At 58.2% G+C, this 56746-nt stretch carries 54 protein-coding genes and 2 pseudogenes (2 of these 56 only partly in view); 36 read left to right on the top strand and 20 right to left on the bottom strand.

The genetic code is table 11. The features are described from left to right. From NY023_RS27500 to NY023_RS27475, 6 genes are all read right to left on the bottom strand, one after another. On the bottom strand, positions 1-226 hold the 5' end (the start) of the coding sequence (locus tag NY023_RS27500; RefSeq protein WP_044047194.1) for a DUF411 domain-containing protein. Its footprint begins 230 nt before the window's first position; 226 of the gene's 456 nt are visible here — the first part of the coding sequence; it begins with the start codon at positions 224-226; its stop codon lies beyond the left edge, outside the window. After that, the gene (locus NY023_RS27495; RefSeq protein ID WP_013974894.1) at positions 216-998 is read right to left on the bottom strand and encodes a c-type cytochrome; all 783 of its coding nucleotides are present in this window, start codon (positions 996-998) and stop codon (positions 216-218) included. The genes NY023_RS27500 and NY023_RS27495 overlap by 11 nt, the downstream gene beginning before the upstream one ends. A gap of 10 nt (positions 999-1008) precedes the next feature. Further along, positions 1009-2124, bottom strand: coding sequence for a copper resistance protein B (locus NY023_RS27490; RefSeq protein ID WP_044047193.1), 1116 nt, complete (start codon positions 2122-2124; stop codon positions 1009-1011). Continuing rightward, positions 2114-2461 (bottom strand): hypothetical protein, encoded by a 348-nt coding sequence (locus NY023_RS27485; protein ID WP_013974892.1) that lies wholly within the window; start codon positions 2459-2461, stop codon positions 2114-2116. The genes NY023_RS27490 and NY023_RS27485 overlap by 11 nt, the downstream gene beginning before the upstream one ends. Before the next feature lie 14 nt (positions 2462-2475). Next, entirely contained in the window at positions 2476-4485 is a 2010-nt protein-coding gene (locus tag NY023_RS27480) for a copper resistance system multicopper oxidase (protein WP_044047191.1), read from the bottom strand. A 181-nt stretch (positions 4486-4666) separates the two neighbouring features. Then, positions 4667-4873 (bottom strand): co-regulatory protein PtrA N-terminal domain-containing protein, encoded by a 207-nt coding sequence (locus NY023_RS27475; protein ID WP_013974890.1) that lies wholly within the window; start codon positions 4871-4873, stop codon positions 4667-4669. A gap of 165 nt (positions 4874-5038) precedes the next feature. Here NY023_RS27475 and NY023_RS27470 point away from each other — a divergent pair, with 165 nt between their 5' ends. The 7 genes from NY023_RS27470 (at position 5039) to NY023_RS27440 (ending at position 14295) form a co-directional block, all read left to right on the top strand. After that, on the top strand, positions 5039-5716 hold the full coding sequence (locus tag NY023_RS27470; RefSeq protein ID WP_044047190.1) for a heavy metal response regulator transcription factor: 678 nt from the start codon (positions 5039-5041) through the stop codon (positions 5714-5716). Then, positions 5716-7122 carry a heavy metal sensor histidine kinase gene (locus NY023_RS27465; protein WP_044047189.1) on the top strand — a complete coding sequence of 469 codons (1407 nt, stop codon included), beginning with the start codon at positions 5716-5718 and terminating at the stop codon, positions 7120-7122. Before NY023_RS27470 ends, NY023_RS27465 begins: the two co-directional genes overlap by 1 nt. Positions 7123-7592: 470 nt before the next feature. Further along, complete coding sequence (locus tag NY023_RS27460; RefSeq protein ID WP_049798466.1) at positions 7593-8843, top strand: TolC family protein; 1251 nt, start codon at positions 7593-7595, stop codon at positions 8841-8843. After that, the gene (locus tag NY023_RS27455; protein WP_044047188.1) at positions 8840-10303 is read left to right on the top strand and encodes an efflux RND transporter periplasmic adaptor subunit; all 1464 of its coding nucleotides are present in this window, start codon (positions 8840-8842) and stop codon (positions 10301-10303) included. Before NY023_RS27460 ends, NY023_RS27455 begins: the two co-directional genes overlap by 4 nt. Continuing rightward, positions 10300-13458, top strand: a complete 3159-nt coding sequence (locus NY023_RS27450; protein WP_013974884.1) for an efflux RND transporter permease subunit — start codon at positions 10300-10302, stop codon at positions 13456-13458. Before NY023_RS27455 ends, NY023_RS27450 begins: the two co-directional genes overlap by 4 nt. Beyond that, positions 13455-13808 (top strand): copper-binding protein, encoded by a 354-nt coding sequence (locus NY023_RS27445; protein WP_013974883.1) that lies wholly within the window; start codon positions 13455-13457, stop codon positions 13806-13808. The genes NY023_RS27450 and NY023_RS27445 overlap by 4 nt, the downstream gene beginning before the upstream one ends. 160 nt (positions 13809-13968) lie before the next feature. Further along, positions 13969-14295 carry a four-helix bundle copper-binding protein gene (locus tag NY023_RS27440; protein WP_085982928.1) on the top strand — a complete coding sequence of 109 codons (327 nt, stop codon included), beginning with the start codon at positions 13969-13971 and terminating at the stop codon, positions 14293-14295. A 1318-nt stretch (positions 14296-15613) separates the two neighbouring features. On the opposite strand, the gene NY023_RS27435 is transcribed toward NY023_RS27440, so the two are convergent. Together NY023_RS27435 and NY023_RS27430 are read right to left on the bottom strand one after the other, a co-directional pair. Further along, complete coding sequence (locus NY023_RS27435; protein ID WP_013974882.1) at positions 15614-16288, bottom strand: heavy metal response regulator transcription factor; 675 nt, start codon at positions 16286-16288, stop codon at positions 15614-15616. A gap of 490 nt (positions 16289-16778) precedes the next feature. Continuing rightward, positions 16779-18122, bottom strand: a complete 1344-nt coding sequence (locus tag NY023_RS27430; protein WP_013974881.1) for an OprD family porin — start codon at positions 18120-18122, stop codon at positions 16779-16781. Between the two features lie 401 nt (positions 18123-18523). Here NY023_RS27430 and NY023_RS27425 point away from each other — a divergent pair, with 401 nt between their 5' ends. The 6 genes and pseudogenes from NY023_RS27425 to NY023_RS27400 form a co-directional block, all read left to right on the top strand. Beyond that, complete coding sequence (locus NY023_RS27425; protein WP_080563836.1) at positions 18524-19795, top strand: TolC family protein; 1272 nt, start codon at positions 18524-18526, stop codon at positions 19793-19795. Positions 19796-19864: 69 nt separating this feature from the next. Beyond that, the gene (locus NY023_RS27420) at positions 19865-21145 is read left to right on the top strand and encodes an efflux RND transporter periplasmic adaptor subunit (protein WP_013974879.1); all 1281 of its coding nucleotides are present in this window, start codon (positions 19865-19867) and stop codon (positions 21143-21145) included. A 24-nt stretch (positions 21146-21169) separates the two neighbouring features. Then, positions 21170-24331 carry a CusA/CzcA family heavy metal efflux RND transporter gene (locus tag NY023_RS27415; protein ID WP_013974878.1) on the top strand — a complete coding sequence of 1054 codons (3162 nt, stop codon included), beginning with the start codon at positions 21170-21172 and terminating at the stop codon, positions 24329-24331. 159 nt (positions 24332-24490) lie between these two features. Continuing rightward, entirely contained in the window at positions 24491-24814 is a 324-nt protein-coding gene (locus NY023_RS27410; RefSeq protein ID WP_013974877.1) for a DUF2790 domain-containing protein, read from the top strand. Positions 24815-25020: 206 nt separating this feature from the next. Next, positions 25021-25209, top strand: a pseudogene (locus tag NY023_RS27405) (hypothetical protein); the annotation flags it as partial. Then, a pseudogene (locus tag NY023_RS27400) lies at positions 25197-25669 on the top strand (phospholipid carrier-dependent glycosyltransferase); the annotation flags it as partial. The pseudogenes NY023_RS27405 and NY023_RS27400, both read left to right, overlap by 13 nt. 86 nt (positions 25670-25755) lie before the next feature. On the opposite strand, the gene NY023_RS27395 reads toward NY023_RS27400, so the two are convergent. Beyond that, complete coding sequence (locus NY023_RS27395; RefSeq protein WP_013974874.1) at positions 25756-25977, bottom strand: hypothetical protein; 222 nt, start codon at positions 25975-25977, stop codon at positions 25756-25758. Positions 25978-26243: 266 nt separating this feature from the next. On the opposite strand from NY023_RS27395, the gene NY023_RS27390 reads away from it, so the two are divergent. Next, the gene (locus tag NY023_RS27390; RefSeq protein ID WP_013974873.1) at positions 26244-26831 is read left to right on the top strand and encodes a hypothetical protein; all 588 of its coding nucleotides are present in this window, start codon (positions 26244-26246) and stop codon (positions 26829-26831) included. Between the two features lie 56 nt (positions 26832-26887). Here the strand turns inward: NY023_RS27390 and NY023_RS27385 are convergent, their stop codons facing one another. Both NY023_RS27385 and NY023_RS27380 read right to left on the bottom strand, forming a co-directional pair. Then, the gene (locus tag NY023_RS27385; protein ID WP_013974872.1) at positions 26888-28306 is read right to left on the bottom strand and encodes a heavy metal sensor histidine kinase; all 1419 of its coding nucleotides are present in this window, start codon (positions 28304-28306) and stop codon (positions 26888-26890) included. Next, positions 28303-28977, bottom strand: a complete 675-nt coding sequence (locus NY023_RS27380) for a heavy metal response regulator transcription factor (RefSeq protein WP_044047186.1) — start codon at positions 28975-28977, stop codon at positions 28303-28305. The genes NY023_RS27385 and NY023_RS27380 overlap by 4 nt, the downstream gene beginning before the upstream one ends. Before the next feature lie 699 nt (positions 28978-29676). Between NY023_RS27380 and NY023_RS27375 the strand changes: the two genes are divergently transcribed. Beyond that, a complete protein-coding gene (locus tag NY023_RS27375; RefSeq protein WP_013974870.1) occupies positions 29677-30003 on the top strand; it encodes a DUF2790 domain-containing protein in 327 nt (108 codons plus the stop codon). Positions 30004-30035: 32 nt separating this feature from the next. On the opposite strand, the gene NY023_RS27370 is transcribed toward NY023_RS27375, so the two are convergent. Both NY023_RS27370 and NY023_RS27365 read right to left on the bottom strand, forming a co-directional pair. Further along, positions 30036-30386, bottom strand: coding sequence for a DUF3147 family protein (locus NY023_RS27370; RefSeq protein WP_044047185.1), 351 nt, complete (start codon positions 30384-30386; stop codon positions 30036-30038). 181 nt (positions 30387-30567) lie between these two features. Continuing rightward, complete coding sequence (locus NY023_RS27365; RefSeq protein ID WP_003131969.1) at positions 30568-31002, bottom strand: mercury resistance transcriptional regulator MerR; 435 nt, start codon at positions 31000-31002, stop codon at positions 30568-30570. A gap of 71 nt (positions 31003-31073) precedes the next feature. Between NY023_RS27365 and merT the strand changes: the two genes are divergently transcribed. From merT to NY023_RS27325, 8 genes are all read left to right on the top strand, one after another. Continuing rightward, positions 31074-31424: a mercuric ion transporter MerT gene (merT, locus tag NY023_RS27360; protein ID WP_003131974.1), complete on the top strand. Its 351-nt coding sequence runs from the start codon at positions 31074-31076 to the stop codon at positions 31422-31424. Positions 31425-31436: 12 nt separating this feature from the next. Continuing rightward, positions 31437-31712 (top strand): mercury resistance system periplasmic binding protein MerP, encoded by a 276-nt coding sequence (gene merP, locus NY023_RS27355; protein WP_003131987.1) that lies wholly within the window; start codon positions 31437-31439, stop codon positions 31710-31712. A 71-nt stretch (positions 31713-31783) separates the two neighbouring features. Beyond that, on the top strand, positions 31784-33469 hold the full coding sequence (merA, locus tag NY023_RS27350; RefSeq protein ID WP_013974868.1) for a mercury(II) reductase: 1686 nt from the start codon (positions 31784-31786) through the stop codon (positions 33467-33469). Positions 33470-33486: 17 nt separating this feature from the next. Further along, the gene (gene merD / locus NY023_RS27345) at positions 33487-33852 is read left to right on the top strand and encodes a mercury resistance co-regulator MerD (protein ID WP_000995360.1); all 366 of its coding nucleotides are present in this window, start codon (positions 33487-33489) and stop codon (positions 33850-33852) included. Then, the gene (merE, locus tag NY023_RS27340) at positions 33849-34085 is read left to right on the top strand and encodes a broad-spectrum mercury transporter MerE (RefSeq protein ID WP_003132004.1); all 237 of its coding nucleotides are present in this window, start codon (positions 33849-33851) and stop codon (positions 34083-34085) included. The genes merD and merE overlap by 4 nt, the downstream gene beginning before the upstream one ends. After that, a complete protein-coding gene (locus NY023_RS27335; RefSeq protein WP_012314201.1) occupies positions 34082-35071 on the top strand; it encodes a DUF3330 domain-containing protein in 990 nt (329 codons plus the stop codon). Before merE ends, NY023_RS27335 begins: the two co-directional genes overlap by 4 nt. A gap of 174 nt (positions 35072-35245) precedes the next feature. Continuing rightward, positions 35246-35806: a recombinase family protein gene (locus NY023_RS27330; RefSeq protein ID WP_010921730.1), complete on the top strand. Its 561-nt coding sequence runs from the start codon at positions 35246-35248 to the stop codon at positions 35804-35806. A gap of 3 nt (positions 35807-35809) precedes the next feature. Beyond that, on the top strand, positions 35810-38776 hold the full coding sequence (locus NY023_RS27325; RefSeq protein ID WP_010921731.1) for a Tn3-like element TnAs1 family transposase: 2967 nt from the start codon (positions 35810-35812) through the stop codon (positions 38774-38776). A 125-nt stretch (positions 38777-38901) separates the two neighbouring features. On the opposite strand, the gene NY023_RS27320 is transcribed toward NY023_RS27325, so the two are convergent. Together NY023_RS27320 and NY023_RS27315 are read right to left on the bottom strand one after the other, a co-directional pair. Next, positions 38902-39807: a cation diffusion facilitator family transporter gene (locus NY023_RS27320; RefSeq protein ID WP_044047184.1), complete on the bottom strand. Its 906-nt coding sequence runs from the start codon at positions 39805-39807 to the stop codon at positions 38902-38904. Positions 39808-39862: 55 nt separating this feature from the next. After that, complete coding sequence (locus tag NY023_RS27315) at positions 39863-40063, bottom strand: zinc ribbon domain-containing protein (RefSeq protein WP_224459391.1); 201 nt, start codon at positions 40061-40063, stop codon at positions 39863-39865. Here NY023_RS27315 and NY023_RS27310 point away from each other — a divergent pair. Beyond that, positions 40001-40192: a hypothetical protein gene (locus NY023_RS27310; RefSeq protein ID WP_044047183.1), complete on the top strand. Its 192-nt coding sequence runs from the start codon at positions 40001-40003 to the stop codon at positions 40190-40192. The genes NY023_RS27315 and NY023_RS27310 overlap by 63 nt on opposite strands. Before the next feature lie 507 nt (positions 40193-40699). Then, entirely contained in the window at positions 40700-42397 is a 1698-nt protein-coding gene (locus tag NY023_RS27305) for a phosphoethanolamine transferase (RefSeq protein ID WP_044047182.1), read from the top strand. Between the two features lie 209 nt (positions 42398-42606). Here NY023_RS27305 and NY023_RS27300 read toward each other — a convergent pair whose 3' ends face one another. Both NY023_RS27300 and NY023_RS27295 read right to left on the bottom strand, forming a co-directional pair. Beyond that, on the bottom strand, positions 42607-43149 hold the full coding sequence (locus NY023_RS27300; protein ID WP_013974864.1) for a flavin-containing monooxygenase: 543 nt from the start codon (positions 43147-43149) through the stop codon (positions 42607-42609). 42 nt (positions 43150-43191) lie between these two features. Next, entirely contained in the window at positions 43192-43530 is a 339-nt protein-coding gene (locus tag NY023_RS27295) for an ArsR/SmtB family transcription factor (protein WP_013974863.1), read from the bottom strand. Positions 43531-43645: 115 nt separating this feature from the next. Between NY023_RS27295 and NY023_RS27290 the strand changes: the two genes are divergently transcribed. Genes NY023_RS27290 through arsJ form a run of 8 tightly spaced genes read left to right on the top strand, consistent with a single transcriptional unit; the run spans position 43646 to position 49509 of the window. Continuing rightward, positions 43646-44059: an arsenate reductase ArsC gene (locus NY023_RS27290; RefSeq protein ID WP_044047181.1), complete on the top strand. Its 414-nt coding sequence runs from the start codon at positions 43646-43648 to the stop codon at positions 44057-44059. A gap of 8 nt (positions 44060-44067) precedes the next feature. Then, positions 44068-44424, top strand: coding sequence for a metalloregulator ArsR/SmtB family transcription factor (locus NY023_RS27285; RefSeq protein WP_044047180.1), 357 nt, complete (start codon positions 44068-44070; stop codon positions 44422-44424). 19 nt (positions 44425-44443) lie between these two features. Beyond that, positions 44444-44914 (top strand): arsenate reductase ArsC, encoded by a 471-nt coding sequence (locus NY023_RS27280; protein ID WP_044047179.1) that lies wholly within the window; start codon positions 44444-44446, stop codon positions 44912-44914. Between the two features lie 18 nt (positions 44915-44932). Next, positions 44933-45994, top strand: a complete 1062-nt coding sequence (gene arsB / locus NY023_RS27275) for an ACR3 family arsenite efflux transporter (RefSeq protein WP_013974859.1) — start codon at positions 44933-44935, stop codon at positions 45992-45994. 3 nt (positions 45995-45997) lie between these two features. Continuing rightward, on the top strand, positions 45998-46714 hold the full coding sequence (gene arsH, locus NY023_RS27270) for an arsenical resistance protein ArsH (protein ID WP_013974858.1): 717 nt from the start codon (positions 45998-46000) through the stop codon (positions 46712-46714). Positions 46715-46726: 12 nt separating this feature from the next. Further along, complete coding sequence (locus NY023_RS27265; protein ID WP_013974857.1) at positions 46727-47230, top strand: cyclin-dependent kinase inhibitor 3 family protein; 504 nt, start codon at positions 46727-46729, stop codon at positions 47228-47230. A 32-nt stretch (positions 47231-47262) separates the two neighbouring features. Further along, positions 47263-48267, top strand: coding sequence for an ArsJ-associated glyceraldehyde-3-phosphate dehydrogenase (locus NY023_RS27260; protein WP_013974856.1), 1005 nt, complete (start codon positions 47263-47265; stop codon positions 48265-48267). A 9-nt stretch (positions 48268-48276) separates the two neighbouring features. After that, on the top strand, positions 48277-49509 hold the full coding sequence (gene arsJ, locus NY023_RS27255) for an organoarsenical effux MFS transporter ArsJ (RefSeq protein ID WP_044047293.1): 1233 nt from the start codon (positions 48277-48279) through the stop codon (positions 49507-49509). Positions 49510-50115: 606 nt separating this feature from the next. Here the strand turns inward: arsJ and lpdA are convergent. Then, complete coding sequence (gene lpdA / locus NY023_RS27250) at positions 50116-51516, bottom strand: dihydrolipoyl dehydrogenase (protein WP_013974854.1); 1401 nt, start codon at positions 51514-51516, stop codon at positions 50116-50118. Between the two features lie 207 nt (positions 51517-51723). On the opposite strand from lpdA, the gene cfaB reads away from it, so the two are divergent. Beyond that, a complete protein-coding gene (cfaB, locus tag NY023_RS27245; RefSeq protein ID WP_013974853.1) occupies positions 51724-52908 on the top strand; it encodes a C17 cyclopropane fatty acid synthase CfaB in 1185 nt (394 codons plus the stop codon). 141 nt (positions 52909-53049) lie between these two features. Here the strand turns inward: cfaB and cls are convergent, their stop codons facing one another. Next, positions 53050-54489, bottom strand: a complete 1440-nt coding sequence (cls, locus tag NY023_RS27240; RefSeq protein WP_013974852.1) for a cardiolipin synthase — start codon at positions 54487-54489, stop codon at positions 53050-53052. A gap of 131 nt (positions 54490-54620) precedes the next feature. On the opposite strand from cls, the gene NY023_RS27235 reads away from it, so the two are divergent. Next, positions 54621-55148 carry a DUF3617 domain-containing protein gene (locus NY023_RS27235; protein ID WP_015272374.1) on the top strand — a complete coding sequence of 176 codons (528 nt, stop codon included), beginning with the start codon at positions 54621-54623 and terminating at the stop codon, positions 55146-55148. Here NY023_RS27235 and folE2 read toward each other — a convergent pair. Beyond that, entirely contained in the window at positions 55132-56037 is a 906-nt protein-coding gene (gene folE2, locus NY023_RS27230; RefSeq protein WP_024087926.1) for a GTP cyclohydrolase FolE2, read from the bottom strand. The genes NY023_RS27235 and folE2 overlap by 17 nt on opposite strands. 201 nt (positions 56038-56238) lie before the next feature. On the opposite strand from folE2, the gene zigA reads away from it, so the two are divergent. Continuing rightward, on the top strand, positions 56239-56746 hold the beginning of the coding sequence (zigA, locus tag NY023_RS27225; RefSeq protein ID WP_013974849.1) for a zinc metallochaperone GTPase ZigA. The gene runs 701 nt beyond the window's last position; 508 of the gene's 1209 nt are visible here — the first part of the coding sequence; the start codon lies at positions 56239-56241; the stop codon falls past the right edge of the window.

Raw genomic sequence — 56746 nt, 5'->3', positions numbered from 1 at the left:
ACCGTGGCGCTACGCCCAGCTTCTGTTTCACTGCGCTCATGTCCGTCTCAACATGGTCGGTCACTTTGAAACCATTGGCTTCCAGGTGCGCGATCCACTTCTTGCAGCAACCGCAGTTCGCATCTCGGTGAACGTCGATGGACAATGACTCTGCGGCGTAGGCCGCCGAGGCCACCAGCAGCCCAGCGATTGCGGCTAGCCGAACGAGTATCCGGTTAGTTGGCATGAGTGTGCTCCTTACCGTCTTTGTGAACATGCGTCTTTGTCGACGATTTCGGGTGGGCGTCCGAATGGGCTTCGGCCGCATTGTGGTCACCGTGATGATCTGCCGCTTGGGCGGCGCCTGCGGGTGCAGCTCCATGGTCGTGAGCTGTCTGAGCATGGTCGTCATCTGCCGCTTCGTCGTGATCGCCACGCTCGGCATGACCGCTCCCGCCGTGCTGGCCCTCATGATTATGCATATCGCTTTCACCGCCGCCGTGCTGATGGCCGCCGCTCGTGGCCACCAACGCCTTGTACTGCTCAGAATTCATTTGGGGCAGTTGGTCAAGGAACGCGACTATTCCCCAGATGTACTCATCACCCATGCTCTTGCCCCAGGCGGGCATGCCGGTGGCTTTGATGCCGTGCTTGATCGTCCAGAATGCGGCAGCCGGATCGTCTCCGACACCCACCTTGGTGAGGTCAGGTGGCGACGGGTATAGCGCTTGGCTGAGTTCTGTCTTTCCAACGCCAGGGGCGAGGTGGCACCCAATGCACATGGCGTTGTAGTTGCCTGCGCCTGCCTTGATCAACGCAGCGTTCTTCAGGTCAGGCACTTCAATGTCTCGCGCTCGAACCTCAATCGACCGGTCGCGAGCCATGGCGAGAAACGAATGGACAGCCGGGAAGTGAGGATCATCGGCGCCGACATTCACCAAGCCGAAATACGCGGTGCCCAATACCGCAGCACTTCCGACAGCACCGGCCACAAGCAGCGTTGTAATTGTTCTTTTCATGTTGGAATTCTCAGAACCACATCCTGATACCGGCAACGAAGCGTGCCTCATCAACATCTCCACCCTCGTCTCGGATGAAGTCAGCGGTGTTGCCGTAGGAGCGGCTCCAGGTAACGCCTATGTACGGGGCAAACTGGCGGACGATTTCATACCGTAGACGCAGCCCGACTTCGGTATTGGCCAGACCCGATCCAACACCGCGCTCAGGATCGTTCTTGCCATAGAAGTTCGCCTCAGCCGTGGGCTGCAAAATCAAGCGATTGGTCAGCAGGATGTCGTATTCGCCTTCAAGACGCGCAGCAGTCTGGCCGTTTTCGCCGATGAACGCCGTAGCTTCGGCCTCGAAGTCATACAAGGCCATGCCCTGAATACCAAAGGCTGCCCAGGTCTGCGGTGATTCCGGTTTGAAATCCTGACGGACCCCGGCGACCACGTCCCACCAAGGACTGACCGAGCGCCCGTATAGCAGTTGCAGCTCAGCATCTTCGGTTACCCCGTTGGTGCGCTCGCCTTCCGACCGAACCCAGAGTCGATTGATGTCGCTACCTACCCAGCCAGATGCATCCCAAGCCAGGGTGCTGCCCTCATCGGCGTCCTGGTATTCGAGCTGGTCCAACAGAAAGAAGCTGTTGATTCCGCTGTCGTGCACCTGGTGGCCACCCAAAGGCGGAAAGGCTGCCTCGCGGTCGGCATCAGTGAGCACTGGAATCGGCGTGCGGCTCGTTGTGGTCGGAGAAGTCGCTGAACCAGGATTCATCTGGGAATGGTCCATGCCCTTCATCGAACCGTGATCCATGCCCTTCATGTTTCCATGGCCCATTTTGCTGTGGTCCATCTTGCTATGGTCCACCGGGCTGGATTTGCTCTGGCTTTGAGCATGCCCCATCTGGCTGTGATCAACAGGGGCAGGCTGTTTCTGCTGTTTGCTCATCCCCATCTTGCTGTGATCCATCGCCGGCATCGATTCGGACGGAGCAGCATCCATTTGCATGGAACCGTGCCCCATTTTCGAATGATCCATGCCCGAGTGATCCATTTCTTCAGCGGCGAAGCTGGGCGTTACGCCCAGCATGCCGATTGAAACAGTCAGGGCCAGCAGCGAAGGCCGCCCAAGGCTATTGACCATCTTTCCCTGCCTTAGCTTTGTCGCTGCCATGCGATTCCATCATTTTGTCGTGGTCCATGCCTTCCATCGAGCCATGGTCCATCCCCTTCATCGAGCCATGGTCCATCCCCTTCATCGAGCCGTGGTCCATACCTTCCATGGACCCATGGTCCATGCCTTCATGGTTCATGCCCTGGCCCTGCTTGTCCTGCGAACCTTTGGCTTTACCGGCCTCGGTGGATTTCTGGGAATGCTGATCGTGGTTGTCGCTAGACCACGACGACGGGGCATAAACAGCCAACATGCCGACCATCGCAGCAGAGAGGAAAAAGGCGCTTCGTTTCATTGGTTTGCTCATCTCAAATCTCCAGTTCATTCGTCCACACGGACTTCTCGGAACATGCCCATTTCCATGTGGAACAGTAGGTGACAGTGATAGGCCCAACGTCCCAAGGCATCTGCGGTGACGCGATAGCTTCGTTTTGAGCCAGGTGGCATGTCGATGGTGTGCTTGCGAACCATGAAGTTGCCGTTCTCGTCCTCCAGATCACTCCACATACCGTGGAGATGGATGGGGTGAGTCATCATGGTGTCGTTGACCAAGGTGATGCGAAGACGCTCGCCATATTTCAACCGCAGCGGTTCAGCGTCGGAGAATTTGATACCGTCGAACGACCATGCGAACTTCTCCATTTGGCCGGTAAGGTGCAGTTCGATTGTGCGTCCAGGCTCTCGACCATCGGGATCGATGAAGGTGCTCCGCAAATCGGCGTAGGTCAGCACTCGGCGCCCGTTGTTGCGCAGGCCAATTCCCGGATCGTTCAGCTTCGGGGTCGGCGACATGGTCTGCATATCGACCAACGGGTTGTTGGTCTCGGAAGTCGGATGGCTCTGCATTGCACCGCTCATGCCGGCCATGCCCTCATGACCCATCCCAGCCATCTTGCTGTGATCCATGCCGGCCATGTTGCCGTGGTCCATTCCAGCCATCTTGCTGTGGTCCATGCCGGCCGTGCTGCCATGGTCCATTCCAGCCATCTTGCTGTGGTCCATGCCGGCCATGTTGCCATGGTCCATTCCAGCCATCTTGCTGTGGTCCATGCCGGCCATGTTGCCGTGATCCATTCCAGCCATCTTGCTGTGGTCCATGCCGGCCATGCTGCCATGGTCCATCCCAGCCATCTTGCTGTGATCCATGCCGGCCATGTTCCCTTGGTCCATGCCAGCCATGCCGCCGTGATCCATTCCGCCCATGCTGCCGTGGTCCATGCCCATATCGCTCATGGCGATGATCGGGCGTGGATCTACCTCCGGTACGGGCGCTTGCAAGTCTTCACGAACTGCCAGGGTGCCTCGGGAGTACCCGGTACGGTCCATGGATTGCGCGAAGATCGTATAGGCCTGCTCGTTTTCAGGTTCGACGATGACATCGTAGGTTTCGGCAACGGCGATCCGGAACTCATCGACCGATACGGGTTTGACGTACTGGCCGTCAGCAGCCACAACCGTCATCTTGAGCCCAGGAATCCGGACATCGAAATAGGTCATGGCCGAGCCGTTGATAAAGCGCAGGCGGATCTTCTCGCCGGGCTTGAAGAGTCCCGTCCAGTTGCCGTTCGGAGCCTGGCCGTTCATGAGGTAGGTGTAGGTATACCCGCTCACGTCAGCGAGGTCGGTGGGGCTCATCTTCATTTCAGCCCACATCTTCCGATCCGCTACAGCGGCCGACCAGCCTTTCTCGCTCACATCGTCAACGAAGTCGCTTACAGTGCGCTTGTGGAAGTTGTAGTAGTCAGATTGCTTCTTGAGTTTGGAGAGCACCCGCGCCGGGTCTTCATCCGTCCAATCGCTGAGCATGACGACGTAATCACGGTCGTACACAAACGGCTCCGGATCCTTGGCATCGATCACCAACGCCCCATAGACCCCGGACTGTTCCTGGAGGCCTGAGTGGCTGTGATACCAGTAAGTGCCGTTCTGGTGGACCTTGAACTTGTATTCGTACATGCCATCGGGAGCGATGCCGTGGAAGCTCAAGCCCGGCACACCGTCCATGTTGGCGGGCAGGATGATGCCGTGCCAGTGAATGGAGGTGTCCTGTTTCAGCCGGTTGCGTACGCGCAGCGTCACGGTGTCGCCTTCGCGCCATCGCAGGATCGGCCCTGGCACGGAGCCGTTGATGGCCATGGCCGTACGAGCTGCACCCGTGATGTTGACGGGCAGTTCGCCGATATACAGATCGAAGTCCGTGCCGCTGAGCACGTTCGGTTGGCCAGGGCTGGTCACGGCCCAGACCGGCGCGCGCCACATGCCGAGCCCACCCAGAAGTCCGGTAGCGGCCAGGCCTTTGACGAAAGATCGTCTCGTGGTTTTGCTTTGCATGCCGTTGCGTCCAGTCAGGTAGATCGCTGATATCCAGGCTGCTAGATGGTGCAGCCCTTGGGTTCATTGGAGCTCTCACCAGTCTCGTAGACTTTCGCCACTACGCGAGGCTGATGAGAGGCCGTACTCTGAAACAGCCATAGTTCAGATTCCGGGATGATTACTTTTCTGTAAGCTAGGATCAGCAGCTTTCGTGGCCCGCGTGCTTGCTGGACTGGGCGGCGAATGGCGCCTGCTCTTTCTTCCCCTGCGCAACCTGGGAGGCCTGCATGGAGCTTTGGAGAGCCGCTTCCATCCGTGCAAAGGTCCGGTCCGCGCCGCCCTCTGCCAGGGCAATGCCTGCCATGCCGAAGGTAACGACCATCACAATTGCTTTGACCATGTTCATCTGGAGATCCTCAGTGGGTTCTGCGCCTCATGGCGTCAGGTACAGGGTCAAGTTAGCCTCGCGGTGCTGTCAGAAAACTGATCTCGACATTACTTTTCCGTCAGCTTCTGGTTGGGCTTCTTTTTTCCCGCAAACTGGAAATGCACCCCGCGTGGATGAGAGCAGATGAAATTACTCGTGGCCGAAGATGAGCCGAAAACCGGTGTCTACCTCCAGCAAGGTCTAACAGAAGCTGGCTTCACCGTTGACCGGGTGATGACAGGCACTGACGCCCTGCAACAGGCACAGAGCGAAGCGTATGACTTGCTGATCCTCGACGTGATGATGCCGGGGCTCGATGGCTGGGATGTCCTGCGCAAGATCCGTGCGGCGGGTCAGGATGTGCCGGTCCTTTTCTTGACGGCCCGAGACGGCGTAGACGACCGCGTGAAAGGTTTGGAACTGGGCGCTGATGATTACCTGGTGAAGCCCTTTGCGTTCTCGGAGCTGCTGGCTCGAGTTCGTACGTTGCTGCGCAGAGGCAACGGTGGTTCTGCTCAAACCACTATGAAGATGGCAGACCTTGAGGTGGACCTGCTCAAGCGTCGAGCTACGCGAAACGGCAAGCGGATCGACCTTACTGCCAAGGAGTTTTCCCTGTTGGAGCTGCTCATGCGCCGACGCGGCGAGGTGCTTCCCAAATCGCTGATCGCTTCTCAGGTGTGGGACATGAATTTCGACAGTGACACCAACGTGATCGAGGTCGCGATTCGCCGACTGCGGGCCAAGATTGATGACGACTTCGCGCCAAAGCTAATCCATACCGCCCGAGGCATGGGCTACATGATGGATGTGCCCGAGTGATGCGCCCGCAATCATCGCTCGTCAAGCGGCTGACCCTGATGTTCATGTTCGCGGTGACTGCTGTCCTGGTGGTTGCCGGCGTCGCTTTCTACGGGCTCAGCCAGCACCATTTCCGGATGCTGGATGAGCAGGCGCTTTCTGAAAAGCTGGAGTCAACGCGTCATATCCTTTCCATCTCAGCAGCGCGAGGCGGGCTCGACGATCAGGAGCAGCAGCTGCGGGCATTGCTCGGCGCACATCAGGATCTGTCGGCGAAAATCACCAAGGCTGACGGAACGGTCCTGTTTTCAGACCCCAAAGCCTCCCAGATTCCTCAGCGGTTCGAGCAGGCGCATCGGGGTGCGGTCTGGGAGTGGCAGGATAAAGCGCAGAACTTCCGCGGCATTACCGCCCAGCTGACCATTGCAGGCGAGCCGGAACCGGTGACGGCCGTGCTGATGCTCGATGTCACCACTCACGCCCATTTCTTTGTCACCCTGCAATGGTGGTTCGGAATTGGTCTGGTGATCAGCGCGATTGTGAGCGCAGGCTTGGGCTGGGTCGTGGCCAAAAGCGGGCTTCGGCCTTTTGGGCAAATCACCAAAGTGGCCACCGGGATGTCGGCAAGATCACTTCGCGAACGCATTCCGCTGGAGCCCGTACCGCTAGAGCTTCAGGAGCTCATCCTGTCTTTCAACGGGATGCTGGGACGGTTGGAGGATGCATTCGTTCGGTTGTCCAACTTCTCTGCCGATATCGCTCACGAATTGAGAACGCCAGTCAGCAACCTTCTGACCCATACCGAAGTGGTGCTCACCAAGAAGCGTGACCTGGATGCCTATGAAGAAAACCTCTATTCGAACCTGGAAGACCTCAAGCGCATGTCGCGCATGATCGACGACATGCTGTTCCTGGCCAAGGCGGATAACGGTCTGATCGTGCCCGAGCAGATCGATGTGGAGCTCTCCGAACTCGTATCAAAGCTGTTCGAGTACTACCAATTCCTGGCTGAGGATCAAGGCATCCAACTGACCCTACACGGGCAGGGTAAGGTTCGTGGCGATCGCCTGATGATTGACCGAGCGCTTTCCAACCTTCTATCCAACGCGTTGCGCTACACCCCGGAAGGCAACGAGATATCAGTGCAGATCGAGCAGACGCCTGAAAGCGTGACGCTTTCCGTGCGTAACAGCGGGGTAACCATCGATCCCCAGCACATTGGCAAGATCTTCGACCGATTCTATCGAGCCGATCCAGCCAGACGCGAAGGCGGCCCAAGCAATGCAGGCCTGGGGCTGTCGATAACCCGCTCTATCATCGAGGCTCATAGCGGACGAATCTGGTGTACATCAGCGGAGGGTGTCACAACATTCTTCATCAGTCTCCCAGCCTCCAAGCGGTTGGTTAGTGCAGCCCCAACCCCTTAATGCTGAACTCATCCCGGTAACCTATACTCGCCCATCATGAATCGGCTCATTCGACTACTCACCCTCCTGATGCTAATCGTGGCGCTTCCGCTTAACGGGATGGCGGGCATCGATTCGGCGACTGAACCTTGCCCAATGCAGGCGATGGGCATGGAAATGATGGCGGGCATGGACCATGACTGCTGCCAGGACCAAGACCTGGGTAAGACTGGCGACCATGCCAAATCCTGCAAGGTCGGCCAGGAGTGCAGGACTGCCAGTACCGTACAGATTAGCTTCCTGACGCCTGGGCTGACTTTCGCCAAGCCACGACCTGCCGATACCTACGCTGTAGGCATAGCGACAGGTTCTCCCCCCGATCCGTGGCGTCCTCCCCGCGTCTGATTCCCTCTTAATTTCACACCGTCGTTCCGCCTAGCAGCGGGGCGATGGCACGCGCCTGGGCGCTGATCTTTCGAGGAATCATTTTCATGACTCCCCAACGTTTTCAGGGACGGATAACCACGGCCGTCCTGTTCATACTGCTGCCGGCTGTCTCGGCACAGGCTGCAACGCTGTCGCTGGATGAGGCGCTGCAACTGGCTGAACGTAACGCTCCCTCTCTACAGGCCCGCCAGGAGCAGGCATCAGCTGCGCGCAGCGCAGTCATTCCAGCGGGCGAACTACCCGATCCGCGCCTGAATCTCGGGGTACAAAACCTGCCGATTGAAGGCACCGATCGCTGGAGCATGAACAGAGACTTCATGACCATGCAGGTGGTTGGCCTGTCCCAAGAAGTACCGAACCGGGACAAACGCAAAGCTCGCATAGAGACAGCGCAGGCCACGGTCGAGCGAGCCGATGCCGAGGCGATCTTCGAACGCTTGAAGGTTAGGGCGGCAACCGCACAGGCTTGGGTTACTGCGTACACCGTGCAGCGAAAGCTTGAACAGTTCGACGCCTTCTACAAAGAAAACCAGCTGCTGGCTTCCACGGTGCGGGCCCGCCTGGCCGGAGGCGCAGGCTCCAGCGCCGATACGCTGGCTCCCAAGCAAGAAGCCGCGCAGTTGGACGAGCAGAAAGACGTTCTATTGAGTCAGTCAGCTCAGGCGCGAGCCGCGCTGAAGCGCTGGATTGGGCAGGACGCCGAAGTAGGCGCGCCGACCTTCCCTGTCTGGCCTGTAGACGCAGCTGAATACTTGCACTCCGTCCATGCCCATCCGGAGCTCAATACCTACAACGCCATGACACGCGAGGCTCAAGCCCAGGTACACCAGGCTCAGGCGGAAAAGAAATCGGATTGGTCCTGGGGAGTGGATTATCAGCGCCGTGGTCCGGACTTCAGCAACATGGTCAGCCTGCAAGTCAGCTTCCAATTGCCATTGTTTACCAGCTCACGGCAAGACCCGATGATTGCGGCACGACGCGCACAAGTTCGCCAATTGGAAGATGAGCAGGACGCTGCCCTGCGCGAGCATCAAGCCCAGCTTGAAACAGACCTTGTCGAGTACCAACGCTTGCAACGGGCAGTGCGGCGCAGTCGCGAAACACTTTTGCCCCTGGCCGAGGACCGGGTACGCCTCGCTCTGGCGGATTACCGCGCCGGTAAGTCGCCGTTGAGTGAAGTGCTGTCGGCACGCCGGCAGCGTGTGGAGGCACTACTACAGGATGTGGACCTGCAAGGACAGTTGGCGGCAACAGCAGCGCGTCTGCATTTCGTTTATGGAGAGGTGCGGGCATGAGGAATAGGTCGATTGGTTTCGTCGTGGCTGCTGCCCTTGCTATTGGAATAGGCGCTGGCTTCTGGCTAGGTGGGAGAGGTGCGTATTCGCCATCGCAGCCCTTAGGTCAGGAAAAAAAAGCGCTGTACTGGTACGACCCGATGTATCCCCAGCAGCACTTCCCGGCGCCCGGAAAATCGCCGTTCATGGACATGCCGCTCGTGCCCAAGTATTCGGATGACACGGCTGGCGAGGAGCAGCCTGCGGTTCAGGTCTCGGCTGGGCTCCAGCAAAACCTTGGGATTCGATTGGCAACGGTGACGGCTGGCCGGCTAGAACGGACCCTAAGTGTGAGCGGCGTTCTGACGTTCGACGAACGCGACTTCAGCGTGTTGCAGGCCCGTACTGGCGGTTACGTCGAACGCGTCTATGGTCGAGCGACGGGGGACATCGTTGCCAAAGGGGCTCCTCTAGCCGATGTGCTGACCCCGGAGTGGGCTGGTTTGCAGGAGGAATACCTGGCGTTGCGGCATTCTGGCGACGCTCAGCTGACGGCGGCGGCACGACAGCGGCTCGTGCTCGCCGGCATGCCGGCCGACCTGATCAACCGGGTCGCGAGCACTGGGAAGGTGCAGCTCTCGGTCACACTCTCCGCACCCACTGCCGGTGTAATCCAGGTTCTCGATCTGCGACCCGGCATGACGCTGACGCCGGGCGCTACCTTAGCAAGGATCAATGGAGTGGCCAACGTCTGGCTGGAAGCGGCTGTGCCGGAAGCCCAGGCTCAAGGCCTTCGCGAAGGCCAGCCTGTGCAGGCGCAATTGCCAGCGTTCCCAGGCGATCCCATACCGGGCAAGTTGACTGCGCTATTGGCCGATGCCGATTTGCAGAGCCGCACGTTGCGCCTGCGTATCGAGTTGCCCAACCGAGATGGGCGGCTTCGTCCTGGGATGACCGCTCAAGTGGCTCTCCATCCCGGCGAGTCTGCCAAGCAAAGCCTCTTGGTGCCTGCCGAGGCGGTCATCCGCACCGGCAAGCGAGACCTGGTGATGCTGGCTGAAGACGGTGGTCGCTTCCGGCCGGTGGAAGTCGTGTTGGGCCAGGAGAGCAAAGGCCAAGTTGCGGTGTTGCAGGGTCTTCAGGCAGGACAGCGCATCGTCGCGTCCGGGCAATTCCTGTTGGACTCCGACGCTAATTTGAAAGGCATCGAGGCGGCGACGGTGCAGGATAGTCAGCCTAATGCGGGGCCAGCCCTGCATGAAGCGGATGGCCGTGTCGTGCAGATAGACGGCACACAGCTCACCGTTGCCCACGGTCCTTTCATCACCCTGGGCATGCCAGGGATGACCATGACCTTCCCTGTGGCTGAGCAGTCTCTCCTTGATGGCCTCAAGATCGGTGCGCAGATTCGCTTTGGCATACGCGAACGCGACGAGGGCATGGTCGTTGAGCAGATCAAAGTGTTGGAGGGCCAACCATGATTGCCAAACTGATCCGCTGGTCGGTAGGCAACCGTGTGCTGGTGCTCCTCGCCACGCTGTTTCTGGTGGCATGGGGCTTCGTCTCGGTGCGTAGCCTACCAATCGACGCCTTGCCCGACCTGTCGGACGTGCAGGTGATCATCCGCACGTCCTACCCAGGCCAGGCTCCCCAGATCGTTGAGAATCAGGTGACCTATCCGCTGACCACTACCATGCTCTCGGTTCCGGGGGCCAAAACGGTTCGCGGCTTCTCCGCCTTCGGTGACAGCTTCGTCTATGTGCTGTTCGAGGACGGCACCGATCTGTATTGGGCGCGCTCTCGGGTTCTTGAGTACCTGAGCCAGGCGCAATCGCGATTACCTGCCGCAGCCAAGCCGGTACTGGGCCCGGACGCCACCGGGGTGGGCTGGATTTATCAATATGCGCTGGTCGATCGTAACGGCGGCCATGACCTGTCGCAACTGCGCAGCCTGCAGGACTGGTTCCTGCGCTATGAGCTCAAGACGCTGCCGGATGTCGCTGAAGTGGCCACCATCGGCGGTATGGTCAAGCAGTATCAGGTCGTGCTCGATCCGCTGCGCATGGCCAGCCTCGGTATCACCCAGGCTGAGGTGGTGGAGGCTATAGGCAAGGCCAACCAGGAGACCGGTGGCGGTGTACTGGAGCAAGGCGAAGCGGAATTCATGGTACGTGCGGCCGGCTACCTGCGATCGCTGGATGATTTCAGAGCGATACCCCTGCGACTGGCTACCAAGGGCGTGCCGGTGACATTAGGCGACGTCGCTACGGTGCAGATAGGTCCGGAAGCCCGCAGAGGCATAGGCGAACTGGACGGCCTCGGCGAAGCCGTAGGAGGTGTGGTGATCCTGCGCAGCGGGAAGAATGCTCGTGAGGCCATCGCGGACGTCAAGGCTAAGCTCGAAACCCTGAAGAAAGCCCTGCCAGCCGGGGTGGAACTTGTCACCGTCTACGACCGCAGCCAGTTGATCGACCGTGCCGTGGAGAACCTCAGTCACAAGCTGATCGAGGAGTTCTTGGTAGTGGCGTTGGTATGCGCAGCCTTTCTCTGGCACCTGCGCTCGTCATTGGTGGCTATCGTTTCGCTGCCCGTGGGAATCCTGATAGCGCTGATCGTCATGCGTCATCAGGGCATCAACGCCAACATCATGTCCCTTGGCGGAATCGCTATTGCCATCGGTGCAATGGTGGACGCTGCCGTGGTCATGATCGAGAACGCCCACAAACGTGTTGAGGCCTGGCATATCCGGCATCCTGGTCAACCTTTGCGGGGAGAAGCGCATTGGAGGGTAATGACGGAGGCGGCCGTCGAGGTAGGGCCGGCACTGTTCTTCAGCCTCATGATCATCACGCTTTCGTTCATCCCGGTGTTCACGCTGCAAGCCCAGGAAGGACGCCTCTTTGCACCCTTGGCCTTTACCAAGACCTACGCAATGGCTGCGGCAGCTGCGCTATCGGTGACCCTGATACCGGTGCTGATGGGGTACTGGATCAGAGGGCCACTGCCTGCGGAACAGCGCAACCCGCTCAACCGGGGCCTCATCCGGCTATACCGTCCGGCATTGGAGGTCGTCCTGCGCCGGCCTCTGGTTACCCTCGCTGCAGCATTGGTGATCCTGCTCAGCAGTCTGTGGCCCTTGAATCATCTTGGGGGCGAGTTCCTTCCTCCGCTCGATGAAGGTGATCTGCTCTACATGCCTTCAGCCTTGCCTGGACTCTCGGCGCAGAAAGCTTCAGAGCTGTTGCAGCGAACGGATCGTCTGATTCGAACTGTTCCCGAAGTGGCCAGTGTCTTTGGTAAAGCCGGCCGCGCCGAGTCAGCTACCGACCCGGCACCGCTGGAGATGTTCGAGACCACCGTTCGGCTCAAGCCCAAGAGTGAGTGGCGTCCAGGAATGACCACGGACAAGCTTATCGAGGAGCTTGATCGCACTGTGCGTGTGCCTGGGCTGACCAACATCTGGATCCCGCCCATCCGCAACCGCATCGATATGCTGGCCACCGGCATCAAGAGCCCAATCGGCGTCAAGGTGGCCGGCAGCGACCTAGGCCAGATAGACCGGGCCACTCTCGCTGTGGAGCGGGCCGCGAAAAAGGTGCCTGGAGTGACTTCGGCGCTGGCAGAGCGTTTGACTGGTGGCCGCTACATTGATCTGGATATCGACCGCCATGCCGCTGCCCGTTACGGTCTGAACATCACCGACGTACAGGCCATCGTGGCCGGCGCCATTGGTGGCGAAACCATCGGGGAAACAGTTGAAGGCTTGGCCCGCTATCCCATTAGCGTGCGCTATCCACGCGAATGGCGTGATTCGGTGGAGGCGTTGCGTCAGCTGCCGATCTACACCTCGCAGGGCGGCCAGCTGACGCTCGGCAGCGTGGCCCGCATACGTATTGCTGATGGCCCGCCCATGCTGAAGAGCGAGAATGCTCGCCCCTCGGGCTGGGTGTACATCGACGTGCGCGGCCGGGACCTTTCGTCTGTTGTTGCAGACTTACGTCAGGCGATCGACAGCGAGGTAAAGCTCGATTCAGGCATGAGCTTGAGCTACTCCGGCCAGTTCGAATACCTGGAGCGGGCGAACGCCCGTCTGGCCTGGGTGGTGCCAGCGACGCTGGCCATCATCTTCGTGCTGCTCTACCTGACCTTCGGCCGCCTCGGTGAAGCACTGCTCATCATGGGCACTTTACCTTTTGCCCTGACCGGGGGCGTCTGGCTGCTCTACCTGCTGGGCTACAACCTTTCAGTGGCCACAGGCGTTGGCTTCATTGCCCTGGCCGGCGTAGCGGCGGAGTTCGGAGTGATCATGCTCATCTACCTGAATAACGCTTGGGCTGAGCGTCAGGCCAACGGCGAAACTACACGAGCAGCGCTGCTCGACGCGATCCGTGAGGGCGCGGTGCAACGCATCAGGCCCAAGGCAATGACTGTGGCAGTCATCGTTGCAGGCCTGCTGCCCATCCTCTGGAGCAGCGGTACCGGCAGCGAGGTCATGAGCCGCATCGCGGTGCCCATGGTGGGCGGCATGCTCACCGCCCCCTTGCTTTCACTTTTTGTAATCCCTGCGGCGTACTGGCTGATCCGTCGCCGCGAACTTGCTGTAACTACCCCCAACCTCTCAGGAGAAATCCAATGAAAAAGCTAATTGTCATCGCAGGCCTGGTCACAGCTTTCGCCGCCAGTGTGCATGCCCAGGACATGGATGGTATGGACATGAAGAAAATGCCAGCCTCCGCCGAGGGTGGCCAAGGCAGCCAGGCGGCGCCCACTGCGCATGCGGAAGGGACAATTAAGGCGCTGGATCCTCAAAGCGGGAAAATCACCTTGGCGTACGGCCCGGTAGCAGAGCTCAAATGGCCGGCGATGACCATGGGCTTCCAAGCTGAGCCTGCACAGCTGAAGGGCTTGAACGTAGGAGACAAGGTGAAATTTGGGTTCCGTATGGAGGGAAGTGTCGCGAAAATCGTGAGCATCCAGAAGCAGTGATTGAAAAGCCTTGAATGATCGGGCACGCCTTCATACCGAGATGATTCGGACAAGCTTACAGAAATGTAATCAATCTTCAGGCCCCCGTCAGGTCGAACGCTACATACCGTCATGAGACGGTGCACTGGCATCTCATCGACCCGATACCGGAGATATGATCATGAACAGTAGCTTTGATGAATGCATCTCGGAATGCATGCGCTGCGCGCTGGCCTGTGAAGTCTGCGCGTCAGCCTGCCTGCGAGAGCAGGACGTAAAAATGATGGCTGACTGCATCAAGCTGGACAGGGATTGCGCAGATATGTGCAAGCTGGCGGCTACCTTGATGACACGAGAAAGCATGCTCGCCAAGGAATTTTGTGCGTTGTGCGCAAGGATTTGCCGCGCCTGCGGGGAGGCGTGCGGTAAGCATAAGGCAGACCACTGTCAGCATTGCGCACAGACCTGTTTGGCCTGCGCTGCATCCTGCGAAGCAATGGCTGCGTAAGCGTTTTCGCCCAGTCAGCTTTCCATGCGCCTGACAAAGGATATGGATACGTCGTTAACCGTCTGGCTAGGGAGACGGGTAGACCGCTGATGTTGAGCATGCGCTCTGGCGGAGCCTAGCTTGGGCAGCCATTCACCAAGGCGCTGCCTTACGGATCTGATGACAAAAAAGCCCGCCTCGGCGGCGGGCTATCAGATGTCTCCCAGGGGAGGCTGTAGGCCAACAAGTCTCGGAGCAAGCATTTGTAGGATACGCCTCTTGGCTCACGCCCACCAGCCAGCTTCGGCCGGAGCGAATGGTTCTACGTCGAGGGCATTGGAAACGGCTTATGTAGGCCCCGTCAATTGGCAGGGCAATCCGCAAAGACAAAGCAGGCCGATTATCCCCTGGCGGTATACCCCCAGGCAGAGTCAAAGGCAAAGCTAGGGGGGAAATCTAGCGGGTACCCCGATTTGAGGGCAGAATCACCAGCTTCACCTACGTTGCACTGGGTTGAGGGGCAGTTTGAAACTGCTATCTAGCGCGACAGCGACCATCGCCGCCATGAGCAAGAGCACAGGTGCGCCTTGAGTACTCAGCACAAAGGCCGTAGCAAACGGCCCCGTGGTCTGCGCCAAGACCATTGGGCGAGCTAATGCTCCCATGCGTGCGCGATACCCTTGCCAAACAGCACCAGAGGCAAGATGACTCTGGCAATAGTGAGAATCCCGATGCCGGCGCCCTACAGCGCTGCTGCAGGGAATGCCAGCCAAGGCACGCCAGGAATGAATAAGCAGATGCCGATGAAGCTCACCAACACGCCGGCACGGCCGACCAGGTTGGGTGAAGATGCCGAGCAAGCGAGAACTCCAATACTCTTGCCACCACCTGGGCCGGCCCAAGGACCATCCCCACCGCCAACACCGTGACCGTTGGAAGGCCAAGTTCCTTGAGCGAGGTGAGAAGATGCACAGAGAGGGTGGCCATGACGAAGGCAATGACCGTGAGTAGCCCTGCAACGAACCAGAAAAGCCGGCGGGCGCCATCATCGTTGAGCGGCGACTGAGCCTGCTTGGTGCTGTAGTCGGGAGGTTAACCTCATCGCCGGCGCACAGTATCAGAGGTAAGCCATGGCGCTGTTAAAAACAATGTCCGCTGAGCGTGCGTCAGCTCTGGCATACGCTTGGCCTTCCGTTACCTGTTGATAATCTATGCTATACTTTATGTCCAGCACACCTCATACGTTTAGTGAGGAAACGCGCGCTAAGGGTCAAAAACAGTATGGCTCGACTTACATGCATGATCCCTGGCTCTGTTTTCATGACTAAGTAGCGGGCGATCAACGCTTCTCAAGCACATAGCCCACACCGCGAAGCGTATGGATCAGCTTCGTCTCGAAAGGGTCATCGATCTTGGCTCTAAGTCTTCGAATCGACACTTCTACAACGTTTGTATCGCAGTCGAAGTTCATATCCCAGACCTGTGAGATGATCTGTGTGCGGCTGAGCACCACGCCGGTATTGCGCATTAGGTAGTGCAGAAGTGCAAACTCTTTCGTCGTCAGATCAATACGCTGGCCGTCCCTGAAGGCCCTGTGACGGCTCTGGTCTAGCTCCAGGTCAGCGACACGAATGATCTCCACAGATGCAGGGTGTTCAGACCTGCGCATTAAGGCGCGAACCCGGGCTAGCAGTTCTGGGAACTCAAATGGTTTGATCAGGTAGTCATCTGCACCGTTCTCCAAACCCCGGACCTTATCTGCCAAACGACTTCTCGCCGTGAGCATCATGATGCGGGAGGGGCAATTTTTACGCCTCAAAAGCTCAAGTACCTGCCACCCATCCATTTCTGGCAGATTGATATCAAGAATAATCAACTCGTATTCGTGTTGCTTGGCTAGGAATAGCCCATCTGACCCGGTATGCACGCAATCGACGACATAACCGCATTCTGTAAGGCCTTGACGCACATATTCCGCAGTTTTTACTTCGTCCTCAATTACCAGAATTCGCATGGGATTTTGTCTCGATATCACTGAGCAATTAACCGCGCACGCGCGCCGGCATTATTGAAAGGAATGGTAAATCAAAATGAGCTGGGTGGGGCCTAAATGACGGATTTGTAATTTCCAGGTAATATGATTGATAGTCTGGAGGTATATCTTTTCGCGGTTTGGGTTCGACAGGTGCGGGCCCTCTCTCCAATAGGTAATTTGACCTTATGAAGTATGTGGTTGTTTTCTTCTTTGTGTTGAGTTTGTTCCGTTCAGATGACGGCGAAGTTACTCATGTCGAGGAAACTGGTCATTGGTGCAGCCATGAGTTTCACCGGCATGCAATGCGTACACTCGAACGGTTGATTGAATTTTAGGTAAAAAAAAGGCGCCCAAAGGGCGCCAAATATCCACCTTTTACCAAAGGAGCACTTAAGCCACTCAAGGTGAATTCGTAATGCACATTTTTCTGAAGAGACCAGTTTACGAATAAACTGATCCCCTTAGAGAATCACAGGATCGAAAGCGGGTACTCAATGATCACACGAGTTTCATCCAGATCCGATTCGAATGCAGTGGCACGCGTGGTGGCCTGGCGCAACCGGAAGGACAGGTCTTTTGCTGGACCAGTTTGCACGACATATTTAACCTCTACGTCACGCTCCCAACGTTTCTGATTGGTGAGCGGATCACCGTTGGCGTCGGTGCGCATGTAGAACTGGTTGGCGTTCGAGTAGTCTGCGCCCGAGCCTCTAGCGTAGCGGGTCATGAACGTCAGACCAGGAATGCCGTAGCTGGTGAAGTTCAGGTCGTAGCGCAGCATCCAGGAACGCTCTTTCGGCGAGTTGAAGTCGCTGTACTGGATAGAGTTGTCGACGAAAATCGAGTCTGACTGACGCAGGTAGTCGAAATCATCGTCGCCGTTGTTGCGTTGGTGCGACAGGGCCAGGGTGTGAGCGCCGTAACGGACCCCGACCTTGGCACTCCAGATATCGTTGTCAAACTCGCCTAGGCGCTGCTTCCCTTCATCCACGGCTTTGTAATAGTTGAAGCCGCCAATCAGCGCAAGGTCGTCATTCAGTGGATAGGCGAAGCTGGTGCCAGCGTAGTACTGGTTCCAGACTTCTTTCAACTGACTGGCGTATACGCTCACGGTCCAGTTATCGTTGATCGCGTAATCACCGCCACCGTAGCCTACCCAAGGCGAGTTAACCGGGCCACCGTAGAAAGTTGCGAAGTTATCATTCAGATTGCTGGAGACCGGCTGGCTCATCGCATGCAGTCGGCCACCCTGCAGGGTGAGGCCCTGGATGCTGGTGTTCTCAACGGTCACACCGCGGAAGCTTTCAGGCAACAGGCGCGAGTCGCCTGATGCAACAACTGGCGTCGACGGGAAAACATCACCCACTTTCACGACCGTATCAAACAAGCGAACTTTAGCCGCCCCGCCAACCTTGGTGTATTCGTCGCGAGCTTCGCCTTTGTTATCAACAGGCATGACGTCGAATGAACTACGACCGCCGTTGCGCCCGTCACCAGTATCGAGCTTAAGCCCTATCATGGCAAAGGCATCAACACCAACGCCGACCGTCCCTTGGGTAAAACCAGAGTTGAATTTGGTGATGATCCCGTGCGCCCAGGCCTCGGAGTAGCCATTGGTGTTGCCCTTGCCGCTGTTGTAAGTGGGAGCTGAGCTGTCGCGGTTATCACGATTGAAATAGAAGTTGCGGTTGAGCACTGTAAGGCTGCTACCTTCGATGAAACCTTCGGGCTTATCTTCAGCTTGAGCAGTAACTGCATAGCTTCCAGACAGCGCCGAAACTGCCGCCAAATACAGTGGTACTTTGATTTTCATCCGATGCTCCTTTGATTTACGGCAGTTTTTATTATGTTTCCGGCGCGGGTGTCGTTATAAGTTCTGAGCCGGCGGCGCGCCTCGCGTAGCGCCGAGCTCATATTTGCAGGCGGAAGATAACGGGATGGTGATAGGAAAATTACAATTTCGTCATCTGGTCGTTATTTTGGTCATTGACGCCGCATGCTAGCCATCTCTCGCGTTCGCAATGAAATTCGGTGGTTCGACTGTGTCATCAGCGTTTTCGGGCATTACAAGCTTTTCTTACGAAATTGTAATTTTCTAGCCACCCCTCTGATAGCTACCGCTCTTTAGAGTGCCATCACCTAATCCAGTGGGGCTTGGCAGCTATTTCGGCGTTCTGGCCAAGCTAACGAAGTTTGTGCACGAGGACCAAGAAAGTGCTCCGGTATAACCGCAATGTCTTATCCAAGACCTACGTCTCACCGTGGAAAATTGCCGCTCTCTGTGCGGTGATTTCCGGGTTGCTGGCACCCACCGCATTTGCCCAAAGCATCAGCTTGCCCCAAGCGCTGTCGACGGCAATGGATGCCAACCCAGACCTCGCGGCGGCACGTCAGGAAATCGGCATCGCGGACGGTGCGCGCAAGCAAGCCGGGCTGATTCCAAACCCCGAAATCTCGTATGAGATGGAGGACACACGGCGTAACACCAGCACAACGACCGTTACGCTAAGTCAGACCTTGGAGCTCGGTGGTAAGCGGGGAGCCCGCGTAGATGTCGCCACATACGGCCAGAGTGTTGCACAACTGGAACTGGACCGACGCGTGAATGGTCTGCGTGCAGACGTCGTGCAGGCGTTTTACGCTGCATTACGAGCCCAAACCGGACTCGACCTCGCTAAACAATCCCTTGAACTTACTGAGCGCGGCCTTCGCATTGTCGATGGTCGAGTTCGCGCAGGTAAATCTTCACCTGTGGAGGCTACCCGCGCCCAGGTTCAACTGGCTGAAGCCCGGTTGCAGGTCCGTCGCGCCGAAACGGAAAAAGCGAATGCTTACCAGCAACTCGCCCAAGTCACGGGGAGTTCTGTGACCATATTCGATCGCCTTGAATCACCAACCTTGTCTCCTGGCTTGCCGCCGCGCACTGAAGAGTTGCTGGCAAAGCTCGATCAGACTCCGGAAATGCGGCAGGCAGTGGTGGAGATTGATAAGAGCGATGCCTCGCTTGGCGCAGAAAAAGCTCAGCGTATTCCAAACCTCACGGTAAGCGTGGGTAGCCAGTACGACCGCTCGGTGCGCGAGCGAGTCAATGTCGTTGGTCTGTCCATGCCTTTGCCGCTGTTTGATCGTAACCAAGGCAACATTCTTTCCGCTTCTCGACGTGCCGATCAGGCCCGCGACCTGCGTAACGCTGTCGAGTTGAGATTGCGCGCCCAAACCCAAACCGCGCTGAACCAGTGGTCCACCGCCATGCAAGAAGTTGAGTCCTACGACAAGACCATTCTGCCCTCAGCCCAGCAGGCCGTGGATACCGCAACCCGCGGATTCGAGATGGGGAAATTCGGCTTTATCGAAGTACTGGACGCCCAGCGCACCTTGATCCTTGCTCGTGGCCAGTATCTCGACTCGCTGGCAGCGGCGACCAATGCGCGTGCGCAAGTAGAAAGGGTTTATGGCGAAGTAGGCTCGACCGCCGGCGCACGCTGAACGGGGCATACATTTTTCTCGGCACTCGGCGTTTAAACCTGCCGGTGCCTACGATCAGCAGGAGTAGCAATGGAAAACAAACGCAAGATCGCCCTCGCGGTAGCCGCTGTGGCAATCCTTGGATTTGGCAGCCTCGCCTGGAACAGCAGTTCCGATCAACAAGCGGCGACTAACGCAGAACATGGTGCTGACGATGGTCATGGCCATGACAAGAAGGCCGGATCAGCTAACAAAGAGAACAGTGAAGCGGAGCATAGTGAAGATGGGCACGGTGAAGAAGGTCATGGCGAGGAGGGCCACAGTGAAGAGGGCGGTGAGGAAGAAGGTAAGCTAACCCTTAGTGCTGAACAGATCAAAGCAGCTGGCGTGACTCTGGAATCGGCAGCGCCTCGTGATTTGGGAACCGTCGTGAGCTTCCCGGGTGAGATTCGTTTTGACGAGGACCGCACTGCGCACGTTGTTCCTCGCGTTCCAGGCGTTGTCGAAACAGTCCAGGCGAATTTGGGTGAGTCCGTCAAGAAGGGTCAAGTCCTTGCGGTGATTGCCAGCCAGCAGATCTCTGACCTGCGCAGCGAGCAACAAGCCGCTCAGCGTCGTGTCGAACTTGCGCGCGTGACTTTTAGCCGAGAGAAGCAGCTCTGGCAGGACAAGATTTCTGCGGAGCAGGACTACCTCCAGGCTCGCCAGGCGCTGCAGGAAGCCGAAATCTCTCTGGCCAACGCCAAGCAAAAAGTCAGCGCGATCGGTGCCTCGGTCAATTCGGTAGGCGGTAACCGTTACGAACTCAGGGCTCCCTTTGACGCCGTAGTGGTGGAGAAACACTTGACCGTCGGGGAAGTCGTCAGCGAGGCGACTAACGCCTTTATTCTGTCCGACCTTAACCAAGTTTGGGCCACTTTCGCTGTACCGCCTACCGATTTGGCCAAGGTCACTACCGGCCGCGCCGTGAAGGTTTCCTCACCTGACATGAACGTGGAGGTCGAGGGCAAGGTGGGTTATGTCGGCAGCCTGTTGGGCGAGCAAAACCGAGCAGCGACCGTCCGCGTTACGTTGACCAATCCCAACGGGGCCTGGCGTCCTGGTCTTTTCGTGAACATCGCAGTCACGTCCCAGACTGATCGCGTGGCGGTGGCTGTCCCGGAACACGCCGTGCAGACCGTTGAGGACAAACCATCGGTCTTCGTACGCACCGCCGAGGGCTTCGACACCCGCCCAGTAAAGCTGGGCCGCCGTGACAGTGGGTACGTGGAAATCACGGACGGCATCGAAGCGGGCGCTCAAGTGGCTACCAATGGCAGCTTCACACTCAAGTCTGAGCTCGGCAAAGCCTCTGCCGAGCACAGTCACTGATGCGAACTGACAGGATGATTTCTTATGTTTGAACGTATCATCAGATTTGCCATTGAACAGCGGATCGTTGTAATGATCGCTGTCCTGATCATTGCCGGTATCGGCATCTACAGCTACCAAAAGCTGCCGATCGATGCCGTTCCTGACATTACCAACGTCCAGGTGCAGATCAACACTGCAGCGCCTGGCTATTCCCCATTGGAAACCGAGCAACGGATCACGTTTCCAGTTGAAACGGCCATGGCTGGTCTTCCAGGTCTTCAGCAGACCCGTTCGCTGTCTCGCTCGGGCCTGTCTCAGGTGACCGTGATTTTCAAGGACGGCACCGACATCTTCTTTGCCCGCCAGCTGATCAATGAGCGGCTACAGGTTGCAAAGGAACAGCTGCCAGAGGGCGTAGATGCCGTCATGGGCCCGGTCTCAACCGGCCTCGGCGAAATTTTCCTGTGGACCGTTGAAGCCGAAGAGGGCGCGGTCAAAGAAGACGGTACGCCCTACACGCCCACCGACCTGCGGGTAATCCAGGACTGGATCATCAAGCCTCAGCTGCGCAACGTACCTGGCGTGGCAGAGATCAATACCATCGGTGGCTTTGCCAAGCAGTTCCTGGTTGCGCCGGATCCGAAGCGCCTGGCTACCTACAAGTTGACCCTGAATGATCTGGTAGCCGCGTTGGAAAGCAACAACGCCAACGTAGGCGCCGGTTACATCGAGCGTAATGGTGAGCAGTTGCTCATTCGTGCACCGGGCCAAGTCGGCAACATCGAAGACATCGCCAACATCGTAATCACCAGTGTGGATGGTGCACCGATTCGCATCAGCAACGTCGCCGACGTCAGCATCGGTAAGGAGCTTCGTACTGGTGCTGCCACTGAGAATGGCCGCGAGGTCGTGCTCGGTACAGTATTCATGCTGATCGGTGAGAACAGCCGCACTGTGTCCCAAGCTGTCGCAGCGAAGCTTGCGGACATCAACCGTACTCTGCCAAAGGGCGTGGTTGCGGTCACCGTTTACGATCGTACCAACTTGGTTGAAAAAGCCATTGCGACGGTGAAGAAGAACTTGGTTGAAGGTGCGATCCTGGTTATCGCCATTCTGTTCCTGTTCCTCGGCAACATCCGTGCAGCGTTGATCACCGCGATGGTGATCCCGCTGTCCATGCTGTTCACCTTCACAGGGATGTTCAATAACAAGGTCAGTGCCAACCTAATGAGTTTGGGCGCACTCGACTTCGGCATCATCGTCGACGGGGCCGTGGTCATCGTGGAGAACGCGATCCGTCGATTAGCACATGCGCAGCACAAACATGGCCGTATGCTCACCAAAACCGAACGCTTCCATGAGGTCTTTGCTGCTGCCCGCGAAGCGCGTCGGCCACTGATCTTCGGGCAACTGATCATTATGGTGGTGTACCTGCCTATCTTCGCCCTCACCGGCGTGGAGGGCAAAATGTTCCACCCCATGGCATTCACCGTTGTGATGGCGCTATTGGGTGCAATGATCCTCTCCGTTACCTTCGTGCCGGCAGCGATCGCCATGTTCGTCACTGGCAAGGTCAAGGAGGAAGAGGGCGTTGTTATGCGCACTGCGCGGCTGCGTTATGAGCCTGTGCTGCAGTGGGTGCTTGGGCATCGGAATATCGCTTTCTCCGCAGCAGTAGCACTGGTCGTTCTCAGCGGTGTACTTGCCAGTCGCATGGGGAGCGAGTTCATCCCAAGTCTCAGTGAGGGGGACTTCGCTCTTCAAGCCTTGCGCGTACCTGGTACTAGCCTCAGCCAGTCGGTGGACATGCAGGAGCGTTTGGAAAAAGCAGTCATCGAGCAGGTACCGGAAGTTGAGCGTATGTTCGGCCGAACCGGTACGGCTGAAATCGCCTCTGACCCAATGCCACCGAATATCTCCGATGCTTACGTCATGCTCAAACCAAAGGACCAATGGGCCGATCCCGACAAGTCGCGGGAGGAGCTCATTGCCGAGGTTCAAAAGGCGGCAGCCAGTGTCCCGGGCAGTAACTATGAACTCTCCCAGCCTATCCAGCTTCGTTTCAACGAACTGATCTCCGGGGTGCGCAGCGATGTTGCGGTGAAGGTTTATGGTGACGACATGGATGTGCTCAACAGCACGGCCAATAAGATCGCCGCAGCGCTCAAAGCGGTACCAGGCTCCTCGGAGGTCAAGGTTGAGCAGACCACAGGTCTGCCAGTGCTGACCATTAACATCGACCGGGAAAAAGCAGCACGCTACGGCCTGAACATTGCGGACGTGCAGAATTCGATCGCGATTGCTGTGGGTGGTCGTACAGCGGGAACGTTGTACGAGGGTGATCGCCGATTCGACATGGTGGTGCGCCTGCCTGAGGCTGTACGCACCGACGTCGCGGGTATGTCTAGTTTGCTGATTCCTGTGCCTGCCAATGCGGCTCAGGGCGCTAATCAGATCGGTTTCATTCCACTTTCGCAGGTCGCTAAGCTGGACTTGCAGTTGGGCCCGAACCAGATCAGCCGCGAGAACGGTAAGCGCTTGGTTATTGTAAGCGCCAACGTCCGGGGCCGTGACCTTGGGTCGTTCGTTGATGAGGCGGCATCTACCTTGTCAACGAAGGTGGAAATTCCAGCAGGCTACTGGACCAGTTGGGGCGGCCAGTTCGAGCAGCTGCAGTCGGCAGCCAAGCGCCTGCAGATTGTGGTTCCGGTAGCCTTACTGCTGGTAATGACCTTGCTGTTCTTGATGTTCAACAACCTGAAGGACGGCATGCTGGTCTTCACCGGTATTCCATTCGCTCTCACTGGCGGGGTCGTGGCCCTTTGGCTGCGTGATATCCCGCTCTCGATCTCGGCAGGGGTAGGCTTCATCGCACTCTCCGGCGTCGCGGTACTGAACGGCCTGGTGATGATTGCCTTCATTCGCGGATTGCGAGAAGAGGGACGAACGCTCAGGCAGGCAGTCGATGAAGGCGCACTCACCCGACTGCGACCAGTGTTGATGACAGCCTTGGTGGCGTCCCTGGGCTTCATCCCAATGGCCTTGGCCACCGGTACCGGTGCGGAGGTTCAACGGCCTCTGGCTACAGTGGTAATTGGTGGGATCCTTTCCTCCACCGCGCTGACTTTGCTGGTCCTGCCGGCCCTGTATCATTGGGCACATCGCAAGGATGAAGACGGCGACGAGGCAGAAGCCGTAAGCTGATCCCCCCAGATACAAAAACCCACAACACGCGTTGTGGGTTTTTTGTTTTATATGAAATAGATGCACTTACCTTTCAAAATTGTAAGTTTCTCGTCATGCCGGTGATGCCTCTGCGTTGCTAAAGTTACGCCCGAGATGATTTGAATTTGAGAGGTTCCTATGAAAAAGCTAATTGTTGCTGCTGCACTTGTTATGTTCTCGATGGCTTCGCAGGCTTATACTTACTCTGAAAGCAAGCAGCTGCAATACATCAAGGAGCATCAGACTGCTGTAGCGAACTATGCCGAGAGAAATGGCAAACCGATGCCGGAGATCCAGGACTACAATTACGGCATGAAGATCGATGTTGCGAAATTCGTGCGTCAGTCCCAAGACCCGCGTACCTGCCAAGTTTACCCGCGATTGATGACCTTCGAGGACTCTCAGGGTACGCTTAAGACGGTTCGCTACTCCATGTACTCGCAATGCATCAACAACAAGTAGTAATTGCTGTGAGTAGAATACTTAGAGAATTCATAAATGCCAGGCAGTGCCTGGCATTTTTTATTGAGCTCGATGAACGTCATTTAGGCTAGATGCCTTAATGACTGCCCCTGGGTTAGCTGTGAAATAAATCTCAACTACACAACAGTAATGTCTTTCAACTGCATAGAGCAGTTTATAGTCTTGCCCCCCAGAAGGGACGAGTTATGAAAAGTTCGCTTGAACGCCCAGATGACCAAGCAGAGCATGAAGGGCTGAGCCATGAGCACGACGGCATCTTTGGCATGAACACCGAGCTGGTTTTCGCGCTGATCTGTGGTGCCCTGCTCGGAGCCGGAGCGCTCGCAGGAAAACTAGGGCTGATCGACTGGCTGCCGCTGGTTCTGTACCTGTCTCGGCGTTGCTCCTGTCCGGTCGGATCAATGAGGTTGGCCGAAGGATCACCAGGGCGCCGCCGCGAGCGTTGATACTGCCAATCATCGGCGTCGACATCATCTATGCCGGGGTGTTGATGCAGAGGCCTCAGAACCAGCGAGATGTCGTTCAGGCCTGGTTGAATGTGCTCAATCGGCCCCTCTGATCTACCCTGGTCGCCGCTCGAATTCCTCGGAGTTCTACAGCAGCGGGAAGTCCGAAAACATCCAGTACCCAGCAAAGTGGCCTCGTGACAGCTCATTCTACCTGTCCCGGCGCTTACTCGACAGCAATGCTGAGCTGCCTGCCAACCTGGGCTGTGTCGAGATCACCGAAGCGAACGCCAGTCAGCTGTTGCTGTGCCGTTGGAAAGACGCCAAGCAAGGTACCGAAGGTCTGGTCGGAGACAGTAATGCGGAAACGCCTCGTACAAACGAAGGTAAAATTCCAGACACAAAAAAAACCAGGTTTTACCCTGGCTTTTTTGTCGATTGCTTTCGTCATTTAAAGTCCTATTTAACCGCCGTTTAGTTATCGGCTTGTTCCTTACCATCCTTGCTTTCTTTCTTTTGCTCTTGAGCGACTTGTTGTTTGTTCTGGTCCGAAGAATCGTCGCTCCATAAGCGAGCCTGTTCATTTCGGAAGTTTTCCTGGAACTGTTTCGCTCGTTCGTAACCACCTTCAGCGTAAGCGGTACCCACGAGACCAAGCAGCAGGCTGCCAATAGCGATAGATTTGACAAATTTCATTGTGTGCCTCGGTTCTTACTAGGCCTGCCTGACTGACGGCCTTTGTTGGTTTGTAGTTTAGGAACGCGAAGCTAACGACAAGGTGAGTCAATAATTACAATTCCGTAATTTAGGCGGCTGGCCGGATGCGCCCAATCTGCAAATCTGGAAGGATCATGTCTATCTCGCTTGTGTCGAGGCTGACTTCAAACTGTTCCGTAAATTACATTTTTGATATCTAACAAAATAAAACCGTGCGCCGTCACCGGCCGCTCTAGGAGATAGCCATGAATGACATAGAGCCTTGGTCAGTTGCCATCGGTGACTTCCGCCGAAGCACTGAAAAACTCACTGTTCAGCTCGATGAGCTGGCCTCCCAGACCAGGGCCTGCAACGCTGTTCTGGAAAAGTCGAACGAGCTGGTGGAGGAGGTTGACCTTGTCAGTCGGCAGATTCAGGAGGAGGTACGAAAGGCTGAGAAAGCCTGGTCCAATGCCGAAGAGGTCGTCATCCGCGCTGCGGCAGAGGCATATTCCGCTGCCGCTCGTGGAGTCGAGACCGCCATCCAACCGCTGATTTCGGAGCTTACTGCCGCGACAAAATTAGCGGATGCCTCGATCCTGGAGCTAAAGCGGGCACCGGTGCTGGCCAAACGTTATGTCATGGTGGTGGCGACAGCATTCTTCATCCTGGCACTGATCTGTGTGTACTCGACCATGCAGTTCATTGAGGCCGCCGGCAGTGTGAGCGCTCAGGAAAAAGTGAATGCCCAATACTTCTCCCACCTGTGGAGAAACGCCAACCCAGAAGAGCAAAAGATCATAAAGTCGGTAATTCTGCGGTCACCTATGGACCCTGTGGTGCTTAGGCACTGAGGCATTGCATAGACAAAAGGCCCGTCGATTGACGGGCCTTTTCAAGTGGGCGCGCTTCAAGCAGCGGTCTTTGCCGACTGCTTTAGCTGGGCTTCGGGAAAGTGAAGGTGGAACCAGGTGAAATTTTCCTCGGTCACTTCCACGCTCGCCGAGCCTTGATGCAGGCTCATGATCGACTGCACGATGGCAAGGCCAAGACCGGTCCCCCCTTCGCTTCGTGCTCGGCTCTTATCTACGCGGTAGAACCGTTCAAACAAATGCGCATGGTGTTCCTTGGCGATCCCGCGGCCCGGGTTGCCGACGCTCAAGGTCGTGCCGCTACCACCGCGTTGCACTTTCACGTAGACCGTGCGACCGCGAGGGCAGTAGCGAATCGCATTTGACACCAGGTTCGAGACGGCTCGTTGAATCATCAGGCGGTTACCGCGCACCACGTCATCACTGCCAGAGATCTGCAGCTGGATCTCGCCATCCTCTGCCGAAATGCTGAAGAGATCACACACCCGCTGAACTTCATCGACCAGGGACACAGGTTCGAACTCCACCATGGATGCCGGATGACTGACCTGAGCGAGGAACAGCATGTCGGAAACCATGCGGCTCATGCGGTCCAGCTCTTCTGTGCACGACTCCAGCACTTCCCTGTACTCGGGAAGGGATCGCTCTCTGGTCAGTGCAACTTGGGCTTTACCCATCAGGTTGGATAGCGGCGCTCGCAGTTCGTGAGCAAGATCGTCAGAAAACTGCGAGAGCTGCTGAACCCCGTCATCCAGGCGAGCCAGCATGATGTTGATACCGTCGGCGAGCTCTTTGAGTTCTGCTGGCATTCCATTAGTCGGCAGACGATGGTCAAGACTCTCGGTGGAGATCTTCGAGGCGACTTTCAGGAACTTGGTCAGAGGCAGCAGACCTCTGCGTACGGTCCACCAGCCGATTGCGAGGATCAGCGCGATGATGAGCGGGGAAATCATCAGGGCCCAGGTGAGCAATGCATCAAGCAGCGCTTCATTGGACGACTGGTCCATAGTCATGTACACGCTGACTTCGGTTCCGTCGCCCAAATTCATGGTGCGAGAAGCTGTCAGCAAGGGGCGGTCCTGGGTGTCGCGCCACTCATGTTCCTTCGGCTGTGCGGATGGTTGAAACTTGTGCACCTCCACGTTGACCTGCTTCGAGCCAATCGAGAGCAGGGGCGTTTCACTCTGCGCCGACTCGAAAATGCTGACGTACAGGTTGTTGTGGCCCATCACCAGATCCACAAGCTGATGTGCGTCTGCGTTGACTCCTGAGATGTCGGAAATCATGGACAGGTTGTGAGCCATGCCCGCCATCTTCACTTCCAGGTCACTGCGGGCATTTCGCTCTAGCGCCTGACCCACCATCAGATACCCGAAGGTGGCGAACAGAAGCAGCAACGCTGCGCTCATCAACCCCACCTTTAATCCCAGCTTTGCAGCCAGGCTGAATGGCCTCATGCGCGTTCCTCAAAAACGTACCCTACGCCACGAAGCGTGTGAATGAGCTTGGTTTCAAACGGGTCATCGATCTTTGAGCGAAGGCGCCGGATAGCGACATCGATGACGTTGGTATCGCAGTCAAAATTCATGTCCCAGACCAACGAAATGATCTGAGAACGAGTCAGCGCTTCGCCCGTCCTGCTCATAAGCAGGTGCAGGAGCGTAAATTCCTTTGTGGTGAGATCGATGCGTGTGCCAGCGCGGAAAACCCGATGGCGCACTGAGTCGAGTTCCAAGTCGGCAATTTTCAGCGAACTCTTCTCGACTAATTCATCACCACGCCGCTGCAGCGAACGGATTCGAGCGAGCAGCTCCGGGAATTCGAAGGGTTTGACAAGGTAATCGTCGGCTCCGCCATCCAAGCCTTTGAGCTTGTCGTTGATGCGACCACGAGCGGTCAGCATGATGATGCGGACCCGGCTGGTTTTCCTGATGGTTTCCAAAAGGTCCCAACCGTCGATGCCAGGAAGGTTTACGTCCAGCAGAACCAACGAATAGACGTTAGTATTGAACAAGTGCAGGGCGTCAACACCATTGTGCACGATATCTACGACATACCCGCTTTCGGATAGGCCCTGCTGAAGATATTCGGCAGTTTTAATTTCGTCTTCCACAACTAGAACGCGCATAACTTATCTCAAGGTGTGAGGAAGGAATTGGCCTAATCCGCCAAGACTGTGGTTGCAGGCAGTTTGAAGGTTCGGCTGAGTGCATGACATCTGGTAGTCGCTACCTCTGTCCATACGCCGGGGTCACCTGAGGACGCTTGAATCTTAACGCGAAGACGCTGGCCGCGGCGAAATCCTACAAATTTGTAATGTAGCCGCAAGATTGCTGACAGTCATGACGGCTTTCCCTACTGAGCTTAGCGGATTCTGTGGCTTGCAGCGGTTATCAGTCCTCAGGACTGACAGGAGGATTCGGCCGAGAGGGGTGGCGTTTCTGCCAAGCTGCTCAGCATTTATGGCGTTCAATCCTACAAGCTCAAGCTCCGAGTGGTAGCAAGCCACCGATCGTTCGCCCCTTTGATAACGGGCTTAAACCGGCCAGCATGCATGGCTTTTCATCTTAATTGGGCAAGAATAATTACTTTACAATCTATTACATGTCCAAATTGTAATTTCACAATCATCTTGTCGTTAGCCGCTTTTGCTAGTTTAAGAACAGCACACAGGCAGCGCTGCTTTGGGCCAGTCTCATCTGAAGCAGCATGGCGGGAGTAACGATACCCTGCTCACGCCAATGCATTCACCTTGGAACCATACGCTCCTTTGGTAAGGTGAATTTTAGCGCCCCGCCATGGGCGCTTTTTTATTAATGGACTTCTCATGAAAACAACTATATCGGCTATTGCCGCGTTCATGCTTTTCTCTGCACTGTCGACAAATGCCCAAAGTAGCGTTCAGATCAACGACGATCTTGAGCAGTCTGCCAGGAAGGCTACAGAACGCTATGCACAGAGCGTGAAGAAACCCATGCCCGAGCTTGAAGATTACGCATACGGTATGGATTTGGACGTTGGCAAGTTGGTGTACGTCTCGCCTAGCGTGCGGTACTGCGGGAATGTGAGAAGCATGATGACTTACGAGGATTCCAAGGGCGAACTGCACATGGTTCGCTACCTCGTGAAAGGTGAGTGCATCAACAGCCGGTAAGCGGTGACCGAGTGCTTTCCTCTACACCCGACTCAAAGCAACTCGATGCCCAATCGCCTTAGAAGTAGGGCAAATCCTCCGAAGCTCGCCATGGTGATGAGGATGCTGGAGATAAGTGTTGGCCAGAATCCCAACTTGGGCAGCAGTGCCGGAAACGCGATAAACATCGGCAGCGTTGGAATCACATACCAGAACGTGTACCAGGCATGATTGGAAATCTTCTCCATGCTCTGGTTCTCCAAGTAGAGCCAGATGAGCGTCAAGACGGTGACCAATGGCAGGGCGGCAACCAAGCCGCCCAGCTTGTCACTGCGCTTTGCCAGCTCAGACACGATAATCACTATCGCGGCAGTGACCAGGTACTTCGTAATGATCCAAGCCATCGCTGAACCTACTTGAGCTAGTGGAGTGGATCTCCTGGGATCATTCGCCAGGCACTCACGACGTGCTTGGGGGAACCGCAGAATTCGGAAAAAATCGTACGCTAAGCTAACGGTGTTCTCGTGACAGCTCTTTGACTAGGCTTTCTAAGGGGTCGTCTCAGAAAACGGAAAATAAAGCACGCTAAGGCATAGCCGAACCTGCCAAGCTTGCTCCACCCTGTAGTGACGCGATCAGCGGGCAGGAAACGTTCCCCCTTCGCGCATGGCAGGCGCACACCAACTCAGACAGCACGGCCTCCATGCGCGCCAGGTCAGCCATTTTCTCGCGCACGTCCTTGAGCTTGTGCTCGGCCAGACTGCTGGCTTCCTCGCAATGGGTGCCATCCTCCAGCCGCAGCAGCTCGGCGATCTCATCCAGGCTGAAGCCCAGCCGCTGGGCTGATTTCACGAAGCGCACCCGCGTTACATCCGCCTCGCCATAGCGGCGGATGCTGCCATAGGGCTTGTCAGGCTCCAGCAACAAGCCCTTGCGCTGATAGAAACGGATGGTCTCCACATTGACCCCGGCCGCCTTGGCGAAAACGCCAATGGTCAGGTTCTCCAAATTGTTTTCCATATCGCTTGACTCCGTACATGAGTACGGAAGTAAGGTTACGCTATCCAATTTCAATTCGAAAGGACAAGCGCATGTCTGAACCAAAAACCGGGCGCGGCGCGCTCTTCACTGGAGGGCTTGCCGCCATCCTCGCCTCGGCTTGCTGCCTCGGGCCGTTGGTTCTGATCGCCTTGGGGTTCAGCGGCGCTTGGATCGGCAACTTGGCGGTGTTGGAACCCTATCGCCCCATCTTTATCGGCGTGGCGCTGGTGGCGTTGTTCTTCGCCTGGCGGCGCATCTACCGGCAGGCAGCGGCCTGCAAACCGGGTGAGGTCTGCGCGATTCCCCAAGTGCGAGCTACTTACAAGCTCATTTTCTGGATCGTGGCCGCGCTGGTTCTGGTCGCGCTCGGATTTCCCTACGTCATGCCATTTTTCTACTGATCGGAGTTCACCATGAAGAAACTGTTTGCCTCCCTCGCCCTCGCCGCCGTTGTTGCCCCCGTCTGGGCCGCCACCCAGACCGTCACGCTGTCCGTACCGGGCATGACCTGCTCCGCCTGCCCGATCACTGTCAAGAAGGCGATTTCCAAGGTCGAAGGCGTCAGCAAAGTTGACGTGACTTTCGAGACACGCCAAGCGGTCGTCACCTTCGACGATGCCAAGACCAGCGTGCAGAAGCTGACCAAGGCAACCGCAGACGCGGGCTATCCGTCCAGCGTCAAGCAGTGAGTCACTGAAAACGGCACCGCAGCACAACGGACGTCATTGTCTGGCGCCACAAACGATAAAGGATCTGTTGCATGACCCATCTAAAAATCACCGGCATGACTTGCGACTCGTGCGCGGCGCACGTCAAGGAAGCGCTGGAAAAAGTGCCAGGCGTGCAGTCGGCGCTGGTGTCCTATCCGAAGGGCACAGCGCAACTCGCCATCGTGCCGGGCACATCGCCGGACGCGCTGACTGCCGCCGTGGCCGGACTGGGCTACAAGGCAACGCTAGCCGATGCGCCACTGGCGGACAACCGCGTCGGACTGCTCGACAAGGTGCGGGGATGGATGGCCGCCGCCGAAAAGCACAGTGGCGACGAGCCCCCGGTGCAGGTAGCGGTCATTGGCAGCGGTGGAGCCGCGATGGCGGCGGCGCTGAAGGCCGTCGAGCAAGGCGCGCAGGTCACGCTGATCGAGCGCGGCACCATCGGCGGCACCTGCGTCAATGTCGGCTGTGTGCCGTCCAAGATCATGATCCGCGCCGCCCACATCGCCCATCTGCGCCGGGAAAGCCCGTTCGATGGCGGTATTGCGGCAACTGTGCCTACGATTGACCGCAGTAAGCTGCTGGCCCAGCAGCAGGCCCGCGTCGACGAACTGCGGCACGCCAAGTACGAAGGCATCCTGGGCGGTAATCCGGCCATCACCGTTGTGCACGGTGAGGCGCGCTTCAAGGACGACCAGAGCCTTACCGTCCGTTTGAACGAGGGTGGCGAGCGCGTCGTGATGTTCGACCGCTGCCTGGTCGCCACGGGTGCCAGCCCGGCGGTCCCGCCGATTCCGGGGTTGAAAGAGTCACCCTACTGGACTTCCACCGAGGCCCTGGCGAGCGACACCATTCCCGAACGCCTTGCCGTAATCGGCTCGTCGGTGGTGGCGCTGGAGCTGGCGCAAGCCTTTGCCCGGCTGGGCAGCAAGGTCACGGTCCTGGCGCGCAATACCTTGTTCTTCCGTGAAGACCCGGCCATCGGCGAGGCGGTGACAGCCGCTTTCCGTGCCGAGGGCATCGAGGTGCTGGAGCACACGCAAGCCAGCCAGGTCGCCCATATGGACGGTGAATTCGTGCTGACCACCACGCACGGTGAATTGCGCGCCGACAAACTGCTGGTTGCCACCGGTCGGACACCGAACACGCGCAGCCTCGCGCTGGACGCAGCGGGGGTCACTGTCAATGCGCAAGGTGCCATCGTCATCGACCAAGGCATGCGCACGAGCAACCCGAACATCTACGCGGCCGGCGACTGCACCGACCAGCCGCAGTTCGTCTATGTGGCGGCAGCGGCCGGCACCCGTGCCGCGATCAACATGACCGGCGGCGATGCGGCGCTCGACCTGACCGCAATGCCGGCCGTGGTGTTCACCGATCCGCAAGTGGCGACCGTGGGCTACAGCGAGGCGGAAGCCCACCACGACGGGATCGAGACCGACAGCCGCACCTTGACCTTGGACAACGTGCCGCGTGCGCTCGCCAACTTCGACACACGCGGCTTCATCAAGTTGGTTATCGAGGAAGGCAGCCATCGGCTGATCGGCGTACAGGCGGTCGCGCCGGAAGCGGGTGAACTGATCCAGACGGCGGCTCTGGCCATTCGCAACCGCATGACGGTGCAGGAACTGGCCGACCAGTTGTTCCCCTACCTGACGATGGTCGAGGGGTTGAAGCTCGCGGCGCAGACCTTCAACAAGGATGTGAAGCAGCTTTCCTGCTGCGCCGGGTGAGAAAAAGGAGGTGTTCAATGAACGCCTACACGGTGTCCCGGCTGGCTCTTGATGCCGGGGTGAGCGTGCATATCGTGCGCGACTACCTGCTGCGCGGATTGCTGCGCCCGGTGGCGTGCACACCAGGCGGCTACGGCTTGTTCGATGACGCCGCCTTGCAACGGCTGTGCTTCGTGCGGGCGGCCTTCGAGGCGGGCATCGGCCTCGACGCGCTGGCGCGGCTGTGCCGGGCGCTGGATGCGGCGGACGGCGACGAAGCGGCCGCGCAGCTTGCCCTGCTGCGTCAGTTCGTCGAGCGTCGGCGCGAAGCGTTGGCCGATCTGGAAGTGCAGTTGGCCACCCTGCCGACCGAGCCGGCACAGCACGCGGAGAGTCTGCCATGAACAACCCCGAGCGCTTGCCGTCCGAGACGCACAAACCGATCACCGGCTACCTGTGGGGCGGACTGGCTGTGCTGACTTGCCCCTGCCACCTGCCCATCCTCGCTGTCGTGCTGGCCGGCACAACCGCCGGTGCTTTCCTCGGCGAGCATTGGGTCATCGCGGCGCTCGGTTTGACCGGCCTGTTCCTTCTGTCCCTGTCGCGGGCGTTGCGGGCATTCAGGGAAAGAGAATGAGCGCTTTCCGGCCGGATGGATGGACGACGCCGGAACTGGCCCAAGCGGTCGAGCGCGGGCAGCTTGAACTGCACTACCAGCCCGTCGTCGATCTGCGCAGTGGTGGGATTGTCGGCGCGGAAGCCCTGTTGCGCTGGCGTCATCCGACGCTTGGACTATTGCCACCGGGCCAGTTCCTGCCCGTGGTCGAATCGTCCGGCCTGATGCCTGAAATCGGCGCTTGGGTGCTGGGCGAAGCCTGCCGCCAGATGCGTGACTGGCGAATGCTGGCATGGCGACCGTTCCGGCTGGCCGTCAATGCTTCGGCGAGCCAAGTGGGACCGGACTTCGACGGGTGGGTAAAGGGCGTGCTGGCTGATGCCGAGTTGCCCGCCGAGTATCTCGAAATCGAGCTGACCGAATCGGTCGCGTTTGGTGATCCGGCGATCTTCCCCGCCCTGGACGCCTTGCGGCAGATCGGTGTGCGCTTCGCCGCCGATGACTTCGGGACGGGGTATTCCTGTCTGCAACATCTGAAGTGCTGCCCAATCAGCACGCTCAAGATCGACCAATCGTTTGTCGCCGGGCTCGCCAACGACCGCCGCGACCAAACCATCGTGCACACCGTGATTCAGCTTGCGCACGGGCTGGGCATGGATGTGGTGGCTGAAGGCGTGGAAACATCGGCGAGTCTTGATCTATTGCGACAAGCGGACTGCGACACAGGACAAGGCTTCCTGTTCGCGAAGCCAATGCCGGCGGCGGCATTCGCCGTCTTCGTCAGTCAATGGAGGGGTGCCACCATGAATGCAAGTGACTCGACCACCACCAGTTGCTGCGTGTGCTGCAAGGAAATCCCGCTCGATGCCGCCTTCACCCCGGAAGGCGCGGAATACGTCGAGCACTTCTGCGGGTTGGAGTGTTATCAACGCTTCGAAGCGCGTGCCAAGACAGGGAACGAAACCGATGCCGATCCGAACGCCTGCGACTCGCTACCGTCAGATTGAGGCATACCCTAACTGGATGTCAGGCAGGGCCGCGCCGCTTAGTCAGAATAGAGTCATCTTTCGCATTTTTGACACATGCCTGCGAAGGTCATAGATTTCAGCCTGACAGAAACGGGGTTTGAGGCACAACGGAACAGAAGGAGCACTTAAGCCGCCTTCAACCAAGGAGACATCGTGCAGGGGCACCGCATCGGCTACGTCCGGGTCAGCAGCTTCGACCAGAACCCGGAACGCCAGCTGGAACAGACACAGGTGAGCAAGGTGTTCACCGACAAGGCATCGGGCAAGGACACCCAGCGCCCCCAGCTCGAAGCGCTGCTGAGCTTCGTCCGCGAAGGCGATACAGTGGTGGTGCACAGCATGGACCGGCTGGCCCGCAACCTCGATGACCTGCGTCGCTTGGTACAGAAGCTGACTCAACGCGGCGTGCGCATCGAGTTCCTGAAGGAGGGCCTGGTGTTCACTGGCGAGGACTCGCCGATGGCCAACCTGATGCTGTCGGTGATGGGGGCCTTCGCTGAGTTCGAGCGCGCCCTGATCCGCGAGCGGCAGCGTGAGGGCATCACCTTGGCCAAGCAGCGTGGCGCGTACCGGGGCCGCAAGAAAGCCCTGTCCGATGAGCAGGCTGCTACCCTGCGGCAGCGAGCGACGGCCGGCGAGCCCAAGGCGCAGCTTGCCCGCGAGTTCAACATCAGCCGGGAAACCCTCTACCAGTACCTCCGCACGGACGACTGACACATGCCGCGTCGCTTGATCCTCTCGGCCACGGAGCGGGGCACCCTGCTCGCGTTGCCAGAAAGCCAGGATGACCTGATCCGCTACTACACCTTCAACGACTCCGACCTGTCGCTGATCCGTCAGCGGCGCGGCGACGCCAACCGCCTCGGCTTCGCCGTGCAACTCTGCCTGCTGCGCTACCCCGGCTATGCGTTGGGCACTGACAGCGAGCTGCCCGAACCGGTCATCCTGTGGGTGGCCAAGCAAGTCCAGACCGATCCGGCGAGTTGGACGAAGTACGGCGAGCGCGATGTGACCCGTCGCGAGCACGCCCAGGAACTGCGCACCTACCTTCAACTGGCCCCGTTCGGCCTGTCCGACTTCCGCGCCCTGGTGCGCGAGCTGACCGAACTGGCCCAGCAGACCGACAAGGGCTTGCTGCTGGCCGGCCAGGCGCTGGAGAGCCTGCGGCAGAAGCGACGCATCCTGCCGGCGTTGAGCGTGATCGACCGGGCTTGCTCGGAGGCCATTGCACGGGCCAATCGGCGGGTCTACCGCGCCCTGGTTGAACCGCTCACGGACTCGCATCGGGCCAAGCTGGACGAGCTGTTGAAGCTCAAGGCCGGCAGCAGCATCACCTGGTTGACCTGGCTGCGCCAGGCACCGCTGAAACCCAACTCTCGGCACATGCTTGAGCACATCGAGCGGCTGAAGACATTTCAGCTGGTGGACTTGCCCGAAGTCCTGGGCCGGCACATCCACCAGAACCGCCTGCTCAAGCTGGCCCGCGAGGGTGGGCAGATGACGCCCAAAGACCTCGGCAAGTTCGAGCCGCAGCGGCGCTATGCGACCCTGGCCGCCGTGGTGCTGGAGAGCACTGCAACCGTGATTGATGAGCTGGTGGATCTGCACGACCGCATCCTAGTCAAGCTGTTCAGCGGCGCGAAGCACAAGCATCAGCAGCAGTTCCAGAAGCAGGGCAAGGCGATCAACGACAAGGTGCGCCTGTACTCCAAGATCGGCCAGGCGCTGCTGGAGGCCAAGGAAGCCGGCAGCGACCCCTATGCCGCCATCGAGGCGGTGATCCCCTGGGACGAGTTCACCGAGAGCGTCAGCGAAGCCGAGCTGCTGGCCCGGCCGGAGGGCTTCGACCACCTGCACCTGGTCGGCGAGAACTTCGCCACCCTGCGCCGCTACACGCCGGCTCTGCTGGAGGTATTGGAGCTGCGCGCCGCCCCGGCCGCGCAGGGCGTGCTGGCAGCCGTGCAGACGCTGCGCGAGATGAACGCCGACAACCTGCGCAAGGTGCCGGCCGATGCTCCCACCGCCTTCATCAAGCCGCGCTGGAAGCCACTGGTGATCACCCCGGAAGGCCTCGACCGGCGCTTCTACGAAATCTGCGCCCTGTCCGAGCTGAAGAACGCCCTGCGCTCCGGCGACATCTGGGTCAAGGGCTCGCGGCAGTTCCGCGACTTCGACGACTACCTGTTGCCGGCCGAGAAGTTCGCCGCGCTCAAGCGGGAACAGGCCCTGCCGCTGGCGATCAACCCGAACAGCGACCAGTATCTGGAAGAGCGCTTGCAGCTGCTGGACGAGCAGTTGGCCACTGTCGCCCGCCTGGCCAAGGACAACGAGCTGCCCGATGCCATCCTCACCGAGTCCGGGTTGAAGATCACCCCGCTGGATGCGGCGGTGCCGGATCGGGCGCAGGCGCTGATCGACCAGACCAGTCAGTTACTGCCGCGCATCAAGATCACCGAACTGCTGATGGACGTGGACGACTGGACGGGCTTCAGCCGCCACTTCACCCACCTGAAGGACGGGGCCGAGGCCAAAGACCGGACGTTGCTGCTGTCCGCGATCCTCGGTGATGCGATCAACCTCGGGCTGACCAAGATGGCCGAGTCGAGCCCCGGTCTGACCTACGCCAAGCTGTCCTGGCTGCAAGCCTGGCACATCCGCGACGAGACCTATTCGGCGGCCCTGGCCGAGCTGGTCAACCACCAGTACCAGCATGCCTTCGCCGCCCACTGGGGCGACGGCACCACCTCATCCTCCGATGGCCAGCGTTTCCGGGCTGGCGGCCGGGGCGAGAGCACCGGACACGTCAACCCGAAGTACGGCAGTGAGCCGGGACGGCTGTTCTACACCCATATCTCCGACCAGTACGCGCCGTTCAGCACCCGCGTGGTGAATGTCGGCGTGCGCGATTCCACCTATGTGCTCGACGGCCTGCTGTACCACGAGTCCGACCTGCGGATCGAGGAGCACTACACCGACACGGCCGGCTTCACCGATCACGTCTTCGCCCTGATGCACCTGCTGGGCTTCCGTTTCGCGCCGCGCATCCGCGACCTCGGCGAAACCAAGCTGTACGTGCCGCAGGGCGTGCAGACCTACCCGACGCTGCGGCCGCTGATCGGCGGCACCCTGAACATCAAGCACGTCCGCGCCCATTGGGACGACATCCTGCGCCTGGCCAGCTCGATCAAACAGGGCACCGTCACTGCCTCGCTGATGCTGCGCAAGCTCGGCAGCTATCCGCGCCAGAACGGCCTGGCCGTGGCCCTGCGCGAGCTGGGCCGGATCGAACGCACGCTGTTCATCCTAGACTGGCTGCAAAGTGTTGAGCTGCGCCGCCGCGTGCATGCCGGCCTGAACAAAGGTGAGGCGCGCAACTCGCTGGCCAGGGCGGTGTTCTTCAACCGCCTTGGGGAAATCAGGGATCGGAGCTTCGAGCAGCAGCGCTACCGGGCCAGCGGCCTCAACCTGGTGACGGCGGCTATCGTGCTGTGGAACACGGTGTACCTGGAGCGCGCCACCCAGGGGTTGGTCGAGGCCGGCAAGCCGGTGGACGGCGAGCTGCTGCAATTCCTGTCGCCGCTGGGCTGGGAGCACATCAACCTCACCGGCGATTACGTCTGGCGGCAGAGCCGCAGACTGGAAGACGGGAAGTTTCGGCCCCTACGGATGCCCGGAAAACCTTAGCGTACGATTTTTTCCGAATTCTGCGAGCCCCCCTGCTTCTGCTGTCGCCTATCCATCCTTACCTTTCCTCGACAACACCCCCCCGACGTTGGCGGCGGTGTGTTGATCAGGTGTCTACCGGCCGATCAATGCGACGGCGACGGAACGTTCTCGTGGAAAGCTGCGCGCTCGATCTGAATGGTGCAGTGATGGATTTCGAACGCGTCGCTGACTGCATCCACGACGGCCGCTAGCACAGCATCTCCATCTGCTGCGTCTCGGACGACCACGTGCGACGTCATCACGTTGCTTCCGCTGCTGACGGCCCAAACGTGCAAGTCATGGACATCCGTGACGCCGTCGACCTTGAGGATCGTGGCCTCGATTGCCGCCACGTTGAGCCCCCGGGGTACACCTTCCATAAGAATCCCCAGGCTCTCTCGAAGCAATTGCCAAGTCCGCGGCAATACCCAAAGGCCGATCGCTACGGCGACAACCGTGTCGACCCAGGTCCAGCCGGTAAAGCGGATAATGAGGGCTGCGATGATCACGCCCAACGATCCGAGCATGTCGCTCCAGACTTCGAGGTAGGCGCCTTTGACGTTGAGGCTCTCGTTGCTGGCAGATGCCAGCAGTCGCATTGAAATCAGGTTGATGATCAGGCCGACAATTGCGATCCACATCATCGCCCCGGTGGCGATCTCCGCCGGCATGAAGAAGCGCTGGTAGGCCTCGTACAAGATGTACATCGCCACCAGGAAGAGCAGCACGGCGTTGAACGTGGAGGCTAGGATCTCCAACCGCGCATAGCCAAAGGTTCTTTTCTGATCCGCCGGCCGCTTTGCGATCTGAAGCGCAATCAACGAAATTGCCAAAGCGGCGGTGTCGGTGAACATGTGAGACGCATCCGACAGCAACGCCAGGCTGCCGGTAATCCATGCGCCGATCGCTTCAGCGATCATGAAGCTACCGGTCAGGACCAATGCCATGACTAGTTTCTTCTGATGCCCCTCACGAAGCGCGGCACTGCCATGATCATGATTCGATCCCACGTATTTCTCCTTGCACAGGGTAGTGGTCGCGTTGGATTTCCAGTGTGGCCATGCGCTAATGGGTGGCTTGGCCGCACTGGCTGCAGAATTTTGCTCCTGCTGTCAGGGATGAGCCGCAGGCCGTGCAACCACTCGATAGTGGTGTTCCGCAGTTTAGACAAAAGCGTGCGGACGGGGCGTTTGCGGTCCGGCAGTGCCTGCAAGTCTGCAGATCTTTGATTGGGGCTTGAGCTATTACGCGACCATCCTCAATCACCCGGTCATTACTGTCGCAGGATTGCTGCTGCTCGAAGCGACCATGCCGGTCATGTCGATCACTCCCGTGCCCACTACCGTGATGCTTGCCACCGCCGTGGTTGCCACGGCCGTGGTGGCCGCCCAATAAATTTTTGAGAAAACTCATGGTATTCGTCCCTCATCGATAGGTGACATCAGCACGAGCAAAAGGTGAAAGAAGTGTTCTGCTCGTTAGAATGACTTTTAAGTTAAAGTAAAAGTTCAAAATTAGCGTACGACAAAACGAAGCTGGTTTGTTTATGAAATTTAATTTAATTCGCCAGATGGCATTGACTACTCAAAGAGTCGGACCTGTCCGATTTTTTATCATAGCCTGAGCATTTACAATCGAAAAAGTCATTATCGCGATTCTGTCAGCATTGTAATCGCGAAGTCATCATGACGTTATCGTGTGGCGGAAATAATGCGCCTAGCGAGAGCTAATTTCTCATTTAATCCTATGCCTCACACATCCTAAGCGTCCTCAGGCTAAGGGGATCAAGGTCTCTGGCGCTCTGTACGGCCTGATTCGCTCAGTGTCTGTCGATGGCTTGCCGTTTAGCTCCCGACTATTCATAACCAGCGCCATGGATGAGCAGCTCCCTAGAGTTTGATAATGACACCTTCTAAATCCATTGTTCACATCCTGTTAAGTAAATGGATCCATGCTATTCGCAAAGTTAGACAGGAAGGCATCAGCACCAATTTACTCATCGCGCTAGTAACTTTTTGGTTGTTGTTGTTCGTGAACGCTGAGCTTTGGCGTGTGCTCTGGCGCCTGGCATTCAACACTGATGAAGTTAACTGGTTGCTCGCCGCCAGCCTGCCAGTCGTAGTGTTCGTTTGGGTGTTCACCGTACTTAGCTTGCTGTCATGGTCAAGACTCGCAAAACCTCTGCTGTGCCTGGTGCTGATCAGCGCGTCGTTCGCCAGCTACTTCATGAGTGCTTACGGCATCGTCATTGATTACACGATGTTCACCAACGTCGTGGAGACCGACGTCGGTGAGGTGTCCGAGCTACTGAACTGGAAACTTGGCCTCTGGGTGGCAATGGTAGGGGTATTGCCCGTCTACCTGATCTGTCTGGTGCCCCTGCGACGCAAGCCCTGGACCAAAGCGTTGGGTAGCAGACTCATCGTCCTGTCGCTCGCACTGGTAACCCTTGCTGGTATCGTGCTGAGCCAGTACCAGTCTTATGCCTCCCTCCTACGCAACAATCGGGAGATCCGGCTCATTCTGGTTCCCACCAATTTGTTTGCTGCCGGTCATGGTTACCTGAAACGCAAGCTGGCCACACCGAAAGCGCTGACCTCCATTGGTACCGACGCCGTGGTGACCAGGCAGGGAGCGGCTCGCAAACCCAAGCTGCTGGTACTGGCAGTGGGGGAAACCGCACGTTCCGCCAACTTCTCCCTTAATGGCTACTCCCGCGATACGAATCCAGAGCTGGAAAAGCGCAATGTCATCAGCTTCTCGAATGTGAGCTCGTGCGGCACTGCCACTGCGGTTTCCCTGCCATGCATGTTCTTGGACGTCGGGAGGGATGAGTACAAGGACGGCTTGGCCAAGAGCCGAGAAGGGCTGCTCGATGTGCTTCAGCGGGCAGGCATCAGTGTCATGTGGACTGATAACAATTCGGGCTGCAAAGGGGTCTGTGATCGGGTGCCAAACCACAAGGCTACCCAACACGCAGATGCTCAACTGTGTACCAGCGACGAGTGCAAGGACGGGGTGCTGCTTTCGGAGATGGAGGACTTCATCAAGCGTCAGGAAGGCGATGCAGTCCTGGTGCTCCACTACAAAGGTAGTCACGGCCCGGCCTACTACAAGCGCTACCCCCCGCAGTTCAAGAAATTCGGGCCGGTCTGCGAGACCAATGAGCTCGACAAATGTAAGCAGCAGGAGGTGATCAATGCCTACGACAATTCGATCCTCTACACCGACTACGTGACGGCCGGGCTGATCGACATCCTGGCTGCGAATACCAAATTCGACACTGCGCTCATGTACGTCTCAGATCACGGAGAGTCACTGGGAGAGGGTGGTCTTTACCTGCATGGGCTGCCCTATGCGATGGCCCCAGATGAGCAAACCAAGGTGCCATTGGTGCTCTGGATGTCTGATTCTCTCGCGAAAAGCGAACGCCTCAATGTGGGCTGCTTGAAAGCACAGACGAGCTCGCCACTGAGCCACGACAACCTGTTCCACACCGTACTCGGGATGATGAACGTCCAGACATCCTCGTATCGCTCAGCTCTTGATTTTACTGCCCCTTGCAAGACTTTGACCGGAAGCACCTACTCAGGCCTCTAATGCTGCAACGGGCTGAACACGTGAGGTCGATAGCGATTCCACATCGAGCTGCTTTGACAGCAGCCAGAAGCTCGACTAACTACATAGCAGTACTCAACAACCCAAGCGGAAAAGGAAATTTGCATGAGCATCAAGCCAGGCCCTAAACGCACCAACGAAGATGGCACTCCGGACAAGAGGCAGCGGGTCACGCCTGAGAAGCAGAAGGATCACCCAGACCTGAAACCCCACAAGCATAAAAAGGGGGAGTAGGGCAGAAAAGCAGCTTTTCGGAGCTGCTTTTTTATCTGCAGACAGTGTCCTGAAAAGCTCTCTAGCCCAGGAATGTCAGGCATGAAAGGACGGCTGAAGCCACCTGATGCCACTACCACAGCACGCGTAGTGAAATTCGCTCCGTTGGCGGTGCGAACCTCAAATGCCTTGCCCTTCTGTACGACCGCCACCACTCGGGTACCGCCCTGAAAAGGGAGCTGAAACTCGGCGGCGTATGCCTCCAGGTACTGCACCACTTCATTTCGCACCGGGTAGTCCTTGGGATCGCCAAGAAACGCTCGCCCCGGCAGCGCTGAGTACTCCGATGGTGAGAACAACTGCAAGCTTTCGTAGTAGTTACGCCAGTTACCGCCCGGGGATGTCTGCTCATCCAAGATGAGGTAATCCAAGCCGTGCTGCTGTAAATGCCAGCCAGTCGCCAAACCTGCTTGCCCACCACCGATAACGACCACATCCAGAACGCGATCCAACTCATTCATATATGCGCACTCATGCATATCTAAAGGCAAAAAAAGGCCGGACTACGGACAGCAGATCGATACTAGACCTTTGGTTCGCTGGAGCAGGCCCTCCAGTCGCTCGACGATCGACCCACCATTTACTTCATAGAACACCTGCCGACCCACCTTGGTGGCCTTCACGATCTTGGCGTCATGCAATACCTGCAGGTGCCTGGAGATCACCGAGCGCTCCTGTGGCAGCTCTTTGGCGATTTCGCCGACATCCGCCCGGCCGAGCAAAAGTACGCGCTTGAAAACCGCGACTCTGGAAGGCTCGCAAAGCGCTTTGAAGAAGGTCTCGTCTAGCGACTCGATGGCGGCTTCGATGGCTTGAGCACGGAGATTTTGGTTGGTCGTCATGCAGCCAATATATGTGCATGAACGCGCACATGTAAAGCCACCCATCATCGAGGGGTTGCGACACATTCGAAAAAGCGTATATTCGAAAAACCATATACACTCAGGGTACCAAGTGATGACTGGCAAGACCCGCGTTCTGTTTGTTTGCACCGCAAACGCCGCTCGCTCCCAGCTCGCCGAAGCTTTGCTCCGGCACACAGACCCTGTGCATTTCGAAGTTTTTAGCGCAGGTACCCAGCCTGGCCAAGTCGATCCGCGCACCTATGACGCCCTCGAATATCTCGATATCGATACCAAGGCTCTACGCAGCAAGTCCATCGACGAGTTTGCAGGGGAACGGTTCGACTACTTGATTACGCTCTGCGACAAGGCAGCCCATGAGTGCCTTACTTTGCCTGCCCTCGGCGAGGTTCTGGCGTGGAACTTCGAAGACCCTGTTACCAGTGACCAACACGATGCCTTCCGACGCACGCTTCATGAGATTCATGAGCGCATCAAAATGTTCGTCCTCGTGAAAACTAAACACTGAGAATTGCTATGACTGACTCGCTGACACCTACCAAGGTTTTCAAATGCCTCGCCGACGAGAACCGCATTCGGATGATGCTGCTGATCTCTCGCGAGGAAGAACTCTGCGTCTGTGAACTGACCTGCGCGCTGGAAGAAAGCCAGCCCAAGGTTTCCCGCCACCTGGCGCAACTGCGCACGTGTGACCTGCTGGAAGACCGGCGTCAGGGCCAGTGGGTTTATTACCGCCTGCATCCATCGCTTCCCGGCTGGGTACGTGAGGTCCTGGCGACGACGCTGGAGGCCAACCGCGAATGGCTGAGTGCTAGCACTAAACGACTGGACACAATGGGTGACCGCCCTCAACGCGTCGCCTCCTGCTGCTGATCATTGCCGAGAAAAACCGATGAAAGTTCTGTTCCTCTGCACCGCCAATAGCTGCCGCAGCATCCTCTCCGAGGCTGTTTTCAATCATCTGGCCCCGGCCGGCATGAAGGCCTACAGCGCCGGCAGCCAGCCAAAGGGTGATGTGCACCCGCTGTCCATCACCGCGCTGCAGCGTGCTGGTATCTCCACCGAGGGCCTCAGCAGCAAGTCAAGTGACGCGCATGCCGAGCTGGCACCGGACTTTGTCATCACCGTCTGCGACAAGGCCGCTGGCGAAGCCTGCCCCGTGTTCTTCGGACCAGCAGTGAAAGCCCACTGGGGGCTTTCTGACCCTTCTGACCAGCAGGGCAACACCGCCGAACTGGACGCAGCGTTCGACGTCACGCTTGAGCAGATCAAACGACGCCTCAATGCATTCCTCGCGCTGCCTTTCGAACAATTGGATGCCGCCCAGCTTAAGGCCGAGCTGGCCCGTATCGGAACGCTCTGACGTTTAGGGAGATCCACCATGAGCAAAAGCCGACTTTCCTTTCTAGACCGCTACCTGACGGTGTGGATCTTTCTGGCCATGGGCCTGGGCATTGGTCTGGGCAGCCTGTTCCAGGGATTGCCTGCGTGGCTGAATAGCCTGTCGGTAGGCTCGACAAACATCCCCATCGCCATTGGCCTCATCGTAATGATGTACCCACCTCTGGCGAAGGTGAAATACGAGGAGTTGCCACAGGTATTCAAGGACAAGCGCATCCTTGCCCTGTCGCTGATCCAGAACTGGGTGATCGGCCCGGTCCTGATGTTCGGGCTGGCCGTTGTCTTCCTTTCCGACAAGCCTGAGTACATGACCGGCCTGATCCTCATCGGCTTGGCACGCTGCATCGCCATGGTGCTGGTGTGGAACCAGATCGCCGGTGGCAACAACCAGTACGTGGCGGGTCTGGTCGCCTTCAACAGCATTTTCCAGATCCTGTTCTTTAGCGTGTACGCCTGGATCTTCCTGGGGCTGTTGCCGCCGCTGTTTGGCCTTGAAGGTAGCGTCATTGAGACCAGCTTCCTCGATATCGCCCAATCGGTGCTGATCTACCTGGGCATCCCGTTCCTGGCTGGTTTCCTGACCCGCAAGATCCTGATCAGCAGCAAGGGCGAGACCTGGTACCAGGAGCGATTCATCCCGAAGATCAGCCCGCTGACCCTTGTGGCGTTGCTGCTGACCATCGTCGCCATGTTCAGCCTGAAAGGCGACATGGTGCTGCAACTGCCGCTGGATGTGCTGCGCATCGCTATCCCGCTGACCATCTACTTCGTGGTGATGTTCTTCATCAGCTTCTGGATGGGCAAGCTGTTGGAAGCTGACTACCCACGTACCACGGCGCTGGCGTTCACTGCAGCGAGCAACAATTTCGAACTGGCCATTGCCGTGGCCATCGCCACCTTCGGCCTTGCCTCGCCGGTCGCGTTTGCCACCGTCATCGGGCCCTTGGGGGAAGTGCCGGTACTGATCTCCCTGGTGGGCGTGGCCTTGTGGCTCAAGCGCCGCTGGTTCGATCAGCCATCTGGCGCCTTGACTCAGGAGTAAATCATGACCGAACACCATATCCCGAATATCGACAACGATCTGGTCGACCTGCCGACAGCAGACAAACTGGCAGTCGAGCAAAAGTCCACCCATAACCCTCGCATCCTGCTGCTGTACGGATCGACCCGCGAACGCTCGTTCAGCCGCCTGCTGACGGAAGAAGCGGCACGCCTGCTGGAGCACTTCGGTGCCGAGACGCGGATCTTCAATCCGACCGGGCTGCCACTGGCGGATGACGTGCCCGATGACCACCCCATAGTCAAGGAGCTGCGCGACCTGGTGCTGTGGTCGGAAGGCATGGTCTGGTGCTCGCCAGAGCGCCACGGCGCGATGACTGGCGTGTTCAAGTCGCAGATCGACTGGATTCCACTGAGCATGGGCGCCGTGCGCCCCACTCAAGGCAAAACCCTCGCGGTGATGCAGGTCTGCGGCGGCTCGCAGTCTTTCAACGTGGTCAACCAGCTGCGCGTCCTCGGCCGCTGGATGCGCATGTTCACCATCCCTAACCAGTCGTCCGTGCCGAAGGCCTATCTGGAATTCGACGAGGCGGGTCGCATGAAACCCTCTTCGTACTACGACCGTGTTGTCGACGTAATGGAGGAGCTGGTGAAGTTCACCCTGCTGCTTCGTGATCGCTCCGACTACCTGGTCGATCGCTACTCCGAACGTAAAGAGTCGGCTGAAGAACTATCCAAGCGTGTCAATCAACGATCCATTTGAGGCTTTGTGAGCATGCAATTGCACCCGTATTCAGTGTTGGCTAATTCCGAACTGGTCGGCCAGCTGATCTTCACTCCGTGCCCAGGTACCAAGGAGACATCGGTATCTCAGGCTCTGGCAACGTTGCACGATGCCGGCGCAAGCGCGCTGGTAACCCTGATGCCGAGTGAAGAACTGCTGCAGAACGAGATCGATCTGCTTCCCGAGGAGTGCCAACTGCTGGGCCTCGAATGGTTCCACCTGCCGGTCGAGGATGACGAAGCGCCCGGTGAGCCGTTTGCGGCCGCCTGGAAGGCTCACCGGGAACGCCTGAAAGAGCTGGTGATGACCGGTAAGACGATCGCCATTCACTGCAAGGGCGGCTCTGGCCGCACCGGCCTGTTTGCCGCCCGCCTGATGATCGAGTGCGGCATCCCTGTGCAGGAAGCTGTTTCCCAGGTCCAGGCCCTGCGTCCACGTGCGATCCAGAACCCTGCGCACGTTGGGTATATCAACCAGTTCAGCGACACCCTCTGACCTTTCGCTAATCGCGATTCGAGAAAAAGAACATGGCTATCAAAGTAGGTATCAATGGGTTTGGCCGTATTGGTCGCTTGGCGCTTCGCGCCTCCTGGGACTGGCCGGAATTCGAGTTTGTGCAGATCAATGACCCGGCCGGTGACGCCGAGACCCATGCCCATCTGATCAACTTCGATTCGATCCACGGACGCTGGCACCGTGAAGCCCGCGCAGAGGGCGACGCGGTAGTGATCGAGGGCAAGCGCATCAAGGTCACCGCCAACAAGACCATCGCGGACACCGACTGGTCGGGCTGTGACTTGGTCATCGAGGCCAGCGGCAAGATGAAGTCGGTAGCCGTACTCCAGGCCTACCTGGATCAAGGCGTCAAACGTGTGGTCGTCTGCGCTCCAGTGAAGGAGAAAGGCGCACTGAACGTGGTGATGGGCGTCAACCAGCACCTATTCGACCCGGCGCAGCATCGTATCGTCACCGCCGCTTCCTGCACCACTAACTGCCTGGCCCCGGTGGTCAAGGTGATTCACGAGAACCTGGGCATACGCCACGGCTCGATCACCACCATTCACGACCTCACCAATACCCAGAGCATTCTGGATACACCGCACAAGGACCTGCGTCGCGCCCGAGCCTCGGGCATGAGCCTGATCCCGACCACCACGGGATCTGCCACCGCAATCGCCGAGATCTTCCCCGAGCTACGCGGCAAGCTGAATGGTCACGCCGTACGTGTACCACTGGCCAACGCCTCGCTGACCGACTGCGTGTTCGAAGTGGAACGTGAGACAACGGCTGAAGAGGTCAACGCGCTGCTGAAAGCCGCAACCGAAGGACCGCTGAAGGACATCCTGGGCTACGAAGAACGCCCCTTGGTGTCCATCGACTACCGCACCGATCCGCGGTCCTCGATCATCGATGCGCTGTCCACCCTCGTAGTCAACGGTACCCAAGTGAAGATCTACGCCTGGTACGACAACGAGTGGGGCTACGCCAACCGTGCGGTTGAACTAGCACGCCTGGTCGGCGCAGCGGAGTAAATGGCGATCATGAAGGCGTTGTCAGCCCTGTCTGCGGAAGTGCGTCAGTACCTGCTGGTTACCGGCAATTACTGGGCCTTCACCCTTACCGACGGCGCTTTGCGCATGCTGGTGGTACTGCACTTCCATTCGCTGGGCTACACGCCGCTGCAGATCGCGGCGCTGTTCCTGTTCTACGAAGTGTTCGGCGTGATCACTAACCTCGTGGGCGGCTACCTCGGCGCCCGCCTGGGGCTCAACCGCACCATGAACATCGGCCTTGGCATGCAGGTCTTCGCCCTGCTGATGCTCACGGTACCAGCAGCCTCGCTGACGGTGCCGTGGGTGATGGCGGCCCAGGCGCTCTCCGGCATCGCCAAGGACCTGAACAAAATGAGCGCCAAGAGCTCCATCAAGCTCCTGGTGCCGGACAGCCAGCAAGGCATCCTCTACAAATGGGTGGCCATCCTGACGGGCTCGAAGAACGCTCTCAAAGGCGTGGGTTTTTTCCTCGGGGGAGCATTGCTCGCGTTGCTCGGTTTCACCCAGGCGGTGCTGGCCATGGCGGCGGTGCTGGCCCTGATCTGGATCGGTAGTCTGATGCTGCTGAAAAAGGACTTGGGCAAGGCCAAGGCCAAACCGAAGTTCCGCGACATGCTGTCCAAGAGCCGGGCCATCAACATCCTCTCGGCCGCACGGCTGGTTTTGTTCGGTGCGCGGGATATCTGGTTCGTCGTGGCACTACCGGTGTACCTGAGCTCTGCGTTTGGCTGGGACTTCTGGCTGGTCGGCGGTTTCTTGGCCGTCTGGGTAATCGGCTATGGCATCGTCCAGTCGTTTGCCCCCCATATCACCGGCAAGAGGCGTGGTCATGTACCCGATGGCCGAGCAGCCTTCATCTGGGCAATCGCTCTGGCCGGACTGCCTGCGCTCATTGCCGTGGGCCTGTCGGCAGGCTGGTCGGCAAAGGTAGTCTTGCTCGGTGGGTTGATGCTGTTCGGTGTGCTGTTCGCCGTGAACTCATCGCTGCACAGCTACCTGATCGTCAGTTATGCCAAGGAAGATGGCGTCTCCCTGGATGTAGGCTTCTACTACATGTCCAACGCCCTCGGTCGTTTGGTCGGCACACTGCTGTCAGGTTGGGTGTTTCAGGCCTATGGGTTGGAGGCTTGCTTGTGGGTTTCCAGCGTCTTCGTATTGGTCGCTGCACTCATCTCGATTGCTCTGCCCAGGCACACTGAAATGGCACAGCAGACGCACTGATCTGAGAGGAAATGCGGAAGCCATCAGGCCTTCGCTTTCATCACAAAGTGCTCCATTTCTGCTGCGGTATTTCGGGCCGTGCGGGACACCCCGTTCACAGAACGTGTTGCTTACGCGCCTCCGCCACAGGCGGGACCATCATGACATCGCCCAACCCACCGACTGGCTGGTCAATGACGCGCCCGGGGAGTTTTTCTCTAGCGCAACCGTCCTGGCACAGTTCAATTCTCTAACTCCACTGTCTCCGTTCCAAGCACAAAAGATACCATCATAATTTTTTCGGGTTTTTTCCGAGGCGTACCCCTGCGATTTTTCTCCGGCTGAACCTTTGCTGTGACAACCGTTATTGTTGTGACAACCTTTATTAAACGAAAACCCCCGAGATTTTTTGAAAAGCGATGCTTTGTGACAACCTTTAATTTCGCTTCCACAGGATCAACCTCCCCGCTAGGCCGCGAATTTCCAGAGGTTTTGTGACAGAGTTTATTAATAAGCAACATTTGCGCCCCGTCGCGACACAAGGCCGCTCCTACAGGAAATTGCGTTCTCCTGTAGGAGCGGCCTTGTGTCGCGATGGGCTGCAAAGCAGCCCCCGGCTATCTCGCATCAGATCTGCATCGCCATCCCGTCCACATTCATCGCTGCCTGGCGCAAGGCCTCGGAGCGGGTCGGGTGGGGGTGGCAGGTGAGGGCGATGTCTTCTGCCGAGGCCGAAAACTCCATGGCCACGCAGAACTCACCGATCATCTCGCTGACACTTGGGCCTACCAGGTGCACACCCAGCACTTCGTCGGTCTCGGCATCGGCGATGACCTTGGCGAAGCCTTCGGTCTCGTGGTTGATCTTGGCCCGGCTGTTGGCCGTGAACGGGAACTTGCCTACTTTATAGGCACGCCCTTCGGCCTTGAGCTGCTCTTCGGTCTTGCCCACGGTGGCCAGCTCCGGGCGAGTGTAGATCACGCCAGGGATAAGGTTGTAGTTGACCTCGTGGGGCTTGCCGGCGATGCGTTCAATGCAGGCCACCGCTTCGTCTTCGGCTTTGTGCGCCAGCATCGGGCCGGAGGTGACGTCGCCAATCACCCAGATACCCGGCACGGAAGTGCGGTGGTGGTCATTGCCGAGCATGCCGCGCTTGTCGGTTTCCAGGCCCACGCTTTCCAGGTTCAGCCCTTTGGTATAGGCGCGTCGGCCGATGGCGACCAGTACATAGTCAGCCTGCAGCGTTTCTGCGGTGCCGCCAGCTGCTGGCTCCAGGGTCAGGTTCACGCCATCGGCGCTGGCGTTCGCCTGGGTCACCTTGCTACCCAGCTTGAACACCATGCCTTGTTTGGCCAAGGCCTTCTGCAGGGTCTTGGCGGTTTCTTCGTCGGTGCCCGGACAGATGCGGTCGAGGTATTCGATGACCGTGACCTGGCTGCCCAGGCGGCGCCATACCGAACCCAGCTCGAGGCCGATCACGCCAGCTCCGATGACGACCAAATGCTTGGGCACCTGTGGCAGCGACAGCGCGCCGGTGGAGTCGATGATGCGCTGGTTGTCGATGGTCACGCCCGGCAGGGGCGTAGGCTCGGAGCCGGTGGCAATGACGATGTCTTTGGCCTGCAGTGCGGTTTCGCTGCCATCCTCAGCCTTGACCACGACCTTGCCGACGCCATCCAGGCGACCCCAGCCCTTGATCCAGTCGACCTTGTTCTTGCGGAACAAGTACTCGATGCCCTTGGTCAGGCCGGTCACGCTCTCGTCCTTCTGTTTCATCATCTGGGCGAGGTTGAGGGTAGGTTTGACTTCGATACCGAGGTGGGCGAACTCGTCACCACTGGCGGCTTCGTACAGCTCGGAAGCATGCAACAGTGCCTTGGAGGGCATGCAGCCCACGTTCAGGCAGGTGCCGCCCAAGGTCGAGCGGCCTTCCACGCAGGCTACGCTCAGGCCTAGTTGGCCGGCGCGAATGGCTGCGTTGTAGCCGCCAGGGCCACCGCCGATGATCACCACGTCATAGGATTTCATGGGTTCAACTCCAGGATGAAGAAGCGCAAGAGGGGCACAAGGTTAAGCTGAGATGCAAGAATTGTATACAATCCGCGATGTGCATAAGATTAGTTGGTTCTAGACCATGGTCTCGTTTAGAGGAAACATCCCACGAATGAACTACTCTGATCCGGCGACGTTCGAAATATCAGGCGTCGTGGCCAAATACGGACAGGAGGGTCGTTCATGCTTGCGCAACTTCCACCGGCACTGCAGAGCCTGCATCTGCCGCTGCGGCTGAAACTGTGGGACGGTAACCAGTTCGATCTGGGGCCTAGCCCGCAGGTCACTATCCTGGTCAAGGAGCCACAGCTGATCAGCCAGTTGAGCCACCCGAGCATGGACCAACTGGGCACGGCATTCGTCGAAGGCAAGCTGGAGCTGGAGGGCGATATTGGTGAAGCCATCCGCGTATGCGATGAGCTGAGCGAAGCGCTACTGACCGACGAAGACGACACCCCACCGCAGCGTCAGGCCCACGACAAGAGCACCGACGCCGAAGCGATTTCCTACCATTACGATGTTTCAAACGCGTTCTACCAGCTATGGCTGGATCAGGACATGGCCTACTCGTGCGCCTACTTCCGTGAGCCGGACAACACGCTGGATCAGGCACAGCAGGACAAATTCGATCATCTGTGCCGCAAGCTACGCCTGGAAGCAGGTGATTACCTGCTCGACGTTGGCTGCGGCTGGGGTGGGCTGGCGCGTTTCGCTGCTCGCGAATATGGCGCCAAGGTGTTTGGTATCACCTTGAGCAAGGAGCAGCTCAAGCTCGGTCGCGAGCGGGTGAAGGCAGAGGGTTTGGCCGACAAGGTCGACCTGCAGATTCTCGACTACCGCGACCTGCCTCAGGACGGCCGCTTCGACAAGGTTGTCAGCGTTGGCATGTTCGAGCATGTCGGGCATGCCAACCTGGCGCTGTATAGCCAGAAGCTGTTCGGTGCCGTGAGGGAAGGGGGGCTGGTGATGAATCACGGTATCACCGCCAAGCATGTGGATGGTCGCCCGGTCGGGCGTGGCGCTGGCGAGTTCATCGATCGCTACGTCTTCCCCCATGGCGAGCTGCCGCACCTGTCGATGATCAGTGCCAGCATCTGTGAAGCGGGGCTGGAAGTGGTAGACGTGGAAAGCCTGCGTTTGCACTACGCCAAGACCTTGCACCACTGGAGCGAGAACCTGGAGAACCAGCTGCACAAGGCGGCGGCGCTGGTGCCCGAGAAGACCTTGCGCATCTGGCGGCTGTACCTGGCCGGGTGTGCTTATGCCTTCCAGAAAGGCTGGATCAACCTGCATCAGATTCTGGCAGTTAAACCCTACCCCGATGGGCACCATGATCTGCCCTGGACGCGTGAAGACCTATATCGTTGAATTGCTAAAAAGTACGCAAGCGCGACACCATACTCTGTGGGAGCGGGTTTACCCGCGAATGCGTCGGTACAGCCACTGACGTCTTCGCGGGTAAACCCGCTCCCACAAGGTGTGCGATACCCAGAGAGGGGCGCTTACGCTTCAGAGAATCGGCGAAATCAGCCGAGCAATCCGCATCCCCAGTTGCTGCAGCCGATGAGTATCGCGGCTGTCCTCCGCAGTAATTTCCCGTGCCTGTTCAAAGTCATTGCTCAGCATTTTCTCGACCTGGTCAGCGAAGCCGCGGTCGACCGTGAGCAGGGTGATTTCGAAGTTCAGGCGGAACGAGCGGTTGTCCAGGTTGGCACTGCCGATCGCGCTGACATCGTCATCCACCAGCACCACCTTCTGATGCAGGAAGCCCGGTTGGTAGCGGAACATGCGTACACCCGCACGTACCGCTTCGAAGGCGAAAAGGCTGGAGGCGGCATAGACGATGCGATGGTCTGGGCGTGACGGAATCAGCACTCGCACATCGACCCCACGCAGTACTGCCAAACGCAACGCGGCGAACACCGCCTCGTCGGGGATGAAGTACGGGCTGGTGATCCACACGCGCCGGGTGGCTGAATGGATCGCCTCAAGGAAGAACAGCGAGCAGGTTTCCTGTGGATCGGCCGGGCCGCTGGCCAAGGCTTGGCACAGCACGCCGTTGTCAGGGTAGGCGTCCGGCAGAATCAGCGGCGGTAGCTGGCGCGTGGCCCAGTACCAGTCCTCGGCGAACGACTCCTGCAGGCAGGCCAGCACCGGCCCGCTGATCTGCACGTGGGTGTCGCGCCAAGGTGAAAGCTGCGGGTGGCCACCGAGGTACTCATCGCCCACGTTGTGCCCGCCGATAAAACCGAGCAAGCCATCCACCACCACGATTTTGCGGTGGTTACGGAAGTTAACCTGGAAGCGGTTGAACCAGCCCCGACGGGTTGCAAAGGCATGAATCTGTACACCACCGTCGCGCATCAACTGGCTGTAGCTTGCCGGCAAGGCATGGCTGCCGACACGGTCATACAGCACGAACACCCGCACCCCCTCGGCGGCCTTGCGCAGCAGCAGTTGCTGCAACGCTTTGCCAAGATTGTCGTCATGGATGATGAAGAACTGCACCAACACCACGTCGCGGGCTTTTTCGATGGCGGCAAATATTGCATCGAATGTTGCTTTGCCATCGATCAGCAGCTTCACCTCGTTATTGGCAAGGCAAGGCATGCGCCCGAGCTTGGGCATGGCGCGCAACGCCGCATAGCTTTCCGACTCGCGGGCCGTGAGGGCTTCTTCTACCCAAGGCCGCCAGTTGAGGTTGGCCATGGCCACATGCATTTCCTGGTTGGCCTGGCGCCGGGCCTTGATGTAGGCATAGAACGAGCGCGCACCAAAAATCAGGTAAGGGATCAGGGTGAGGTAAGGGATGAAGAACAACGGCATGGCCCAGGCGATTGCGCCTTGGGCAGTGCGCACGGTGAACAGTGCGTGCAGTGCGGCGACGATACCCAGCAGGTGAACCAGGCCGAGTAGGTAACCGAAGAAGTAGGGGCTGTGGTAGTCCATATGCATCCTGCTTGCCGAGTACACTTGAGTAACAGAACACGTTCCCGGTCCGCCTTGCAACCTGCAGGTGGATTTGGCGTCTAAGGCTCAGCCCGGCCCACTTGGCCGGCTTTTTCCAGGAGCGTTCGTCCATGAAGATTCGTCTGCCACTGTTGGCGTTGGCCCTAGGTGTGAGCAGCCCGCTGGTGCATGCTCAGATGCTACAGCCAGGTTTGTGGGAGCTGACCACTAGCAACATGCAGGTCGATGGCAAGCCGTTACCCGATATGGAGTTCATGCTCGGCCAGTTGAAGAACCTGCCGCCAGAGCAGCGCGCGATGATGGAAGGGGTGCTGGCCAAGCAGGGAGTGACTGTTGGGGGTAAGGGGGTGCGCTCGTGCCTGACGCCAGAACAGGTGGCAACCAACGATATCCCTCTGCAGGACCCGAAGTCAGGTTGTACCCAAAAGATAACCGACCGCACCGGCAATGTATGGAAGTTCCAGTTCAGCTGCCCCAAAGCGCAGGGCAGTGGCCAGGCGACTTTCCTCAGTGACCGGGAATTCACCACCCAGGTCAACGGTACATTCAACGCCTCGGGTGTACAGCAGCAAGGCAGCATGAACACCCGTGCCGTGTGGTTGGGCAATGACTGCGGCTCGGTCAAGCCGCGCAGCTGACATCCCATTGCCACTGGCTGGTTGCGACAGCGTCGTGGGCATGCAGGCTTTCTGCATGTTCCACGCGCAGCTTGAAGGCCGTGCTCCATTCTATTTGCCTTAGCGCCTTGTGCAGGCGTCGTGCGGCGTCTTCGCAGAACATCAGGTTCTGGCCGTTGGCCAAGGCAAAGGCTTGTTCGTCTGCGCGCTTAACTGCGGTCTGCACCGCTGTCCCCAGGCTTGCTTCTATGCAGTCGATCAACTCGGTGATTGGCAGAACCTGCTGATTGCTGCGCAGCCTTACCTGGATTAGCGCGCTGCTACGTTGGCTATGGGGCGTCGCTACGATGCCTTCGGCGCTGCCAAGCCACTGCAGCACTGCAGATTTGTCGACCTGCTCTGTACTGAAATGCGCCTGGAACTGCTGCTGAATCAGTTGCCGTGCAAGTGCAGCCGAGCATGGGCAGGTCGAGGAGTAAGGGACAGAAACGGATAGTTCCACGTGGAACATTTCATTTTCGATCCTTGCATCGACTGTGACCGCATAGCTTTTCCAACCCTCCAACGGGCTGATCAACGCAGGCCTTTTCAGTAGATGCTCGAAGCGCAAACGCAGATAGGCGGCGGAAGAAAGGCCTTCGTGGCTGCTGAGGAAGTTACCCAGCAGCTGGCGGATGGTGAGCGGCGTCAGAGGCTGATGTTCCAACGACTCTAGGGCGAGATAAAGCCGCGACATATGGATACCGCGTGAGCTGCCGTCTACCAGGCTAACGCCGGCATCGACCGTGGCAGCTGCTGTGCGCCCCTCGAACTGTACAGGTTGGGCGATCCCGCACATACCCACCCAGTTCAAAGGTAAGGCGTATTCATGGGTTTGTGCGGCAATGTCGGGGAGCTTGAGCTGAGTCATCTGGTATTCCAAACAAAAGGGAGATCAGCGGCCATCACCGATCAAGCTGCAATGCCAGGAGGGCACCCTGGCACGTGGCGGGTTCACTTTTCCTCCCGGTGGGCATTCGTTCGTCACGAACGGCTTGGCGAAATTGTATTGTTACTTTATAACATTGTGCAATGCATCGTTTCGAATGCGCTCGCCTGAAGAGGTTTCGCCATGTCCAACCGTCTCCCTGTCACCGTGCTATCCGGCTTCCTTGGCGCCGGCAAGAGCACCTTGCTCAACCATGTGCTGCGTAACCGCGACAATCTGCGAGTCGCGGTCATCGTCAATGACATGAGCGAAATCAACATCGATGCGAGCGAGGTGCAGCGCAACGTAAGCCTCAACCGTGCCGAGGAGAAGCTGGTGGAGATGAGCAATGGCTGCATCTGCTGCACGCTGCGTGAAGACCTGCTCGAGGAAGTGGCGCGGCTGGCTGAAGAAGGGCGTTTCGATTATTTGCTGATCGAGTCCACGGGGATCTCGGAGCCACTGCCTGTGGCCGAGACCTTCACCTTCCGCGACGAACAGGGCCGTAGCCTGTCCGACATGGCGCGCCTGGACACCATGGTCACTGTGGTCGATGGCCTGAACTTCCTGCGTGATTACCAGGCAGCAGACAGCCTGGCCAGCCGTGGCGAAACCCTGGGTGAGGAGGACGAGCGCTCAATCAGTGACTTGC

Origin of the sequence: Pseudomonas sp. NBB, assembly GCF_032701105.1 — a bacterium.
GTDB lineage: Bacteria > Pseudomonadota > Gammaproteobacteria > Pseudomonadales > Pseudomonadaceae > Aquipseudomonas > Aquipseudomonas asiatica.
Note: the sequence above shows the minus strand (reverse complement) of the source record. Positions and strands in the feature narration are given on the sequence as shown.

Coding starts and splice junctions, on each gene's coding strand:
- lpdA (WP_013974854.1), bottom strand. CDS start 51,516: ATGAAATCCTATGACGTGGTGATCATCGGCGGTGGCCCTGGCGGCTAC.
- NY023_RS27460 (WP_049798466.1), top strand. CDS start 7,593: ATGACTCCCCAACGTTTTCAGGGACGGATAACCACGGCCGTCCTGTTC.
- merE (WP_003132004.1), top strand. CDS start 33,849: ATGAACAACCCCGAGCGCTTGCCGTCCGAGACGCACAAACCGATCACC.
- cfaB (WP_013974853.1), top strand. CDS start 51,724: ATGCTTGCGCAACTTCCACCGGCACTGCAGAGCCTGCATCTGCCGCTG.
- NY023_RS27445 (WP_013974883.1), top strand. CDS start 13,455: ATGAAAAAGCTAATTGTCATCGCAGGCCTGGTCACAGCTTTCGCCGCC.
- NY023_RS27295 (WP_013974863.1), bottom strand. CDS start 43,530: ATGACGACCAACCAAAATCTCCGTGCTCAAGCCATCGAAGCCGCCATC.
- NY023_RS27305 (WP_044047182.1), top strand. CDS start 40,700: ATGACACCTTCTAAATCCATTGTTCACATCCTGTTAAGTAAATGGATC.
- NY023_RS27335 (WP_012314201.1), top strand. CDS start 34,082: ATGAGCGCTTTCCGGCCGGATGGATGGACGACGCCGGAACTGGCCCAA.
- NY023_RS27280 (WP_044047179.1), top strand. CDS start 44,444: ATGAAAGTTCTGTTCCTCTGCACCGCCAATAGCTGCCGCAGCATCCTC.
- folE2 (WP_024087926.1), bottom strand. CDS start 56,037: ATGACTCAGCTCAAGCTCCCCGACATTGCCGCACAAACCCATGAATAC.
- NY023_RS27410 (WP_013974877.1), top strand. CDS start 24,491: ATGAAAAAGCTAATTGTTGCTGCTGCACTTGTTATGTTCTCGATGGCT.
- NY023_RS27285 (WP_044047180.1), top strand. CDS start 44,068: ATGACTGACTCGCTGACACCTACCAAGGTTTTCAAATGCCTCGCCGAC.
- merT (WP_003131974.1), top strand. CDS start 31,074: ATGTCTGAACCAAAAACCGGGCGCGGCGCGCTCTTCACTGGAGGGCTT.
- NY023_RS27370 (WP_044047185.1), bottom strand. CDS start 30,386: ATGGCTTGGATCATTACGAAGTACCTGGTCACTGCCGCGATAGTGATT.
- NY023_RS27365 (WP_003131969.1), bottom strand. CDS start 31,002: ATGGAAAACAATTTGGAGAACCTGACCATTGGCGTTTTCGCCAAGGCG.
- NY023_RS27325 (WP_010921731.1), top strand. CDS start 35,810: ATGCCGCGTCGCTTGATCCTCTCGGCCACGGAGCGGGGCACCCTGCTC.
- NY023_RS27475 (WP_013974890.1), bottom strand. CDS start 4,873: ATGAACATGGTCAAAGCAATTGTGATGGTCGTTACCTTCGGCATGGCA.
- NY023_RS27495 (WP_013974894.1), bottom strand. CDS start 998: ATGAAAAGAACAATTACAACGCTGCTTGTGGCCGGTGCTGTCGGAAGT.
- NY023_RS27390 (WP_013974873.1), top strand. CDS start 26,244: ATGAATGACATAGAGCCTTGGTCAGTTGCCATCGGTGACTTCCGCCGA.
- arsB (WP_013974859.1), top strand. CDS start 44,933: ATGAGCAAAAGCCGACTTTCCTTTCTAGACCGCTACCTGACGGTGTGG.
- NY023_RS27395 (WP_013974874.1), bottom strand. CDS start 25,977: ATGAAATTTGTCAAATCTATCGCTATTGGCAGCCTGCTGCTTGGTCTC.
- NY023_RS27375 (WP_013974870.1), top strand. CDS start 29,677: ATGAAAACAACTATATCGGCTATTGCCGCGTTCATGCTTTTCTCTGCA.
- NY023_RS27385 (WP_013974872.1), bottom strand. CDS start 28,306: ATGAGGCCATTCAGCCTGGCTGCAAAGCTGGGATTAAAGGTGGGGTTG.
- cls (WP_013974852.1), bottom strand. CDS start 54,489: ATGGACTACCACAGCCCCTACTTCTTCGGTTACCTACTCGGCCTGGTT.
- merD (WP_000995360.1), top strand. CDS start 33,487: ATGAACGCCTACACGGTGTCCCGGCTGGCTCTTGATGCCGGGGTGAGC.
- NY023_RS27380 (WP_044047186.1), bottom strand. CDS start 28,977: ATGCGCGTTCTAGTTGTGGAAGACGAAATTAAAACTGCCGAATATCTT.
- NY023_RS27440 (WP_085982928.1), top strand. CDS start 13,969: ATGAACAGTAGCTTTGATGAATGCATCTCGGAATGCATGCGCTGCGCG.
- merP (WP_003131987.1), top strand. CDS start 31,437: ATGAAGAAACTGTTTGCCTCCCTCGCCCTCGCCGCCGTTGTTGCCCCC.
- NY023_RS27480 (WP_044047191.1), bottom strand. CDS start 4,485: ATGCAAAGCAAAACCACGAGACGATCTTTCGTCAAAGGCCTGGCCGCT.
- NY023_RS27420 (WP_013974879.1), top strand. CDS start 19,865: ATGGAAAACAAACGCAAGATCGCCCTCGCGGTAGCCGCTGTGGCAATC.
- NY023_RS27435 (WP_013974882.1), bottom strand. CDS start 16,288: ATGCGAATTCTGGTAATTGAGGACGAAGTAAAAACTGCGGAATATGTG.
- NY023_RS27235 (WP_015272374.1), top strand. CDS start 54,621: ATGAAGATTCGTCTGCCACTGTTGGCGTTGGCCCTAGGTGTGAGCAGC.
- arsJ (WP_044047293.1), top strand. CDS start 48,277: ATGAAGGCGTTGTCAGCCCTGTCTGCGGAAGTGCGTCAGTACCTGCTG.
- NY023_RS27490 (WP_044047193.1), bottom strand. CDS start 2,124: ATGGTCAATAGCCTTGGGCGGCCTTCGCTGCTGGCCCTGACTGTTTCA.
- merA (WP_013974868.1), top strand. CDS start 31,784: ATGACCCATCTAAAAATCACCGGCATGACTTGCGACTCGTGCGCGGCG.
- NY023_RS27470 (WP_044047190.1), top strand. CDS start 5,039: ATGAAATTACTCGTGGCCGAAGATGAGCCGAAAACCGGTGTCTACCTC.
- NY023_RS27450 (WP_013974884.1), top strand. CDS start 10,300: ATGATTGCCAAACTGATCCGCTGGTCGGTAGGCAACCGTGTGCTGGTG.
- NY023_RS27415 (WP_013974878.1), top strand. CDS start 21,170: ATGTTTGAACGTATCATCAGATTTGCCATTGAACAGCGGATCGTTGTA.
- NY023_RS27465 (WP_044047189.1), top strand. CDS start 5,716: ATGCGCCCGCAATCATCGCTCGTCAAGCGGCTGACCCTGATGTTCATG.
- NY023_RS27265 (WP_013974857.1), top strand. CDS start 46,727: ATGCAATTGCACCCGTATTCAGTGTTGGCTAATTCCGAACTGGTCGGC.
- NY023_RS27290 (WP_044047181.1), top strand. CDS start 43,646: ATGACTGGCAAGACCCGCGTTCTGTTTGTTTGCACCGCAAACGCCGCT.
- NY023_RS27260 (WP_013974856.1), top strand. CDS start 47,263: ATGGCTATCAAAGTAGGTATCAATGGGTTTGGCCGTATTGGTCGCTTG.
- NY023_RS27430 (WP_013974881.1), bottom strand. CDS start 18,122: ATGAAAATCAAAGTACCACTGTATTTGGCGGCAGTTTCGGCGCTGTCT.
- NY023_RS27485 (WP_013974892.1), bottom strand. CDS start 2,461: ATGAGCAAACCAATGAAACGAAGCGCCTTTTTCCTCTCTGCTGCGATG.
- NY023_RS27300 (WP_013974864.1), bottom strand. CDS start 43,149: ATGAATGAGTTGGATCGCGTTCTGGATGTGGTCGTTATCGGTGGTGGG.
- arsH (WP_013974858.1), top strand. CDS start 45,998: ATGACCGAACACCATATCCCGAATATCGACAACGATCTGGTCGACCTG.
- NY023_RS27455 (WP_044047188.1), top strand. CDS start 8,840: ATGAGGAATAGGTCGATTGGTTTCGTCGTGGCTGCTGCCCTTGCTATT.